This window comes from Marinomonas aquimarina (assembly GCF_900089755.1).
Lineage (GTDB): Bacteria > Pseudomonadota > Gammaproteobacteria > Pseudomonadales > Marinomonadaceae > Marinomonas > Marinomonas aquimarina.
Genome location: NZ_FLOC01000004.1, coordinates 57527 through 115197, shown reverse-complemented (window position 1 = coordinate 115197; position 57671 = coordinate 57527). Strand labels below are relative to the sequence as shown.

The 57671-nt window shown below is 47.1% G+C and carries 47 protein-coding genes (2 of these 47 running past the window's edge); 33 read left to right on the top strand and 14 right to left on the bottom strand.

Features of this window, described 5'->3' with window-relative positions; genetic code table 11:
- The 3 genes in view from MAQ5080_RS05065 to MAQ5080_RS05055 are tightly spaced (at most 2 nt apart) and all read right to left on the bottom strand, a layout consistent with a single transcriptional unit that may run on beyond the window.
- Positions 1-1416, bottom strand: partial view of a transglutaminase family protein gene (locus MAQ5080_RS05065; protein ID WP_067206417.1) — the 5' end (the start) only. Its footprint begins 1956 nt before the window's first position; 1416 of the gene's 3372 nt are visible here — the first part of the coding sequence; it begins with the start codon at positions 1414-1416; its stop codon lies off the left edge, out of view.
- Complete coding sequence (locus MAQ5080_RS05060) at positions 1413-2360, bottom strand: alpha-E domain-containing protein (RefSeq protein WP_067206414.1); 948 nt, start codon at positions 2358-2360, stop codon at positions 1413-1415. Before MAQ5080_RS05060 ends, MAQ5080_RS05065 begins: the two co-directional genes overlap by 4 nt.
- Positions 2361-2362: 2 nt before the next feature.
- Positions 2363-3817 carry a circularly permuted type 2 ATP-grasp protein gene (locus tag MAQ5080_RS05055; protein ID WP_067206412.1) on the bottom strand — a complete coding sequence of 485 codons (1455 nt, stop codon included), beginning with the start codon at positions 3815-3817 and terminating at the stop codon, positions 2363-2365.
- Between the two features lie 272 nt (positions 3818-4089).
- Between MAQ5080_RS05055 and MAQ5080_RS05050 the strand changes: the two genes are divergently transcribed.
- Complete coding sequence (locus tag MAQ5080_RS05050) at positions 4090-5292, top strand: FAD-dependent monooxygenase (protein WP_067206409.1); 1203 nt, start codon at positions 4090-4092, stop codon at positions 5290-5292.
- 23 nt (positions 5293-5315) lie between these two features.
- Positions 5316-6200, top strand: coding sequence for a DMT family transporter (locus MAQ5080_RS05045; RefSeq protein ID WP_067206406.1), 885 nt, complete (start codon positions 5316-5318; stop codon positions 6198-6200).
- On the opposite strand, the gene MAQ5080_RS05040 is transcribed toward MAQ5080_RS05045, so the two are convergent.
- Positions 6192-6776, bottom strand: a complete 585-nt coding sequence (locus MAQ5080_RS05040; protein ID WP_067206402.1) for a TetR/AcrR family transcriptional regulator — start codon at positions 6774-6776, stop codon at positions 6192-6194. The two genes, MAQ5080_RS05045 and MAQ5080_RS05040, sit on opposite strands and share 9 nt — an antisense overlap.
- A gap of 102 nt (positions 6777-6878) precedes the next feature.
- Here MAQ5080_RS05040 and MAQ5080_RS05035 point away from each other — a divergent pair, with 102 nt between their 5' ends.
- A complete protein-coding gene (locus tag MAQ5080_RS05035; RefSeq protein WP_067206399.1) occupies positions 6879-8075 on the top strand; it encodes an efflux RND transporter periplasmic adaptor subunit in 1197 nt (398 codons plus the stop codon).
- Between the two features lie 16 nt (positions 8076-8091).
- Positions 8092-11202, top strand: a complete 3111-nt coding sequence (locus tag MAQ5080_RS05030) for an efflux RND transporter permease subunit (protein WP_067206396.1) — start codon at positions 8092-8094, stop codon at positions 11200-11202.
- An 82-nt stretch (positions 11203-11284) separates the two neighbouring features.
- Here the strand turns inward: MAQ5080_RS05030 and MAQ5080_RS05025 are convergent, their stop codons facing one another.
- Complete coding sequence (locus tag MAQ5080_RS05025; RefSeq protein WP_067206393.1) at positions 11285-13183, bottom strand: DUF7800 domain-containing protein; 1899 nt, start codon at positions 13181-13183, stop codon at positions 11285-11287.
- A gap of 228 nt (positions 13184-13411) precedes the next feature.
- Here MAQ5080_RS05025 and MAQ5080_RS05020 point away from each other — a divergent pair, with 228 nt between their 5' ends.
- Positions 13412-14134: a hypothetical protein gene (locus MAQ5080_RS05020; protein WP_067206390.1), complete on the top strand. Its 723-nt coding sequence runs from the start codon at positions 13412-13414 to the stop codon at positions 14132-14134.
- A 22-nt stretch (positions 14135-14156) separates the two neighbouring features.
- Here the strand turns inward: MAQ5080_RS05020 and MAQ5080_RS05015 are convergent, their stop codons facing one another.
- The 3 genes from MAQ5080_RS05015 to MAQ5080_RS05005 are packed head-to-tail and all read right to left on the bottom strand — an operon-like array spanning position 14157 to position 17153.
- On the bottom strand, positions 14157-15293 hold the full coding sequence (locus MAQ5080_RS05015; protein WP_067206386.1) for an ABC transporter permease: 1137 nt from the start codon (positions 15291-15293) through the stop codon (positions 14157-14159).
- A complete protein-coding gene (locus MAQ5080_RS05010; protein ID WP_067206383.1) occupies positions 15283-16206 on the bottom strand; it encodes an ABC transporter ATP-binding protein in 924 nt (307 codons plus the stop codon). Before MAQ5080_RS05010 ends, MAQ5080_RS05015 begins: the two co-directional genes overlap by 11 nt.
- Positions 16203-17153 (bottom strand): HlyD family secretion protein, encoded by a 951-nt coding sequence (locus MAQ5080_RS05005; protein ID WP_067206380.1) that lies wholly within the window; start codon positions 17151-17153, stop codon positions 16203-16205. The genes MAQ5080_RS05010 and MAQ5080_RS05005 overlap by 4 nt, the downstream gene beginning before the upstream one ends.
- Before the next feature lie 956 nt (positions 17154-18109).
- On the opposite strand from MAQ5080_RS05005, the gene MAQ5080_RS04995 reads away from it, so the two are divergent.
- Positions 18110-18304 (top strand): helix-turn-helix transcriptional regulator, encoded by a 195-nt coding sequence (locus MAQ5080_RS04995; RefSeq protein ID WP_000127614.1) that lies wholly within the window; start codon positions 18110-18112, stop codon positions 18302-18304.
- A gap of 11 nt (positions 18305-18315) precedes the next feature.
- Here the strand turns inward: MAQ5080_RS04995 and MAQ5080_RS04990 are convergent, their stop codons facing one another.
- From MAQ5080_RS04990 to MAQ5080_RS04980, 3 genes are read right to left on the bottom strand one after another with little or no spacing between them, the layout of a single operon-like run.
- Positions 18316-19557, bottom strand: a complete 1242-nt coding sequence (locus tag MAQ5080_RS04990) for a tyrosine-type recombinase/integrase (protein ID WP_008305558.1) — start codon at positions 19555-19557, stop codon at positions 18316-18318.
- Position 19558: 1 nt separating this feature from the next.
- Positions 19559-19828: a hypothetical protein gene (locus MAQ5080_RS04985; protein ID WP_067206377.1), complete on the bottom strand. Its 270-nt coding sequence runs from the start codon at positions 19826-19828 to the stop codon at positions 19559-19561.
- Between the two features lie 2 nt (positions 19829-19830).
- On the bottom strand, positions 19831-20805 hold the full coding sequence (locus MAQ5080_RS04980) for a ParM/StbA family protein (protein ID WP_025586926.1): 975 nt from the start codon (positions 20803-20805) through the stop codon (positions 19831-19833).
- Positions 20806-21287: 482 nt separating this feature from the next.
- Between MAQ5080_RS04980 and mobI the strand changes: the two genes are divergently transcribed.
- Positions 21288-21713, top strand: a complete 426-nt coding sequence (mobI, locus tag MAQ5080_RS04975) for a conjugative transfer protein MobI(A/C) (RefSeq protein ID WP_430270578.1) — start codon at positions 21288-21290, stop codon at positions 21711-21713.
- A gap of 10 nt (positions 21714-21723) precedes the next feature.
- On the opposite strand, the gene umuC is transcribed toward mobI, so the two are convergent.
- Together umuC and umuD are read right to left on the bottom strand one after the other, a co-directional pair.
- Entirely contained in the window at positions 21724-23031 is a 1308-nt protein-coding gene (gene umuC / locus MAQ5080_RS04970; RefSeq protein ID WP_438501668.1) for a translesion error-prone DNA polymerase V subunit UmuC, read from the bottom strand.
- Entirely contained in the window at positions 23000-23449 is a 450-nt protein-coding gene (gene umuD / locus MAQ5080_RS04965; protein ID WP_007105028.1) for a translesion error-prone DNA polymerase V autoproteolytic subunit, read from the bottom strand. Before umuD ends, umuC begins: the two co-directional genes overlap by 32 nt.
- 641 nt (positions 23450-24090) lie before the next feature.
- Here umuD and MAQ5080_RS04960 point away from each other — a divergent pair.
- The 16 genes from MAQ5080_RS04960 (at position 24091) to MAQ5080_RS04885 (ending at position 49617) form a co-directional block, all read left to right on the top strand.
- Positions 24091-24999: a 3'-5' exonuclease gene (locus MAQ5080_RS04960; RefSeq protein WP_067206366.1), complete on the top strand. Its 909-nt coding sequence runs from the start codon at positions 24091-24093 to the stop codon at positions 24997-24999.
- A gap of 73 nt (positions 25000-25072) precedes the next feature.
- Positions 25073-25387, top strand: coding sequence for a hypothetical protein (locus tag MAQ5080_RS04955; RefSeq protein WP_000284113.1), 315 nt, complete (start codon positions 25073-25075; stop codon positions 25385-25387).
- A 107-nt stretch (positions 25388-25494) separates the two neighbouring features.
- On the top strand, positions 25495-26382 hold the full coding sequence (locus MAQ5080_RS04950) for a WYL domain-containing protein (RefSeq protein ID WP_067206362.1): 888 nt from the start codon (positions 25495-25497) through the stop codon (positions 26380-26382).
- A 9-nt stretch (positions 26383-26391) separates the two neighbouring features.
- The gene (locus tag MAQ5080_RS04945; protein WP_001021937.1) at positions 26392-26991 is read left to right on the top strand and encodes a DUF1819 family protein; all 600 of its coding nucleotides are present in this window, start codon (positions 26392-26394) and stop codon (positions 26989-26991) included.
- The gene (locus tag MAQ5080_RS04940; RefSeq protein ID WP_000645939.1) at positions 26988-27572 is read left to right on the top strand and encodes a DUF1788 domain-containing protein; all 585 of its coding nucleotides are present in this window, start codon (positions 26988-26990) and stop codon (positions 27570-27572) included. The genes MAQ5080_RS04945 and MAQ5080_RS04940 overlap by 4 nt, the downstream gene beginning before the upstream one ends.
- 18 nt (positions 27573-27590) lie before the next feature.
- Positions 27591-31268 (top strand): BREX system P-loop protein BrxC, encoded by a 3678-nt coding sequence (brxC, locus tag MAQ5080_RS04935; RefSeq protein ID WP_067206359.1) that lies wholly within the window; start codon positions 27591-27593, stop codon positions 31266-31268.
- A gap of 10 nt (positions 31269-31278) precedes the next feature.
- Complete coding sequence (locus tag MAQ5080_RS04930) at positions 31279-32448, top strand: AAA family ATPase (protein ID WP_067206356.1); 1170 nt, start codon at positions 31279-31281, stop codon at positions 32446-32448.
- Positions 32449-32455: 7 nt separating this feature from the next.
- Positions 32456-33193: a hypothetical protein gene (locus tag MAQ5080_RS17365; protein ID WP_067206353.1), complete on the top strand. Its 738-nt coding sequence runs from the start codon at positions 32456-32458 to the stop codon at positions 33191-33193.
- Positions 33190-36807: a BREX-1 system adenine-specific DNA-methyltransferase PglX gene (gene pglX, locus MAQ5080_RS04920; RefSeq protein WP_067206350.1), complete on the top strand. Its 3618-nt coding sequence runs from the start codon at positions 33190-33192 to the stop codon at positions 36805-36807. Before MAQ5080_RS17365 ends, pglX begins: the two co-directional genes overlap by 4 nt.
- A complete protein-coding gene (pglZ, locus tag MAQ5080_RS04915; protein ID WP_067206347.1) occupies positions 36807-39464 on the top strand; it encodes a BREX-1 system phosphatase PglZ type A in 2658 nt (885 codons plus the stop codon). The genes pglX and pglZ overlap by 1 nt, the downstream gene beginning before the upstream one ends.
- A 16-nt stretch (positions 39465-39480) precedes the next feature.
- Positions 39481-41556 carry a protease Lon-related BREX system protein BrxL gene (gene brxL, locus MAQ5080_RS04910; RefSeq protein WP_067206343.1) on the top strand — a complete coding sequence of 692 codons (2076 nt, stop codon included), beginning with the start codon at positions 39481-39483 and terminating at the stop codon, positions 41554-41556.
- Between the two features lie 43 nt (positions 41557-41599).
- Positions 41600-44251, top strand: a complete 2652-nt coding sequence (locus tag MAQ5080_RS04905) for a TrlF family AAA-like ATPase (protein ID WP_067206340.1) — start codon at positions 41600-41602, stop codon at positions 44249-44251.
- A gap of 154 nt (positions 44252-44405) precedes the next feature.
- Entirely contained in the window at positions 44406-46556 is a 2151-nt protein-coding gene (mobH, locus tag MAQ5080_RS04900; protein WP_067206338.1) for a MobH family relaxase, read from the top strand.
- A gap of 48 nt (positions 46557-46604) precedes the next feature.
- Complete coding sequence (gene traD, locus MAQ5080_RS04895) at positions 46605-48425, top strand: conjugative transfer system coupling protein TraD (protein WP_067206335.1); 1821 nt, start codon at positions 46605-46607, stop codon at positions 48423-48425.
- Between the two features lie 9 nt (positions 48426-48434).
- Positions 48435-48995, top strand: coding sequence for a conjugative transfer protein (locus MAQ5080_RS04890; protein WP_067206332.1), 561 nt, complete (start codon positions 48435-48437; stop codon positions 48993-48995).
- Positions 48982-49617 (top strand): IncC plasmid conjugative DNA transfer DtrJ family protein, encoded by a 636-nt coding sequence (locus MAQ5080_RS04885; RefSeq protein ID WP_067206327.1) that lies wholly within the window; start codon positions 48982-48984, stop codon positions 49615-49617. Before MAQ5080_RS04890 ends, MAQ5080_RS04885 begins: the two co-directional genes overlap by 14 nt.
- Before the next feature lie 26 nt (positions 49618-49643).
- Here MAQ5080_RS04885 and MAQ5080_RS04880 read toward each other — a convergent pair whose 3' ends face one another.
- Positions 49644-50231 carry a plasmid-related protein gene (locus MAQ5080_RS04880; RefSeq protein ID WP_067206324.1) on the bottom strand — a complete coding sequence of 196 codons (588 nt, stop codon included), beginning with the start codon at positions 50229-50231 and terminating at the stop codon, positions 49644-49646.
- 288 nt (positions 50232-50519) lie between these two features.
- On the opposite strand from MAQ5080_RS04880, the gene traL reads away from it, so the two are divergent.
- From traL to traC, 10 genes are all read left to right on the top strand, one after another.
- Complete coding sequence (traL, locus tag MAQ5080_RS04870; protein WP_000433891.1) at positions 50520-50801, top strand: type IV conjugative transfer system protein TraL; 282 nt, start codon at positions 50520-50522, stop codon at positions 50799-50801.
- Positions 50798-51424, top strand: coding sequence for a TraE/TraK family type IV conjugative transfer system protein (locus MAQ5080_RS04865; RefSeq protein WP_028870242.1), 627 nt, complete (start codon positions 50798-50800; stop codon positions 51422-51424). Before traL ends, MAQ5080_RS04865 begins: the two co-directional genes overlap by 4 nt.
- Complete coding sequence (locus tag MAQ5080_RS04860; protein ID WP_368730403.1) at positions 51405-52304, top strand: TraK domain-containing protein; 900 nt, start codon at positions 51405-51407, stop codon at positions 52302-52304. The genes MAQ5080_RS04865 and MAQ5080_RS04860 overlap by 20 nt, the downstream gene beginning before the upstream one ends.
- 2 nt (positions 52305-52306) lie before the next feature.
- Positions 52307-53596, top strand: coding sequence for a TraB/VirB10 family protein (locus MAQ5080_RS04855; RefSeq protein WP_067206318.1), 1290 nt, complete (start codon positions 52307-52309; stop codon positions 53594-53596).
- A gap of 74 nt (positions 53597-53670) precedes the next feature.
- Positions 53671-54243 (top strand): TraV family lipoprotein, encoded by a 573-nt coding sequence (locus tag MAQ5080_RS04850; RefSeq protein WP_156496516.1) that lies wholly within the window; start codon positions 53671-53673, stop codon positions 54241-54243.
- Positions 54240-54626 carry a TraA family conjugative transfer protein gene (gene traA, locus MAQ5080_RS04845; protein ID WP_067206311.1) on the top strand — a complete coding sequence of 129 codons (387 nt, stop codon included), beginning with the start codon at positions 54240-54242 and terminating at the stop codon, positions 54624-54626. Before MAQ5080_RS04850 ends, traA begins: the two co-directional genes overlap by 4 nt.
- 220 nt (positions 54627-54846) lie before the next feature.
- Positions 54847-55638 (top strand): type IV toxin-antitoxin system AbiEi family antitoxin, encoded by a 792-nt coding sequence (locus MAQ5080_RS04840; protein WP_067206308.1) that lies wholly within the window; start codon positions 54847-54849, stop codon positions 55636-55638.
- Complete coding sequence (locus MAQ5080_RS04835) at positions 55631-56569, top strand: nucleotidyl transferase AbiEii/AbiGii toxin family protein (protein WP_067206304.1); 939 nt, start codon at positions 55631-55633, stop codon at positions 56567-56569. The genes MAQ5080_RS04840 and MAQ5080_RS04835 overlap by 8 nt, the downstream gene beginning before the upstream one ends.
- A gap of 131 nt (positions 56570-56700) precedes the next feature.
- Entirely contained in the window at positions 56701-57393 is a 693-nt protein-coding gene (locus MAQ5080_RS04830; RefSeq protein WP_031500474.1) for a DsbC family protein, read from the top strand.
- Positions 57393-57671 carry the 5' end (the start) of a type IV secretion system protein TraC gene (traC, locus tag MAQ5080_RS04825; RefSeq protein WP_024008831.1) on the top strand. The gene runs 2121 nt beyond the window's last position, so the window shows 279 of its 2400 coding nt (coding positions 1-279); its start codon is at positions 57393-57395; its stop codon lies off the right edge, out of view. The genes MAQ5080_RS04830 and traC overlap by 1 nt, the downstream gene beginning before the upstream one ends.

Here is a 57671-nt window from a genome sequence, read left to right as displayed (position 1 = left end):
CAGTGAGGCTTTACGTGGGTTGACTTCTTCTGGCAGTGAGCGTTCTAACCACAAGTAGTAAAGCGTGTCTTCATAAGTCGGTTGCAGATACTGAGCTTCTAAACCTAATAGCTGACACAGTTCCTGACCAAATTTCGCCGCATGGGTCTCATCAAAACCATAGTCTTTATCAACGCGGGCGAGGTATTTCGGATCTTGCCAAAGGGCTTCACCGTCGGTGCGCCAGAAGCAGCCTAATGCCCAACGGGGGACTTCTTCGCCTGGGTACCATTTACCTTGGCCGTAATGCAGCAGGCCGTTGGCGCCGAACTTATTTTTCATGCGCAGCAATAGGTCTTTCGCAAGACGTAGCTTGTCGGCGCCTAAAGCCCCTGTGTTCCATTGCTCAGAGTCCATATCGTCAATGGAGACAAAGGTCGGCTCACCGCCCATGGTGAGGCGTACATCGCCTTGCTCAAGACGTTGATCCACCGCATGACCGAGGGCTTTGATGTTTTCCCACTCGTCATCGCTGTAGGGTTTGGTGACGCGTGGGTCTTCGTGGATACGAGTAACAATGTTGGTGTAGCTAAACTCGCACTCACATTCATCGGTGAAGCCGGAGATCGGTGCCGCGGAAATTGGTTCTGCGGTACAGGCCAAGGGAATATGGCCTTCACCGGCAAATAGACCACTGGTTGGGTCAAGCCCGACCCAACCTGCACCTGGTAGGTACACTTCACACCAAGCGTGTAGGTCAGTGAAATCTTCTTCTGGGCCCGAAGGGCCATCCAGTGCTTTGACATCAGCGGTTAGTTGCACTAGGTAACCTGAGGCAAAGCGTGCGGCCAAACCTAGGTGACGCAGAATTTGCACCAATAACCAAGAGGTATCACGGCAAGAGCCTTTCTTAAGGGTCAGCGTTTCTTCACAGGTCTGAACCCCAGGCTCTAAACGAATGCCGTAATCGATTTCATTGGCTAGACGGCTATTTAATGCCACCAGGAAGTCGACAATCGGCATTGGCTTTCGCTCAACGGTTTTCAGCCACTCTTGCAGCTCGGCACAGTCCTCTGATTTATTCAAATACGGCGACAGCTCTTCAAGCAGCTGCTTGTCGTATTTAAAAGGAAATTTTTCCGCGTATTCTTCGATAAAGAAGTCGAACGGGTTAATCACCGTCATGTCGGCGATCACTTCTACCGCAAATTCCAGCTTCTTGGTTTTCTCAGGGAACACTAAGCGTGCTTGGTAGTTACCATAAGGGTCCTGCTGCCAGTTCACAAAATGATCGTCGGGCAGGACTTTTAGTGAATAGCCATGAATATGGGTACGTGAATGAGGCGCCGGACGCAGACGTAGAATGTGCGGCGAAACATTAATAAAGCGATCAAACTCATAAGTGGTGGTGTGTTGAATCGCTACGCGGATGGTCATGCCGCTTCTCCTTTCTGGAAGTTAAACCAGTTTTCCGTGATCTGGTGGTGCAGAGCGATGATGTCGAGCTGAATGTCGTTCAAGTAATTGCTGAATTCAGTATTCAACTCGCTAGAATGCTCTACTGTGCGAGTATGTTCGAGCAGCTTGTCAGCACATGCGATAACAATGCCGGCACGGGGCAATGAGGCCGCGGCTAATTTAATTTGTTCAGCGCAGTAACGTTGTGAGCGCGGGAAGTAGGGATCGTTAAGTAAGAAGGTCACCGCCTTGGCGCCACGAATCGAACAGCGCATGGTGCGACGGAAGCTCAAATAAGCGCTTTGCGACTTCAGTACCTTAGACCACACTACTTGGCCCAGCTCCATATCTTGCCCTGGCTGTGCTTGCATCATCAACGACGTCGCGGCATCTAGGATGCGGGTGTTCATGTCGACACGTTCAAGATAGCGCCCAAGGATTAAAAATTGCCAACCTGCATCACGGTCCATAGTAGCCGCCAACAAGCCAATGATTTTCTGGCAGCCTTCAATAATGGTGTTCAAGTAAGCATGGCGTGCCGAGCGATTGATGCCTTGCTTGATATTTTGCTTGGCGTACAGGTCCAACTCGTTAACCAACTCCCACATTTCATTGGGCAGGACATCACGTGTCGTCCGAATATTTTCTCGAGCGAGGGTCAGAGAAGACAGTAGTGAGCTTGGGTTATCATCATCCGATAATAGGAACTTCACCACATTGCGCTCATCGCGCACCTTATAGCGGTGGTTGAAGGCTTCCACACCACTGTTAATTTCGATTAGGTTGTACCATGAAATTTCCACTACATTTTGTGGTAAGTCGTACAGCAAATCATCGTAGACACTGACTAGGCGAGCCGTATTTTCCACGCGCTCTAGGTAGCGAGCACTCCAGTATAGGCGTTCTGCAACTCTTGAAAGCATGATTAAGCTCCTTTGGTATCCACAATCCAAGTATCTTTACTACCACCGCCTTGTGACGAATTGACGACCAGCGAACCTTTTCTCATGGCCACACGGGTCAAGCCACCGGTGGTGACATAGGTGTCTTTGCTTTGCAAAATAAACGGGCGTAAATCCAAATGACGCGGTTCCAGTGAGCCTTTACCGATTAGGGTAGGCGCCGTCGAAAGCTTCAAAGTGGGCTGCGCGATGTAATTACGTGGATTGGCCTTGATCAGCTCAGCAAACAACTGCTGCTCTTTTTTAGTGGAATGCGGTCCGACCAACATGCCATAGCCGCCCGATTCATTGGCCGGTTTCACCACCAATTCATCAAGGTGTGCCAGCACGTACTCGCGATCTTCTTCGTTATCACAAAGGAAGGTTTCAACGTTTTTTAGAATCGGTTCTTCGTTAAGGTAGTAACGAATCAGTTCAGGTACGTAAGCGTATACCACCTTGTCATCGGCAACCCCCGCACCCGGCGCGTTGGCTAGGGCCACGTTGCCCGCTTTCCAAGCACGCATCAGGCCTGCTACGCCTAACACTGAGTCTGGGTGGAACGCTTCAGGGTCGAGGAATAAGTCATCGATACGACGATAAATGACGTCAACGCGCTCTGGTCCATAGATGGTTTTCATGTACACGCAGTCGTCTTCGTCGACAAATAGGTCGGAGCCTTCTACTAATTCAACACCCATTTGCTGTGCAAGGAAGGCGTGCTCAAAGTAAGCAGAGTTGTAGATACCAGGTGTTAAAACAACGATTTCTGGACGCTCGATATCACGTGGCGAAAGTGCAGCCAAGGTATCAAATAGGTCAGAGGTATAAGCCCCCACCGGCAGAATCTCGTCGTTCTCAAACAGTTCAGGTAACACTCGCTTGGTGATGGCACGGTTTTCCAGCATGTAGGATACGCCGGATGGCACGCGCAGGTTGTCTTCTAAGACAAAGAATTCGCCGTGTTCATCGCGCACCAAGTCGGTGCCACAGATGTGGGCCCAAACGCCATATTTTGGTGATACGCCAACGCATTCAGGGCGAAAGTTTTTCGAGTCTTTGATGATGTGTTCTGGAATGATGCCGTCTTTGATGCAGCGTTGGTCGTGGTAGAGATCGTCGATGAAGCGGTTAAGAGTGGTGAGTCGTTGTTTTAAGCCTTGCGCGGTGATGGCCCAGTCTTTGGCAGCAATGGTGCGCGGCACAATATCAAATGGCCACGCCCGGTCGATGTTGCCTTCTTCGGTATACACCGTGAAGCTGATGCCCATTTCTTGGACCGTGGCCTCAGCAGTGATGCGCCGTTTCTCGAGCTCTTCTGTGGGAAGGTTGTCTAAATATTCTAGTAATTGCTGCGCCGGTGCTCTGGCCTTCCCTGTGGCGTCGATGAGTTCATCAAAAAATACGCCTGAATTATAATTTTGTGTAAGTTTATCCATTTTTATTTGTTCCCCTGTGACGGCTGAGGGAGTGAGTCAACACTGCTTTTTCCTCTTGCACTGTACTGGTTATAGATGACCCAAAACAGCTCGTAAGGCAAGCAAAACTTCCTACCTTGATCTGTGTTTAGCAAAATCTAAGCCAAACATTGTGCCTATGAAAGATGTCATATTTGCTGCAAACAAGGCTAACAGCCGAATTTATATCAGGTTTCTCATAGGGGATTTTGCTATGATGTTGGCGGATCGATCAACAAGTAAGGAAAGATACTGTGGCGCATTTAAACCCAACGAACCAAGTGATTGTGGTGGGGGCTGGTATTGGTGGTTTGACCGTGGCACTTGGACTGGCTAAAAACGGCTTTCAGGTGCGCATCTTTGAACAGGCCGCGAGCCTGAGCGAAGTCGGTGCCGGATTACAGCTAAGTCCCAATGCGGTGAAAGTGTTACGCCAGTTTGGGGTTGCCGATGCGGTTGGCCAACATGTCTTTTCTCCCCAATACGCCTGCATTCGCGATTATCAAAGTGGCCGCTATTATCTTGAGTCCCCCTTAGGCAAACACATTGAGCAGCGCTATGGGGCACCTTATTGGCATGTGCACCGTGCTGACTTGCACAAAGAGTTGGTGCAAGCCTGTTACGCCGCAGGAGTGGAAATTGAGCTTGGTCATCGTGTGCTGGGCTATCGCAATGAAAAGAAATACGCCACGGTGTTGATGGACAAGAAAACCGAGCATGCCGACATCATCATTGGTGCCGATGGCATTCACTCCAAAGTACGCGAGCTGATGCTGGGGGTTCAGGCGCCGATCTTTACAGGGCAAGTGGCATGGCGTGGTACTGTGCCCGCCGCTGCGATCAAAGGCGCGACCGTGCAGCCCAATGCCACCGTTTGGGCTGGGCCGAATAAACACCTAGTTACCTATTACCTGCGCGGTGGTGACTTGGTCAACTTTATTGCGGTCGAGGAGCGAGCTAAGTGGCAACAGGAATCTTGGCGTCAAGAAGGGGATGTCAATGAACTGCGCCGTAAGTTTATCGGTTGGCATCCGGAAGTCAGTGCCGTACTAGAAGCCTGCGATTCGACCTTCTTATGGGCGTTAAATGGCCGACCAACATTGGAAAAGTGGCACGACAATCGCGTGGTATTGCTTGGCGATGCTTGTCACCCAATGTTGCCATTTATGGCGCAAGGGGCGGCCATGGCCATTGAAGACGCGTTTGTGCTGACGCAGACGTTATTGAAGTACGATTATCATTTTGCCTTCGACAAATACGAAGCATTACGCAAGCCACGTGTGACGGCGATCCAAAAGCAATCTCGTGATAATGCTGCGTTGTACCATATGCATGGTGGCTGGCAAGGACGTATGAAACTACAGGCATTGGGATTGGCCTCCAAATACGCCAGCGGCATTATTCATGCGAAGTTAGACAGCATTTATGGCTTTGATGTGACCAGCTTGTCCATCTAAGCTCCACAGATCAAGGAAACGATGTGAGCGCCTCGCCTTCTCATTTAAAAGCGGAACTGATTTTAGTTCTGGTCACCATTATTGCCGCCTTTGGCTGGATTTTTTCGAAAGAAGCCCTCGCCGGGTTGCCGCCGATTTTCTTTTTAGGGGTGCGTTTTGTCATCGCTGGCATCGTCTTGTTCTTCGTCGGTGCGCGTTACTTTAAAGGCATTCGTTGGCAGGATTTAAAAGGCGCGATCATGGTGGGGGCGGTCATGAGCGTGGCGATGATGTTTTGGATTGTCGGCCTAGATCAAGTCAGCAATATCGGTGTTGGTGCGTTTATTAACAGTCTTGGCGTTATTTTGGTGCCAGTGTTCGCGCGCTTGCTGTTCAAGGAGCACCCCGCCAACAGTATTTGGCTCGCACTGCCCATTGCCGTGGTCGGCTTGGGCTGTTTGGCTTTAGGCGATGGCGTCAGTTTTGAATGGGCACAGCTGTATTTCTTTATTGCCGCGGTGACCTTTGCCTTGCAGTTTAATTTGCTGACACGTATGTCCACCAAGCTGCATGTGTTGGTATTAACGGCGATCCAGTTGTTTACGGCCGGTGCTATTATGTTACTGGTGTCACCCAGTATGGAAGAAATCCCACATACGGTGCCCTTACCGATTGTGGGCTGGTTTTTGGCCAGTACCTTGATCGCTACCAGTCTGCGCTTTTTGCTGCAAACCTATGCCCAAAGCCTGACGCCAGCCAGTCACGCTGCGGTGATTATGAACCTCGAACCCGTGTGGGCGGCTTTTATGGCGGCGCTCTGGTTTGGAGAAACTATGGCGGTCATACAAGTCATCGGTTGTGTGCTGATTTTCTTGGCCATGCTAGTCAGTAAGTGGCAACAAGTACGCGTCTTTTTACGCTTAATCTGAGGCAATTTTGTCGGGAAAGAGTTCATTCAACATGTACTCAAACAAACGATGTGAGGCTCGGCTAAAAGGCGTCTCTGGGTCGGAACTACGATGAAATAAACCATCCGTCAGGGCCACCAAAAACTGCACACGTGCTCGAATGTCGGCTTCATCCTGCAAACCATAGCGTTGGCGTACCAACTGGATGGCATGGTCGGTCAAGCGGCGATCGGCGTCCGCTTGGATCGCTGCCAGCGTCTCAGAGCGGTTCGCCTCGGCTTTGATTTCCATATTCAAGACCCGCTCTATTTGAAATTCTTGGCTGTGTTTTTGCTCAAAAATACGTGCCAGCCAGTCCTTCTTTTCTAAGAAGTCTTCCATGATGCCGAGATATTCTTCTGTTTTTTGCTCCACCACCGCGCGTATGATGTCTTCTTTGTTAGCAAAATAACGGTACACCTGACCGACGCTCAGGCCCGCTGTCTTAGCCATTTCGGCCATGCTGGCCTTGTGGAAGCCTTTTTCAACAACGTGCACGATAAATGCATCGATGATTTGTTGGCGACGTTGTTGCTCTTGGGTAGGTGACCTTTTCATATTTATTTACACGATTTAAAGATGGGAAGTGTAACGTCCCTAGATTATAGTGTGAATGAACGCTCATTCTCAAATGATAATTATTGGAGATTTCACAGTCTTATGTTGTCTCGGAACTTTCTATTAACAGGGGTAGTGCTGGCCTCGGCGATTTTGGCAGGATGTCAAGAAAGTGAAAACAGTACAGCGGAAGGAAGTGCGGCCGCGCAACAAGCGCCAAAGGTCCAAGTCGGTGTCATTCATATTGAGCAACGGGCCGTGGAGTTAACCTCCGAATTGCCGGGCCGAACAAAATCCAGCTTAGAAGCAGAGATTCGCCCTCAGGTGGGTGGCATTGTTGAAAAACGCTTATTTGAAGAAGGCCAAACCGTCGCCTCGGGTGATCTTTTGTATCAACTGGATGACTCGACTTATGAGTCAAATGTTGAGCAAGCGCAAGCGGATCTAGACAGCGCCCGTGCGACCTTAACTTCTACCCGCCAAACTTATGAACGCTATAAGACGTTGAAGGAACGTAACAACGTTTCGCAACAAAACTTGGATGACGCGAATGTGGCTTACCTATCAGCCGTTGCGGCGGAAAAGCGTGCCGTGGCAGCGTTGAATAGTGCCAAGATTGATTTGGCGTACACCAAAATCACCGCCCCCATTGATGGCAAAATCGGCATTTCTGATGTCACGGTAGGGGCTTTGGTAACGGCTAATCAATCGACGCCGATGACCACTATCCGTGCAACCGATCCGATCTTTGTCGATCTTGCGCAAACCAGCGTTGAGCAATTACGCCAGCGTACCTTGTTGAGCCTAGAGCATGTCACCTTGGGGGATCAAACGGTGCAGCTGATTCTCGAAGACGGTAGCGAATACCCGTACAAGGGGCGCCTGACGACACGAGAAGTCAGTGTCGATGAAATGACTGGCAGTGTCACAGTGCGTGCCGAATTTGCTAACCCAGATGGCTTATTGCTGCCGGGGATGTTTGTACGTGGTTATATTAATGACCTGAACGACAGCCAAGCGATTTTAGTGCCACAACAAGGGGTGATGCGTAATGTGCAGGGTAATGCCTATGCTCTTGTGGTGAACGCAGACAATCAAGTAGAGCAGCGCATTCTGAAGACGGAACGTGCGATTGGTAACCAATGGTACATCACCGATGGCATCCAAGACGGTGATAAAGTGATCGTGGAGGGCAGTATGAAAGTGCGTCCAGGAGATGAAGTCACCACCGTTGAGCTGCAACGTGATCCGCAAAGCGGTCGTATGGTCGAAGTGAACGCTGCGACCACTGGCCAGTAGTGAAGGGAGCTTGTAAATGATAGCGCATTTTTTCATTCGGCGACCGGTGTTCGCATGGGTAATCTCGATCGTCATTATGTTGGCGGGATTACTGGCGATCACGCAGTTGCCTGTGTCTCAGTATCCAAACGTGGCACCGCCATCGATTCGAATTTCGACGACCTATAATGGCGCCTCGGCGGAAACGGTTGAAAACAGTGTCACACAGATTATTGAGCAGCAGTTAACCGGTCTCGATGGTCTGCTGTATTTCTCATCCAGCAGTAGCTCGACGGGGCGTGCCAGCATTGATGTGACCTTTGAACAGGGCACAGATGCCGATACCGCTCAGGTTCAGGTGCAGAACAAAGTTCAGCAAATTACCTCAAATCTGCCCAATAGCGTACAGCAACAAGGGGTGACGGTGACTAAGTCTCAGTCAGACTTCTTGCTGATCATGGCGCTGTACGATGAAAACGATCAAGCGGCTCCCAGTGATTTGTCGGATTACCTAGTCTCAAATATGCAGGACCCGATCTCGCGTTTGGAAGGGGTGGGCAGTGTGCAGATCTTCGGTACCGCCTATGCCATGCGTATCTGGTTGGATCCACTGAAGCTGGCGACCTACAACTTGATACCCTCCGATGTGGCCAATGCGATTGAGGCACAGAACGTGCAGGTGGCTGCAGGTAGCTTGGGCAGTTATCCGATTGCCAAAGGCCAAGAACTGAATGCCACGGTCACGGCTCAGTCCAAACTGGAAACCCCAGAGCAGTTTGAAAACATCATTCTGAAATACGATGACAACGGCGCGACGGTGCGTATTAAGAACGTGGCTAAAGTTGAAATCGGCAGTGAGAACTACAATTTCTCCCCTCGTTTAAACGGCCACCCGTCGACCGGTTTGGCGGTGATGTTGGCGCCTAGCGCGAACGCTTTGGAAACCTCTGAACGTGTTAAAGCGGCCATTGAAGAGCTAAAACGCAACTTGCCGGAGGGCTACAAAACCGCCTTGCCGTTGGATTCGACTGAGTTCATCAAAATCTCCATCGAAGAGGTGGTGAAAACCTTAGTAGAAGCCATCGTCCTGGTGGTGATTGTGATGTTCGTGTTCCTGCAAAGCTGGCGTGCCACCCTGATCCCTGCGATTGCGGTGCCGGTGGTCTTGTTGGGTACCTTTGGTGTGTTGCAGGCGTTCGGCTATTCGATTAACACCTTGACCATGTTTGCCTTGGTGCTTTCCATCGGTCTGTTGGTGGACGACGCCATCGTCGTGGTGGAGAACGTTGAGCGGGTGATGGAAGAAGAGAACCTGCCGCCTCGGGAAGCGACCATTAAATCGATGAAGGAAATCACCAGTGCCTTGATTGGTATCACGGTGGTGTTGTCGGCGGTATTCGTACCGATGGCGTTCTTCAGTGGTTCGACTGGGGTGATCTACCGACAGTTTTCGATCACCATCGTATCGTCCATGGTGTTGTCGGTCATCGTCGCTTTGACGTTGTCGCCAGCCTTGTGTGCGACCATTCTTAAGAAACCCAACCACCACGGTGAAAAACGTGGTTTGGCGGGCTGGTTTAACCGCAACTTTGACAATATGACGGCACGTTACAGTAACCGTGTGGTGCGTTTGCTGCGTCAGCCGGTGCGTTGGATGGCGGGTTACTTGGTCATCGTCGCGGGCATGGGCTATTTGATGGTGAATACGCCGACTGGCTTCTTACCCACCGAGGACCAAGGTAACATCATGGTCATGGTGTCTTTGCCGGAAGGGGCGTCCATGGCGCGTACGGAAGAGGTGATGGGGCAAATTCAGCACCACTTCCTTGAGCAGGAAAAAGACTACGTTGACTCCATCTTCACCATTTCTGGCTTTAGCTTTATGGGTACTGGGCAAAACGCTGGTATGGCGTTTGTGCTGCTCAAGCACTGGGATGAGCGAACCGAGCCAGGAAGTTCGGCAGCGGACATTGTTGGCCGCTCTTACCCAGGTTTGGCCGGCATTCGTGATGCGCAGATCTTCTCTCTGTTGCCACCGTCCATTCGTGGTCTAGGGCAGAGTAATGGCTTTACCTTCGAGCTTCAGGCATCTGGTAATACGGATCGTCAGACGTTGCTAGAAATGCGTGACCGTCTCTTGGCTGATGCCCGTGCGAGTCAGATTCTGACTGGGGTACGTATGGGGGGCCAAGCTGAGACACCGCAACTGCACATTGATATTGACCAGGAAAAAGCGTTTGCCTTAGGGCTGTCCATGGCCGACATCAGTAGTACTCTGTCATCGGCTTGGGCGGGCAATTATGTCAACGACTTCGTCGATCGCGGTCGTGTGAAGCGTGTCTACATTCAAGGTGAAGCCGAGTACCGTGGTGCGCCAGAGGATCTACAGCATTGGTATGTGCGCGGTAATGGCGATGAAATGACGCCATTCTCAGCCTTTGCCGACAGTGAATGGACCTTTGGGCCTAAAGCTTTGACCCGCTTTAATGGTTTGCCATCTTACGAGATCCAAGGTTCGGCAGCGCCGGGTCTGAGCTCGGGGGATGCTATGGTGGAAATGGCACGTCTGGCAGACCAACTGCCGCAAGGGACGTCCTACGCTTGGAGTGGTTTGTCCTACCAAGAGCAGCAATCGGGGGGCCAGACTTTCTTCTTGTATGCGGTGTCGATCCTAGTGGTGTTCTTGTGTCTGGCCGCTTTGTATGAAAGCTGGACCGTACCTTTCTCGGTGATCTTGGTGATTCCATTGGGGATCATTGGTGCTGCCGGCGCGATTTATCTGCGTGACTTGCAGAACGATGTCTACTTCCAAGTGGCCTTGCTAACCATCATCGGTCTGTCGTCGAAGAACGCCATCTTGATTGTCGAGTTTGCTGAAGCCGCCTACCGTCGAGGTGAAGACGTATGGCATGCTGCGGCGGAAGGGGCGCGTTTGCGTTTGCGTCCGATCATCATGACATCGTTGGCGTTTATCGTCGGTACCATGCCATTAGCCTTGTCATCGGGGGCGGGGGCGAACAGCCGTATCTCGATTGGTTCAGGGATTGTCGGCGGTACATTTACCGCGACCCTGTTGGCCATCTTCTTCGTACCTTTGTTCTTTGTTTTGGTACGTCGCCTGTTCCCGAAACGTCCGATTGAAGACTGAGTTCAGTTCAGCAATCGTCCCTTAGCAATGTAAAAGGAGCCGACTCTCGGCTCCTTTTTTTATGGGCACAGAACAGCGCAGGTTAGCGTTTCTTGGCAGGTAAAAACCTTATCGACTGTTGGTCGTTGCATAGTTGCGTGATTTCGCTAGGGCGGCCTTGCTCATCGAGGCGTACTAAGCCAATGCCAGAATGATTCACGAGGCGCTCGCCACGGGCAGCATGCTCCGGTTTGCGTGGTGAAATTTTCAGCGAGCGGCGCTTGGTGAATATATTCAAGGGGGACCAAGGGGCATACAACCAGCGGTTGAGACGGTCAAACCATTCCAATAGGTCGTGCGGAAACTCATTGCGTAGGCCACTACTGGTGATTTGCCAGATATTGGGGCTGCTTTTTTGACCGCGTAATTTGATGTCATAGGTAAAGGAGTAATGCACATCCCCCGACAAGATAACAAAGTTAGACGGGGTCTTAGGGTGGGTGAATAAATTCATTAACGCGTAGGCAGAGCCTCGATGTGACATCCAGTTTTCCGCATCAACCATCAAGGGTTTACCGATCCAGGTAAACACTTTTTGAATGGCTTCGATCAGCTTGACCCCGAAAATAGGCGCTGGTGACACCAAAATGACCGCCTCCAAATCTTTAATGTCGTGCTGTAAGTCGGTAATGGCTTCCCAGTCCATCAACCCTGAAGGGTGATTGAAGTTCTGCTCTGAACGCCAGCGTCGCGTGCGTGTATCGAGCACCACCAGCTTAGGTTCTGTGTCCCATTGGTAGTGCCATTGTTCGTAACTCAGCAGAGTCTCGATAAAGTCGTCTTTGGCGCCGCCTTCTGTGCTTTGAATAGCCCGTTGCGCTTGGTTTAGAAAGGCTTGGTCATATTGGCCTGGGTTATTGCCCCAGCCCTGACACAGTAGGTAGCCGGTGAGGGCGTTACCGATAATGCGTTTCGACAGAGCGTGCCCATAGGCGGTGGTTTCCCAGTCCGCCGTCAAATTCCAGTCGTCCGTGACATCGTGATCATCAAACATCATTGCCGTTGGCAAGTGGGCCAAAACGCGCTGAACTTGTGGCAGGGTGCTGACAAAGTCTTCAATGGCTTTACGCTCTTCAAGGAAGCGTGCTTTATGCGCCTCATCGGTTAGACTGTCCGGTAACTCGAGGGAGAGGTACTTCCATAAGGTTGGCGACCACACCAATAAGTACATGCAGATGACCTCTGCAAAACTGATTAAATGGTTGTGTGCCGTATCGGTGGTGAATACCGGTTTCTTTTTGCCTTTGAAAAACTGCTGTTTGACCTCATCACTCAGTTCCGTCAGGGGTAAGAGTGCTTCGCGATTGTAAAAGAACGGCTCGGTTGCCAGGCATTTATCGCTGCAGGGCAGCTGCTCTTCACTGATGCCGAGTAAGGCAATGGACTGACGAATGGCGGACAGCATAGGACCGGCCACATCATCGGCGTACACCTGATCGCCGGATAGCACCAGCATGGATGGCCAGTGCTCCATCGGGGTATGGCTAAGATGATGGTCGGCCTGTGCCAGACCGTCACCAATGGCTGAGCGCGTGTCCATTTGATGATAGCCATAATGGGCTTTACGACAAGAGCCATGCAGCAAGGAGCTGACCTTAGGGTGCCAGATAAAGTCAACTTGTTCAGTGGTCGCCGCGTTCTGATAGCTAGGCACAGAGAGTGTTTGCGCGTGATCGAGGTTAACCTGGTAGGTGAGCGCTTGATCGGCAGGGAGGGCGTCGCTAAGGGTGACGCTGATCAGTTTTAAATAGAGCCGTTGCCCCATTTTTAGTGTGCTGCATTGCGTGTCACTGGCAAGCGTTTTGGATCGATCTGCGAGGCTCACTGAAACTGAGTAGTCTTGGCTAGTCGCAAGCCAAAGGTGGACTGCATTCGCTTCCACTTTGCGTAATATTGGCCCTGCAATCACTGGGTCTAAAGAAGGGCTGGCCTCTGAAGTCATAGAGCTGCTCCATTAAAAATCAAACTTCCCATGCTACCTTAAGAGGCTAAGGGAACACTGTATTGGCTTACTAAACTTTATTCATGTTTTTTGCAAAAAGCATCGCCTAAAAGCCATTGAAACACTTAGGCGTATTCGTTAGCGTTAATATATTCAGTTAGAACGCGTTTCGTGGCTTTTGTCACGGGCCTCTTAATAGACAACCATAATAATTGCTAAGAGATTCCCATGCCTAAAAAGTCGATGTATCGGTCGTTAGCTTGCTTGCTTCCCCTGACAACTGCAACCAGTTTGTATGCTGGAAACCTCTCCGAAGATGGCCACAATGGTGCTGTGACCGAACCACTTTTTCCCTCAAAAACCTACTTTTTGATGGCCGTCGATAATGAGATTATCCGCAATATTGGCGATCAAGACGTGGGACTTTTGTTGGGTGTAAAAGATATCAAAAGCAGCGATGCCGAAGCCATTTATTACGGTATGCGCAAAGCCATGCTGAAGTACGCAGCCCGTGCTTGGGACGCTGGCATTGTTTCTTCCTACGGTAAAGATGTGGGGCAAGTGTTTGGTTGGCACGACCCGGGGGCGCATTCAGATCCAAATGAAATCAGAATTGTGAATAAGTTGCTGTTGTTTCATTATGCCCAGCAATATCAGTCTTCCAACACACTGTTACAGCACTACCACCAACAGCTGACGCAACATACCATGCAGCTGCCAGACAACTCTGTGTCTCAGTGTAAACAGCATGAAAGTTACTCTGATTACATTTTCTACAAGCAGCTGGGGCAGTTGTCAGCGAATCCAAATCAGCTGTTTCCTATCGCCGCAAACTACGAAGCTCTGTTCAGCTGCGATAAGGTGCGTGTGGAGACTATGCTATCGGCCACTTCAGAGTCCATTTCAAAACATGACATTGCCTCTATGATCACTGTGGTTGAGCAGTCTTAAGCTCAGCCCATGGCATGGCCAATTAGAGCTTCTTCTTAAAGCGCAGTGACGCCAGAGCCAAACCGATCAAAGTAAATCCTACTAGCCACAGGGCATCTGGCTCGAGACTGCTCAGTTCTGCTTCACGTAACACTATGGCACGCACCATGCGCATAAAGTGGGTCGCCGGCAGTCCCTCCGCAAGCCACTGGGCCAGCTCTGGCATGGCTTGGTAGGGAAACATAAAGCCCGACAGCAGAATCGATGGCAGCAACACAAACACGGTCAGCTGCATGGCTTGTAATTGGGTTTTAGCGACCGTTGAAATCACTAAACCTAGGGTCAAGCTGGCACAGATAAACAGCAAAGCCGCGCCGAATAATGACAGAAGCCCGCCGCGAATCGGCACTGCAAACAGCATATGCCCGACCAGTAAGATAATGCTCACTTGTATCAAACCGGCGAACACATAGGGCGTGATTTTGCCGAGCATCAACTCAAATGGGCGAATCGGTGTGTTGATTAAAAACTCCATATTGCCCTGTTCACGCTCGCGCACAATCGCCGCGGAGGTAAATAAGATCATGGTCATGGTGAGAATAATCGCCAATAAGCCTGGCACAATATTGACCACCGAGCGCTGTTCAGGGTTAAACCACTGTACTACTTCAAAGGTCACTGGGGGCTTCGGGGCAACAGTGTTACTAATATCTGTGAGTGGCATGTTGCGTAAGCTGCGCACGGTGGCAGCAATCAATGTGTCTGAGCCATCCACTAACCATTGTCCAATGGGCTCGTCTAATGTGTGGGCTGGGTCTTGAGTCAAGGTCTTTGCGTGTAGTGCGATTCGCCGATCTAGGTCGTGGGGTAGCACCAGTACCGCTTTAATGTCGCCGCGGATAATGGCTGCGGTCGCTTCTTGGGGAGAGTAGTAGGACTCAGTGAAGGACACTGTTTGGCTGGCTTGCACGGTTTGTACCAGGGCGCGGCTGGTGTGGCTTTGGGCATAGTCGACGACGCCAGCAGTAATATGACGGGCATCGGTATTGATGGCGAAGCCAAATAAGATCAGTTGCACCAAGGGAATCATTACGATCATGGCAAAGGTGACGCGGTCACGGGACAGCTGCTTGAGCTCTTTGATAGCAACCGCCCAAATGCGCACTAAGCTAGCCCACATGGCGACCTCCAGTATTGGCCACAAACACATCCTCAAGGCTCGGGCGCACTTCATCAAAGCAGTATTCTGCGCCGAGTGTGTGCAGTAGCGTTGCTGGTTGGGCACAGGTTTTGTTAACCAATACCCGCAGACGGGTGCCAACTTGGGCTGCAGAGAGAATCTCGGGATGGGAGACCAGTTGTTGCTTTAACTGGCGCAGTTGTGGTCCTTGCGTCTCAAACACCGTAGCAGGCATATCGTTCATGAGTTGCTGTGGCGTGCCGTCGGCGCGTTTATGACCATTTTCTAAAATGGCTAAGGCGTGGCAGCGTTCCGCTTCGTCCATATAGTGGGTCGAGACCAGAATGGTGGTGCCTTGGTCGCTTAAATCAAATAAATGTTCCCAAAAGTCACGTCGGTTTTCAGGGTCCACCGCAGAGGTCGGTTCGTCCAAAAACAGCAATTCTGGTTGATGTAAGGTGGCGCAGGCCAGGGCTAAGCGCTGTTTTTGCCCGCCACTCATGGCGCCCGCTAATTGCTTTGTTAGGGCACCTAACTCGTACAGTTGAATCAGCTCTTGGATACGAGCTTTGCGCTGTTGGCGACCCAGACCATAAATACTGGCGACGAAGCGCAAGTTTTCTAACACAGTTAAGTTATCGTACAAAGAGAACTTCTGTGTCATATAACCAATACGCTGCTTTAAGCTTTCCTCATGATGTTTTATGGGCTGACCAAACAGCGTTACTGCTCCTGAAGTCGGTTCCAGTAGCCCGGTTAACATGCGAATCGCGGTCGACTTACCGCAGCCATTGGGACCTAGAAAGCCATAAATGGTGCCTTGTGTAATGCTTAGATCTAGCCCATTCACAGCTAGGTTGTCGCCAAATTGCTTGGTGAGTCCATGGCTCTCAATGACGCGCTCTTGGCTCATGGCAGGCGTACCTCAAGGGGCGTGCCAAGCGCTATTGCCTCTGCGTCCTGTACATCTATTTTGGCGAGATACATGAGTCGCGAGCGCTCGTTCTCATTTAACGCAAAGTAGGGGGTAAACGCTGGTTGACTGCGGATGGTGCGTACCACGCCACGAAAAGGCTGGTCGACACCATCGATCAAGATCTGTACCTGGCTACCTGTCTGTAGCTGAGTGCGTAGTGTTTCGGGGAGATAGACGCGGGCGTAAGGTGGCTCATCCGTTAACAGACGAAACACCTGAGTCCCCGCCAAGACTGAGTCTCCTTGGTGCCAAGGGGACAGGTCAATAAGGCCTGATGACGGGGCTGTAATACGATGCTGGTTCAGACTCTCTTTGGCGATCCGCACCTGTGCCTGCGCCGCTTCAACTTGTGCTTGGCGTTGCTGTAGCACTTCTTCTCGAGCGCCATTTCTTAATTCCAACCAACCTTGTTGTAACTGCTCGGCTTGGGCGCGGGTTTGATCTTTAAAGGTGCGCGCATTATCCAGCGCGGCGCGGCCAATGGCGTTGGCTTGATACAGCTCTTGAGTACGTTGTAGTTGTAGTAGCGCTTCTTTGTCGTTGGCTAAGGCGCCTTGCCAAGCGGCATAGGCGGAGTCGATTTGCTCTGGACGCGTGCCGTTTTGAAGTTCCGCCAAGGTGGCTTGTGCTAGCCGTAATTGGGCTTCGGCATAATCAAGCTGCGCCTGTGCACTATCGTCCTTAAAGCGCGCCAGTAGTTGTCCTTGGCTAACTTTTTGCCCTTCTGTAACAGGCAGTTCAACAATCTGCTGACTGACCAAAGCGGACAAGATAAGGCTGTCACGTTCTAGGGTGCCTAGGGCAATGTGATCTGGCTGAGATTGGCAGCCATGTAATAGTAATCCGATACCAATAAGCACAGTTGACAAGGCTGGCAGTCCCATGAAAAGCCTCCATTCAATGGCGTGGGTTAAGACTCTATGCCTGCTACTGACTATAGCGCCTAGTGATCAAGTGGTCATGTCTTGGTGGGTATTCAGGGGTTATACGCTGATGTGAATCCACGTTTAATTCCATGCTAAGTCCATCCCTCGATTGTTTATATCCCTAAGATAAGCGAAAATAGCCGCCAATCCCTATTAGCAAAACGATCTTGTGACCAAAAAGTCCCTGTGTGGGGCTTTTTGTTTGATGCTGAGGTCGTGGACACAACAAAGAGTTTTTAAATGGCTGACCAGCAATTTCTTGATCAAGTAAACAAGCGTAGAACCTTCGCTATCATCTCGCACCCTGATGCCGCCCAGCCTTTCAACGCTTAAAACCACCTTTCATTGCACACCACAATCACATCTCTACGTACTGAATTTAAAGGCTTTTTGTCTTTTTCTCGTTTCTTTGCTTTTCAATGATGTTCAAGCGTAACCTCGGAAAGTGTGTACAAACTTGAGTACAAATTCCGTTTTAGAGGCCTTTGGCGAAAATTCCATGACACAAATCTGGCTGTAGGCCTTGTGGTTACTGGGTTTGATGAAGAAAGTACCTCTTGCTTTTGGTACTTTGGTTTCGATATTACAAAAGCGGAACAAATGCGATCATCTCTAGTTTTTTGTTTATAAGCTTATGAATTTAAAGGGTTCGTCATTGTGGTTTTTGGTGTGTCATCGTTGCGAGTGTACAAACAGTGTGTACAAATTTTTCTCGTTAGGCGTGTTGATTGCTATTCATGACACAAACCGCCTTGTAGCCCTTGTTATTCATAGGTTTGAGCTGAAAAGTACCTAATAGCAACATTTGTGTTTTGATAAGGCTGATCTTCTGAACAAATCATGCATCTTTCTGACCATCAACAAGTGATGAATCAGGCGATGATAGCTTTACATTGATTTTCAGGAGAATGCAGATGACAGCAGTAGCGCACCAGGTAACCCCTTTTCTAACATCTTACGAAGTGATGGCTCGTTACCACATAAGCTATACGACGCTCTGGCGAAGAATAAAAGATGGCAGCTTGCCGCAACCTCGTATCAACCGAAATACACGAAACAAGCTTTGGCACATTGAAGACCTAGAAGAGTATGAGAAGAAAGAGGACTGAGCCTCTTTCTTTTATTGTCCGAAACGCCAGTTGAACGGAAAGCCTGTCGGCTCGATGATGGTCTCTAGCTGTTGATACCAAACGTCGTAAGCATGACGCATTTCATCCAGGTACTGATATTGGTTGTAGATAGCATCCAACCCTTTTTTGCTGTGGCCAATCATCAACTCGGCAACTTCTTGCGTGGTGATGGCTGACATTCGCGTTCGCATCGTTCTGCGAAGATCATGCATAGACCAGTGTTCCATCTCAATACCAAGCGACCTGCGAGCCCAGATTTTCACATTGTTAGGAATAGTGGTATCAAAGCCATTTGTGGCAAGCTCTTCTTGTCCGTTAGCGGGAAACAAGTAAGTTGATTTACTCATCTGCATCGCCAGTTCAATCAGCTCAATAGCAGGCCTAATCAATGGCCGCATGATTGGCGCTCCAATTTTCTCACCTTGTTTGCGGATCTCTATAGGCACTGTCCACATTGCTGATTGCAAATCAAAGTGATGCTTTTCAGCTTGAATGAGTTCGCCCTTGCGCCCTCCCAATAAGAGAAGCAGTTTTATGTAGATGCGATTCTTCTCAGTGATTTTTGACTCATGCAAATAGCGCCAAAGTATCCTGATCTCGTTGTCATTTAGCACCCGAGTTCGTTTGCCTTTCTTACCGCCAACCTTTTTTGCTGTGATCCCAGCGGCAGCGTTAATTTCCAAAATTTGTTCATCAATCAGCCAGTCATAAAACTTGTGCAGCACAGACACCAGACGCTCTGTGTTTGAAGGGGACGACTCCGAAACCTCACGAAGACAGTTTCTTAAGGACAATTCATTGATGTCAGTTAATGGGTACTTGCCAAGTCGGGGCAGCAAATATATTTCACTGCTGCGTTTTTGGTAGTGCCACGTTTTCTCCTTTAGCCCTTGCTTACCGGCAGAGTCTATCCAGTCTCGAAAAATCGATTCGAAGCTTTGATTAGCAGAATACTTAGCCCGTTCCTGCTGTAGGTAGAGCTTGGGGTTTCGACCTTGATCAAGTACTGCCCTTAACCTATCCAGCTCATTCCTGGCTTCAGCAAGCTTCATAAGTGGGTAAGTACCAATGTCTACCCGCTGTTGCTTGCCATCGAAACGATAACGAAACTGAAAAACAATTTTGCCCTTGGGCGATACCCGAGCACTTAGCCCATCTCGGTCGGCTTTTACTACGGTTTCTTTTGCTTCTTTATTTAACCTGGCATCGAGCCAGCTAACTGATAACGCCATGTTATAAGCCCAGCCCTAGTTTTGATTTTAATGATTGTTTACGTGATTCTGCTTTGGGTTCTGGCGCTGTACTCTCAGAAGTAACTTCACCATCTGGTGCAAGACCATCCACCGGTACAGATGTCGTGGATAGATTGGGTTGGCTCATGTGAATTAACCCAAAGGTGGCCAGCATCCGCAGACGCTCAGCGCGTTCCCGTGGCGGCGTCTTTTCTAATTCTTTGAGCAGTTCAGGGTGGCTCCCTGGGGGAATGTTGACGACAACTCTCATAATCAGGCCCCATAAAACCAGAAGCCTCGGACGTTCGCCAAAACAGACTGTTCCGGCACGATGATCTTGCTTCGTGAAAAAATCTCCTTGGCCGCTTCCTTATAAGCCATGGCTCCACCTCCGGCGATCAATACCAAGTCCGCATTGATGCTTTCGTCACGCATGGATTGGCGCATGGCTGTAAGAGCAACAGGCGCTACCTTTTTCATGGCAGCATTCAGATAAGGTGAAATATCGACTTTTTCTCCAAATAGCAGCACCTGCAAGTCGCCGGTTCTCATGGCTTTTTCAAGTCGATCCATTCCGACTTTGGCACCATGATCTTCTGAAATCAGCTTATCAATCGTTTCCAGTAGCACGGACATTGCCTGAAGACTGGTTCCTGATGAGCTGTAGCGAATTTCTCCGGCCTCAAGGGCAACCCAGTCAACAGAGAAGAAGCCCGGATCTATGACGACGACGCGACCTTCTTCAATCAAGCCCAAATCACCACCTGTTTGAACCAGATCCATATAGGCACCGGCAGGCTGCGGCAGCACTTTGACGTCATGAACAGTGATGCTGCGCTTAGGCGTCACTTGATGGACACCTTTTAAACGCTGCACAAGGTCAGACTTACGTTGTGGTTCATGAAACTGGGAAACAGGTAATCCAGTGACAACCAAATCGATGGATTCTGTTTCAGCCATTAACAAGGCGGCATGAAAAAGCGCCTTATAGGTTTTTGTGGTGGGATACTCCGGGTGAAGCTCTCGTTCCCAGCCTTGAAGGCGTCCAGCAGGCACACCAGCGGCCCAACGCTCATTATCGACAGATACATACAAACAAGTGTCATCATCGCCCCCACCGATACGCTCTGGCATACGATCCGCAGGACCGGCACCCGCAGGCAGAATAATGGTTTTCGGTTCACTGCCTGATTGGCCAATTGCCAGCTTCAGGTTCGAGTAACCGATATCTACGCCTAGTACAAACATACTTATCTCCTGTGCACTCAAAGTGCTCTAACGGTTTTCAATCAACCGCACTGGTCACGCTTGGGTATGTCCAAGTGCTCTGGCGGTTCACTCAAATGTCATTATCAGGATTCGGTGCACTGGCGGTGGGCAGAAAGGTGACAAATCCTTTCATCTATCTGCCTATTGCATTTTCGCAAAAGTATGAGAATAGGCTCTGTTTGGCGGCGGATGACCTAGCCAAAAAAATCGAGACGCCAAACGTCGTTTGCATTCTGGCCTGAACTTGCCAAACGGTTTGTATCTTCATGGCGATACGTCTTTTCAGGCATTTTTATGTGAAATCGGGCTGTATCCCTTGTCAGGTATGGGATTAAGCGAGTTGATTTATATCGAGACGCTAAACAGTGATTGTTACCGCAGTTTTACGTTTGGCGTTTCGATCCAAAAGCCAAACGGATAGTGGTTTTGGCTTTTGGGGTTAATTGGATGGGGAAATTGGTTTGGTAGAAATCGTCAATGAACAATGGAAAGCAGAGGTATCAGATTTACTTCAGCAAGAAACAGACAGGCTAAAAGCGCTGGCACGAGCCGAAGTTGATGACTTTTGGGTTACCCATTACAAGGTTCGAGAGAATGAGCCCTTTAAAGACTGGGGTCTGCTTGGTGTCCGTATCAGAGACTTTAAGTATGGCTTTGGCATAGAGTGGTACATCAACAGTTTTCACGGTCAACGAGGTAAACGCGTGGTCTTTAGCAAGGGGCTGCGTATCTCAAAGACGAAGCTGAGATACTCATTTTTGGACTGCCAAGGTTTGGCCAAAGAATGGGAGTTAGCGCTGGCCATAGAGAAAGAAGAATTTTTCAGTGATATTCGACGCCAGGTTGATAAGCTCAACATGCTGCGTCGCAGAGTGAATGCCTATTGAGTTAACTGCGCTACTTCACTCGCGGCAACTGGTCCCAGCGTGTTGTGTAGGCGGGAGACAAATGCTCTCGCTTCATCGACCAATCTTTCTTCGTACCTTGTCCAGCAAAGAAAACCTTTCCGGCACCGCTTTGGTTAATGGTGTCCAATACAGACATTAACTGCTGGCTATTAGACCGGGTCGATACTTCATCGAATAGTCCTGGTTGAAACATGCCAGGATCGTAAAAGTCAGACAGCATGACGCCCGCTTTAGTATAACGAAAACCATCCTTCCAAATTCGCTTGAGTAAATGATTGGCCAGCTCGATAAAATCACGCGTATCGCAACTGGGGATCAGCAACTCACCCGATGCAGAGTTGCTGTACTGCGGCTCGTTGTCCTTAAAGGGGCTGGTACGTATAAACACGGTCAGCACTTTGGCTTGCTGCTGTTCTTTGCGAAGCTTCTCAGTGGCGCGGGTTGCGTATTCGCATACGGCTTCACGCAACAATTCAAAGTGCGTCACTTTTGCGCCAAATGAACGGCTACAGACGATTTGCTTCTTGGTTGGCGGGATCTCTTCAAGTTCAATGCACGACTCACCATTGAGCTCTCTGACGGTTCTCTCTAAAACTACTGAAAACTGGTCTCTGATGGCCCTAGGAGAGGCATTGGCTAGATCTAAGGCTGTGGTGATACCCAACGCATTTAAACGCTTAGAAAGCCGTCTACCAACGCCCCAAACATCATCAACCGGGACTAATGCGAGCAATCGACGTTGCCGATCTGGATTGGTCAGGTCTACAACCCCCTGAGTGGCGAGATACTTTTTGGCGGCATGGTTTGCCAGTTTGGCGAGTGTTTTTGTCGGTGCAATGCCTACACAGACGGTGATCCCAATCCAGTGGCCTATGCGCTCTCGCACTTGTTGTCCGAACTCGACAAGAGATATGGCAGACTCAATACCGGTTAAGTCCAAAAACGCTTCGTCAATGGAGTAAACCTCTACTCGTGGTGCCATCTCTTCCAAAGTGCGCATCACTCGACTGCTTAAATCTGCATACAGTGCATAGTTGGACGAGAATGCCAAAATACCATGACGCTGCATTTCAGCTTTGATTTGAAAGACGGGTACGCCCATTTTAATACCGAGTAACTTAGCTTCACGCGACCGTGCAACCACGCAGCCGTCATTGTTGGACAGCACCACAATCGGCGTATCTTTTAAATCAGGACGAAACAGCTTCTCACAACTGGCGTAAAAGTTGTTGCAGTCCACCAAGGCAAATACTGGCATGGGATAGTCACGACTTACGGCGCATGTTTCGCACCACATTGGTGACCACACCAAATATCTCTAACTCTGTCCCTTCAGGAATATGAATGGGCTCATACACCTGGTTTCTTGGGATCAGCATGACGCACGGCCTTAGTTGAAGCTCCTTTACCGTGAGTTCACCATGGATACCAGCGATGACAATGTCACCGTGTTCTGCTTGGACAGAGCGATCAACCACCAAAATATCATCTGGGTGAATCCCGGCATCAATCATTGAATCACCTTCAACACGCACAAAGAACGTTGCAGCTGGTCGCTTGATGCACAGCTCGTTGAGGTCGAGCGTTTGCTCAACATAATCCTGCGCTGGGGAGGGAAAACCAGCAGAAACACGTTCCATGAACAATGGAATACGAAGGCGCTTGGCTTTGATGAAGGCAAGTGCGCCGCTACGGCCTATCAGCGAGACACTCATGACGAACCTCGAAAAATCATAATTAATACTGTTTGTTTATACAGTATCTAATGCTATGCTGATTTCTACAAGTAAAATTGTAGGTAAAACTGTAGTTGTTCGAGTAAGACGCTGTGTTGTCGGTGATTTCTTTTTTGTGTTGAAAAACTAGATGTGGGGGGATCGCTCGCCCTCGTCAAAGCCTGCAAGGCTTGGACAATACTGCTTCTGCCTACTGCTCTTGTTTCTGTTACTGATCCTGTTACTGCTACTGGTTAATGCATGGGTCAAGTAACCGTCAGACAAGGCTTGTTGAACCCTTTGCAAAGGGTTTAAAAACAGTTAGTAAAATTCTGCTTCGTATTGAATTTACTGGCTTAAAGCGAAGTCAGGAGCATCATTAAAATGCTCAGTCGAACTCAGTTAAAGCCTTTTTCAACCGTTTGAAAAGGGATTGGCTAAGCCATACGTAAAGGGTATCGGTAAGGGTTACCTAAACGGTTTAGCTAAGGCTTTCTGAAAGGCTTAGCCAAAGCCTTCATACATGGGTTCAACCAATAGAAAGATTAAAAAAACGCAGAGGTATTCAAGGTGCATTCTGAAAAACCTGTGGCACAGTGAAATAACCTAAAGCGAACAATAGAATTGAAGAGGAACCATCAATGACAAGAGCCCCTGCGCCATTTCCGCTAGAGCGCCTCGCGGATATCCCAGACAGACCAGAAGATTTTAGATTGCTGGAGCGTATTCCATTAACGCGTGAGCCGCAGTCCTGGCCACTTGAACTATCTCCTGTGGTCGGTGATGAACAGCCAATGGTGCTGCTCGATACAGAGACAACCGGACTGTCTGCCGATGACGAGTCCATTATTGAGCTTGGTATGGTTAAGGTGCTTTACAGTCCCTCGGCTAAGCGGATTGTGTCGATTGTTGATGTGATCAGTTTGTATGAAGATCCCGGCAAGCCAATCCCCGAGCTGATTACAGAGTTAACCGGTATTACCGATGACATGGTGCGAGGCCAGCGCATTGATGATTCACTGGTAGCGAGTTGGTTATCCGATGATCCGCTGGTGGTTGCACACAATGCACAGTTTGATCGTCCTTTCTTTGAAAAGCGGTTTGCTGCATTAGGCCATCTATCTTGGGCCTGTTCAGCCAGTGGCATAGATTGGAAGGCGCTGGGTTTTGAAAGTCGAAAGCTTGAGTACCTGCTGCTTCGCTTAGGTTGGTTTTATGAAGGACACCGAGCCGCAACCGATTGTTTGGCGATGGCCTGGTTGTTCCATTTGTTGCCCGAGTCCGTTGCAAACTTGTTGTCTGAAGCAGACAGGCGAACTGTGTTAGTTCGTGCGTTTGGTGCGCCGTTTGACGTAAAGGACTATTTAAAAGAACGTGGTTACCGTTGGCATGACGGCGTTAAAGGTGCCAACAAGCATTGGTGGCGCGAAATCAGCGAAGACGAGTTGCCGCAGGAACAAACTTACCTGGATGATTTGTATCATCGTGGCTCAGAACATGCCCACTATGACTACAAAGATGCCCGCAATCGATTTAAAGCTTTGTCATAGCCCCTTGCATATTTGAAAACCTCTGGAAAATGGAAAGTGAACTCATGGTTTAACCAACAAGAGGAATCTTTCCATGTACCAAGACACCTACATTGAATACTGGGGCGAAATCTTCGTCTCTGCCCGCATCATTGAATTTGGCATCACGTTCGAGCGCTTTCTTAAAGATCCATGGAAGCATTTGATGTCCTGTGGCCAAGAGTCTGCCCCAGACGCGATTGCTGAAGGGATGCTCCCATTGCTACCAGCCCAGGCAGAAGTTGCTAGGCGTGTTCGAGAGAATGAATTGCGTCAGTTGGCATTCCAGCGTGAGCTTCTATCAAGGCCAGAAAAGAAACATTCGAACAATGTCAAGCCAATTTTTATAGCCAACAAGACGACTTGTTGATACTATGAGACCTAATGAAAAAAGGTAGGTTGCTTGATGGCATTCAATCGATGGCTTCCTAGTTTTAAGTGATTAGGGCTTGTCCCAGATGGATTGAGAGGCTGACAGTGCAAGACAACACTGGACTTGAAGAGCTTAGCCAAGCACAGAGAGAACGACTCGCTCATATTGATTTCACTTTGTTATTTAAGGGTGAAGCTGGGCGTAGTTATTTAACCGAGCGCTTTAGCGTAGCGCCGTCTGTGGCAACACAAGATTTTGCGCGGTACAAAGAGTTGGCTCCTAACAACGTTATGTATGACGAAAAGCGCAGAGTGCACTTGAAGACGAGCGCATTCCAGCCGTTGTTTGATTATGACGTTGTTCGAACTCTTGCGACGATAAGCCAAGGGTTCGGTGATGGCTTTCTTGGCAAGGTCAGGCCACCTATGGCTTGTGAAGCACCATTCCATCTCAATAAGCCGAAATTGGAAGTGGTAGCGGCTATTAGTGAAGCCATACATAAGCGCGCTGTTATTAATATTGAGTACACCTCATTGTCGAGTGGTCATGGGAGCAGGCAAATAGTTCCTCATACCTTGATTGACAATGGCTTGAGATGGCATGTCCGAGCATTCGATAGAAAGCATAGAGAATTTAGGGATTTTGTTTTAACCAGAATAAGTGAAGTTGAGTTGTTAGAGGATGAGGTTAACGACGAAGTTGAGACTCTTCAGTGGGATAAGCAATGGAACCGAATCGTTGAACTAGAGCTGATACCTCATCCAAAACTAGCACATCCAGAAGCTGTATCGATGGACTACGCAATGGAAAACAATAGGTTGCGTGTAGAGATAAGAGCTGCGTTCGCTGGATATTTACTGCGTTTATGGAATATCGATTGTTCAAAGAATATTAAGAGCAATGGGCGAGAGTTCCATTTAGCACTTAAAAATCCAGAAGCACTATACGGCGTTGACAATGCTGCACTCGCTCCTGGATATAGCGAATCGTGAGATGAATTTATGAATATAAAAGAATATTTAGGCGATCTTATCGGAGGCAGTTTATTGATAACTGAATCTAGAATAATCGCAGAATCGCTACTGAAAAAACTTCCAGAAGATGAGTGGAAGTCGTTGATCGTTGAGCAAAATGTTCTTCAGAAAAAATCCGGTCAGACGGCTATTCGTTATGCCAGAACAATCCGTTGGCGTATTGAAGGCCTGGGTGATGAGTTTATGACTGATCTTTTAGCCGCGAGTGAACGTGCCTATGTCCAAATGCTGATGATGTCATTGCTCATTCATTCTCCGGTTGTCGCTGATTTTATGCGACTTACCTTAGCCGAGGCTCGTCGCACCTATAAACCCTCTTTAACCGCTGATGCATGGTCTGAGTTTTATGACACGAGAGTGCGGGCATATGCCGAGCTTGGCGGTTTTTCTGACTCAACTGTCAAAAAAATGGGTAACAACGCAATTAAGGCACTGGTTGATAGTGGCTACCTGAGTGATAGTAGGACAAAGAAAATACAACCTGTTTACCTAATGCCAGAAGTTAAAGACTGGTTAGTTCGTCTGGGCCGGGAAGATTTGATTGATGTAATGGAGTGCACAATATGAAGGCTCTTCAGACCAGGCTTGATCTTATACTGGAACGAATTGAAAGCCCTAAGTTTTTGAAAAACGATGGCTTGGGCAATGAAATTGGATTTTGGGTATTTGACTATCCAGCCAAGTATGAACTGCTTGTACGAGAGCACCTTAAGCACGTTGACGAAAAACTCAACAAGCGTGGTTACCGTTTTGTCCATCTCAATATTTTTGAAGTCTTGATAGATATGCTTGAGGAGCGAGGTCTTTTTGACCGAGCTTGCCAGCGTGAATTGCAAGTCGGTGTTGATGGCCTTCGAAAAACACTAGCCGGGCCTCTGAGCCAAGAGAAAGTGGCAAGGTATATTGCGGACAAATATAAGCCATCAGAACTTGAGTTTGTGTTGCTGTCAGGCTTAGGCAGTGCGTGGCCTCTTGTCCGAGGACATGAGTTACTTAGTGCTCTGCAAGACGTTATGGGTAGCACGCCATTAGTGCTTTTCTATCCGGGTGAATATAGCGGAAGGGATTTGCATCCTTTTGGCATGATCGAATCTAAAAACTACTATCGCGCCTTCAAGCTTGTGCCTGAAGACGGTAAAAAAAATTAAGAGCAGGGAGCCTCCCGAATGAAAATTGAACAGATTTTTTCCAAGAAGTTGACGCGTGACATTAATGGCGTTGTTAAAGCGGAACAAAAAGACAATGACAGTGTGTATGTCGAGCTTGATGAGTATGTTGTAACCCGAGAGCTAGATCGTCACTTTCGAGCATTCTTTGAAGCTTATGTACCATCTGTTGCGAAAAGCCACGGTGATATGTCAGGTAAAATTGGCGTATGGATTTCTGGCTTCTTTGGCTCGGGTAAATCGCACTTCCTGAAAATTTTATCTTATTTGCTTGAGAATAAATCTGTTGAAAAAGATGGCCAAGGCCGACAAGCGTTTGAGTTTTTCAAAGACAAAATCAACGACGCCATGCTGTTGGCGGACATCCAAAACGCTGTTACCAAAGACACTGATGTTATTCTTTTTAACATCGATTCGCGAGCCAATACGGACGACCGAGAAAATGCCATTCTTAAGGTTTTCCTCAAAGTATTTAATGAACGTGTAGGATACTGCGCTGACTTTCCTCACATTGCCCACTTAGAACGCGAACTTGATAAACGTAGTCAATACGCATCTTTCAAGGATAAATTTGCTGAGTTGACCCAATCAACTTGGGAAAAGGAGCGTGACGCCTATGACTTCTATCGAGACGAACTTTCAGAAGCTCTGGCTCATGCCAGTGAGCAATCATTAGAGTCTGCAAAAGCTTGGGTTGAGCAGGTTGAAAACAATTTCCCGCTAGATATCCGAAACTTCTGTAAGTGGGTTAATGAATACTTAGATCGAACTGGGGATCGTAACCTTCTTTTCTTAGTCGATGAAGTCGGTCAGTTTATCGGTAAGAACACACAAATGATGTTGAAGCTTCAGACCATTACTGAAGATCTTGGCACATATTGTGGTGGCAGAGCTTGGGTCGTTGTTACCTCTCAGGCAGACATTGATGCTGCCATTGGTGGTATGGATAAGCGCGATGGCGAGGACTTCTCTAAAATTCAAGGGCGTTTTAGTACCCGCTTACAGCTGTCGAGCTCGAATACCTCGGAAGTTATTCAAAAGCGTTTGTTGTCCAAAACGGAAGAAGCTCGTACACACCTCATCGATGTCTTTGCAGAAAAGGGCGACATTCTTCGTAACCAGCTGACATTTGATAAAACGACAACCGCTTCTCTAAAGGGCTACACCGACGCTCCGTCTTTCGTGGATAACTATCCGTTTGTGCCTTACCACTACACGCTGGTTCAAAAAGTGTTTGAGTCAATTCGAACAAAAGGCGCGACGGGTAAGCACTTAGCCATGGGTGAGCGTTCATTACTTGATGCTTTCCAATCAGCTGCAAAACAGATGAAGGACTCTGGCCTTGATGTGTTAATCCCGTTTTACAGTTTCTACGCACCGATTGAAAGCTTTTTGGAGCCAGCGGTTAAGCGAACGATTGACCAAGCCTGTGAGTTGGATTCCTTAACAGAATTCGATGGCAAGATTCTAAAAACTCTTTTCTTGATCCGTTATGTGGACGTTGTCAAAAGCACACTAGACAACCTTGTGACGCTGTCAATTGATCGAATCGATGCAGATAAAATTGCGCTGCGTAAACAAATTGAAGAGAGCTTGAATCGTCTTGAACGCCAATTACTGATTGCCCGTAATGGTGATGAATTTATCTTCCTGACCAACGAAGAAAAAGAGATCGAAAACGAGATCCGCCACACTGATGTTGAAATGTCAGAGGTCTCTAACAAGCTTTCAGCAATCGTATTTGACGGTATTTTGAAAGGTAATCGTGCCTATCGTTACCCGATTAATAAGCAAGACTTTGCGGTGAGCCGTTTTTGCAATGGTCATCCAAAAGATGGCACCACGCTGGAAGACCTGGTCATTAAAGTCATTTCACCTTTGGATTCGCACTTTGAAAATTACTCCCACGATCAAGCGTGCATCAATCATACGCTTGAGGCTGATGGGTGCGTGCTCGTCAAGCTGGGCGAACATAAGCGTCTTTGGGATGACCTGACAACCTTTATTAAAACTGACCGATTCTTAAAACAAAATTCAGGACAGCGACCAGAGCAAGAACACCTTCTCCGCGAAAAGCAGATGGAAAATATTGAGCGTGAAAAACGCTTAAGAACGGATTTTGAAGCTTTGTTTGCAGAGGCTGACGTTTACGCTATCGGCACAAAACTACCGAAGAAATCAGCAACGCCAAGTGCCATCGTCGAAGAAGCATACAAATACGTTATCGAAAACACCTTCGCTAAATTGAATATGCTCAAGGCAACGCCTGGTGAAGTTTTGCGTGAGCTACAGGCCGTTCTTGTTGCTGATGATATTGCTCAGATTGGACTGGATCTTCAAGCGGATGAATGTAACCCAGAAGCTACGCGTGAGGTTGAGCAGTACGTAACGCTGAAAGTCGAGCGTAATGAGCCTGTTTACTTACGTGACATAGTTGCCCGCTTCGGCAAGCGCCCATATGGCTGGCCAGACAATGAAATCTTATTGCTCACTGCAAGGTTGGGCTTGGCTGGAAAGGTATCTTTTAGTACCCAGGGCACAGATCTGGCGTTGAAAAAAGCTTACGAGCCGTTTACCAGTGTGCGTAAACGCGGCGAGATCCGTGTACATAAGATCAGGCAACATGACGAGCGCCAAATTAAAAAGGCTGCTGGTCTTGTTAAAGAGATTTTTTCTAAAACCTTTACCGGCTCCGGTGAGAAGGAGCTCTACGAATTAGTGCGCGATGAATTACTGGCTTGGAATGAAGAGCTTAAATCATTCAGAACCAAGTCACAGACAGGCCATTTCCCAGGTAAATCTCAAATTGACGATGGTCTTGCATTGGTCGCGGGTATTCTTGAGCAAACTTCAAGCTTCGCCCTTATCGCCCGATTCTTAGAAGACGCTGATGCCCTTGAAGAGTTTGCTGAGGACTTTGAGGATCTTGATGACTTCTACAATAGCCAATTTCAAACTTGGCAAGCCCTTGCTGGCGCATTGAACGAGAAGTTTAAGGCCAATAGACCTGCGTTAGAAAAAGACAGTGAAGCATTAAAAGCACTCACTGAATTAGAACGCATTTTCAATATGTCCTCACCGTATGAGCAGCTGCGCCACATTAATCCGCTTATCGAGCAGGTGGCAAAAGTTAACTCAACATTGGTTGAAGAAAAACGCACTCATGCCTTAGAGCGTGTTGATCTGCGCATAGGACGTGTAAAAGAAGCGTTAGCTGAAGCTCATGCAACGTCTGAACTACAGAACCAAGCACTGCGCCCGCTACAAATGTGCAGACAGCGCATTGAAGCAACCTCTTCAATACCACAAATTATCAGTGAGCAAACTGAAGCGGAAGGTTACGAGGACGAAGCCTATGAGTTGCTGAATGGCTTTATCGAAGATCAACGCAAAAAAGCTGAAGCTGAGCAAAGACGTCGTGAACTCGAACAGAAGAAACGCGAAGAGGAAGCAGCGAAAGCCGGTAAAGCAGCTCCAGCACCTGAGCCAGCCCCTGAACCAGTGCAGCCACAGCCGGTTGCAAAACGTACCGTAACGATTAACCCAACCGATGCCATGGCTAAGTCAGTAACAACCGGATTCATTGAAAGTGAAGCCGAAGTTGATGCCTATCTTGCCGCTTTAAGAGAACAGCTGATTGCTGCTGTCAAAGCTGGCGACCGAGTAAGAATCAAGTAAGGGGCTTATTATGATAAAAAAAATAAGCGTTAGCGCATTCAAATCGTTAGTTGATTTTGAGTTAAACCTTGACTCGAAGTTTAATTGCATCATTGGTTTAAACGGCGCAGGGAAAAGTTCGGTTTTACAACTGTTTAGTTATGTATCTGCTCTTATTGAAGGAAAAATTGACCGTTGGTTAAGTGAAAGAGGTTGGGAAGAAAAAGATGTTGCTTCTCATTTTTTCCCTACACGAGAAACGTTTGATCTTGTACTCGATATTGAGCTTTCAGATAAGCAATTGCGTTGGGAAGCCACTTACAACTGGAAAAGAGGCCTGTGTACAAGTGAGACACTAACGGATTTAGCCAATGGTCATCAGCTTCTACGTCTATATCAGGGAAGACTTAAAACTAAGCGTGACACTATTCCGGATCTTATTTTCAAATATTCAGGTTCAATATTGTCTGCTTTGGATGATTCAGCTTTACCGCAAGAAGCCGTCATTTTCCGAAATTTTATGACTAATATCGATAGCCATGACCTTTTATCGCCTAAAGTTATGCGTTCAGGTCGTTTTGCATCTGAAGGAAAAATAGGTAGTGCTGGTGAGTACTTGATTAGTTATATACACAAGCTTGATAAGAATTCACAAGACATACTATTAAAGAATCTATATGGCTATTTCCCTCAAGTTGTGAAAATAGAAACTAAAACTGAGTTAAATGGCACATTAAGCTTGTTGCTAACAGAGCGGTTTTATAATGATGACGGTTCTCACACCGATGTTGTAACTAATGCCAAGCATATCAACGATGGCATGTTGCGTATTTTAATCATACTGGCGAGTCAAAGAACTAGTTCGAAATTCCAGCAATTTGATGAAGTTGAGAATGGTGTTAACTCTGAAATAACGGAAAAACTGGTCGAGGCATTCATAAACTCACCTCAACAGGTGTTAATTACAACACATAGCCCAATGGTATTGAATTATATAGAAGATGAATTAGCGAAGAGTTCTATAACTCTTGTTTATAAAAATAAACAAGGACATACCAAAGCAACAAAATTGTTTGCCTTACCATCTCTGACTAAGAAACTTAATTCGCTGGCTCCTGGCGATGCCATGCTTGACGTTTACCTAAAAGATGCTGCCGATGAAGCCGAGCTTCTGGCAAATTCTTCAGAGTTGAGTCGGTAGGTTCATTATGATTACAAGCATCTTGGTAACAGGTGAAGGTAGCTCAGATATGGGGGGATCAAATAATGGTCATTCAATATCTAGTGGGGCATCTTACAATCTTGGTCCAATGGCATTGCTGGCTGTTCGTTTATTACGAAATATTTTACCTACTTGGAACGAAGACTACTTAGATTTTCGATCACCAACTGATTGGATTACCTGTATTTCTGGTAATGAGTTGGCACGCCAGGCAAAGAATGTTCGCAAACATCGACCAAGTAAAAAGTTAAAAAAAGGCTTCGTCGAGCATGCAAATAGAGCCACAACAATGGCTGGCTATGCAAAAGACAATGGACACCAGTTGGCTTTCTATTTTCATGATACCGATAAGTGTGATTTTGATGATTTACATCAATCTATCATGCTTGGCTTTAATGGAGCTGAAGGCGTGCATGGGATACCGATGATACCCAAACCAACCTCCGAAGCTTGGTTGATATGTGGTCAAAAGCAGGATCCCTATGCTCATTGCACAGCTTTAGAAACCGAACTGTCAGGGAATGATGCTGCATCAGATGAAAATGCCCCTAAGAAAGTTTTAGCTCGATTGTTAGGGCAAGAAGCGACAACAGAACAGCAATATGAAATGGTAACGGGGATAGATATCACACGCATAGACATGCCTAGTTACAACCAGTTTAAAACAGATTTGACCACAGCCATCGAAGGTGTTTGTGGTCACGGAACAGCGAGAACATTATGAATACTGCGAAACTAAAAAAGTATGCCCCTCAAGCAAGACGTGAATTTATCACCGCAGTTTCAAAACAACTAAACCAGCTAGGTATATACAGCGACAAACAGATATCAGAGGTAAAACAAGAAGGCTCAGTATTACTAATTGAAGGCAAAACCTTTGAGCCTTGCGTAAAAACTGCAAGAGAGCGATTGGTCAAAAAGGTGCAGGCAATGGGCTATAACCAGCTCGTGGAACAAGTAGCCTATACCTGGTTCAACCGTCTGTGTGCTGTTCGCTATATGGAAATCCATGACTATCTAGGCCACGGTTTCCGTGTTTTGTCGCACCCAGACAACCCTAAAGGCTTTGAAATTATCGACCATGCGCAAGATGCTACGGATGAACTCGGGTTAGATAGAGCTCGCATTATTGAACTCAAGCTTGCGGGCAACAAAGACGAAGAGCTTTATCGTGAACTGCTGTTGGGCCAGTGCCACAAGCTACATGAAGCGATGCCATTCTTATTTGACGCATTGGACGATGAAACTGAGCTTCTGCTACCAGATAACCTAACACGTACCGACTCAATTCTACGTGGATTGGTAGATGGCATCCCTGAAGAGGACTGGCAACAAGTCGAAGTGATTGGCTGGCTTTACCAGTTCTACATTTCTGAAAAGAAAGATCAGGTAATGGGTAAGGTAGTCAAAAGTGAAGATATTCCTGCTGCTACCCAGCTATTTACACCTAACTGGATTGTAAAGTACCTGGTACAAAACTCAGTCGGTCGTCAATGGCTGCAAACCTACCCAGATTCTGCCATTAAAACGCAGATGGAATACTACATTGAGCCTGCTGAACAATCTGACGAAGTTAACCAACAGCTAAAGGCTATTACGCCAGAATCTATTGAACCTGAAACCATCAAAGTACTCGATCCCGCTTGTGGTTCGGGCCACATATTGATTGAAGCCTATAACGTGCTAAAAGCCATCTACGAAGAACGTGGTTTCCGCTCTCGTGACATTCCAAAGATGATTCTGGAGAACAACCTCTACGGCCTAGACATAGATGATCGTGCAGCACAGTTATCTGGTTTTGCGCTGATGATGATGGCCAGAGATGACGACAAGCGTATTTTTACCCGTAATGTGCGACTCAATGTACTTGCCTTGCAGGAAAGTAACCATATTGACCTGCCGACCTTATGGAAAGCACTCAACCTGTCGGGAAGCTGGCAAAGCGGCACATCGCAAGGCTTGTTCTCAGATGATGAGCAAGATTTAAGCTCGTTCAATGCAGACAACCGCTACCAACTGCTGAAGCGAACATTGGCAAGATTTACTCAAGCCAAGACCTTTGGTTCTTTGATTGATGTCCCAAGCGATGAGTATAAACAGCTAAAAGAGCTACTGAGCACACTTGTCGAGCTGCAAGAGTCAGGCGACTCAATGCAAAAGCCAGCAGCGAAGCAATTGATTGAATTTGTGCATCAGGCATTGGTTCTATCGACTCGTTACGATGCTGTGATTGCGAATCCTCCCTATATGGGCGGCAAAGGCATGAATGCCGCGCTGAAAGATTTTGCTAAGAAGCATTACCCACATAGCAAGTCCGATTTATTTGCTATTTTTATGGAGCGCACTTTCTGTTTTTTAAAAGAAACGGGGCTTAATGCACAAATAAATATGCAGTCATGGATGTTCCTTGGTTCTTTTGAGAAATTAAGAAGAGATTTATTAAGTAGACACTCGATTCACTCCCTTTTACATATCGGCTACAACAGTTTTCCTACTTTAAACTCTAAAATTGCGCAAGCATGTGCTTTTGTTTTTGATATGGGGTTTTTTAATGAATATAGATCTACTTTTATTGATTTGAATTCTGTAGACCCATCTGAAGATAAAGATAGAGTATTTCGAGAAAGAAATGTTGATATTGAATATTACGTAGAACAGATGAAGTTGTCTTTTATTCCTGGGGCACCTATAGCGTTCTGGATTTCTGAGTGCGAAATGCGTGCTTTTACAACGAATAACCTCAATGGTGAACTATGCACGACTTCAAATGGTGTTCAGACAGGTGATAATGATCGATTTGTAAGAGAGTGGTTCGAAGTTGATAGTAGAAAAATAGAACAGAAATGGTTTCCCTATAATAAGGGTGGTCCATATCAAAAATGGTTTGGAAATGGTGAGTCATTAATTGACTGGGAGGATAACGGAAAACGTGTTAAGTCCATGAGTAATTCGTGCTACCGAGGTGAGGAATTTTATTTCGAACCCTGTATTACATGGACTGATGTAACATGGAGAGTTTCAGCAAGATACTTACCTAAAGGGTATATCTCTGACGCGGCAGGTCCTTGTGCATATTTCAAAGATGACCGCTATTCAAAAAGTGCAATGGGGCTATTCAACACTCCATTGATTGAGCAATGGTCAAACATATTAAATCCAACATTACATTTCCAAGCAGGTGACTTTAAGAAATTGCCCTTCCCTGATAGATATGTGACGCAGGATACTCTCAACATTATTGATGAGTTAATTTCAATAACCTCTGAAGATCTTGCAGAGCAAGAGTGGCATAAGAACTTCAAAGTAAACCCTTTAGTTGAAAGACGAACCTTTAATATCAATAACGACTATTCAAAATATTTAAAACACTGTCAGAGAAGAGTTGAAAGAGTTAAGGAATTAGAAGTTGAGAATCTGAAAAATGCTTTCTTGGCGTACAATATTCAGGATAAAGATTTACCGAAAATAAAAGAATCGCTAATAACACTGCAAGCTAATCCATTGCATAGGTTTAGTGTGGATGTGCTATCGGAATCTGTGTCAGATAAATTTCGTTCAACTATATGTTCCGAACTATTGAGCTTTTCAGTGGGTTGTATGCTAGGGCGGTTTTCGCTATCTAAAAGCGGTATAGTATACTCTTACTCATCGAATGAAGGTTTTACTGAGTTAGTGGAAAATGGTTCATTTAGTCAGTTTACTGCTGATGAAGATGGAATTATCCCTTTAACCGACCAAGAGTGGTTCAAAGATGATGCCACCAACCGACTTCGTGAATTTGTTCAGGTTGTATGGGGTGAAGAACACTTACAAGAAAATCTCGATTTTGTTGCCGAGTCACTGTGCTTAAATGCCATAAAGCCCAAGAAATCTGAATCAGCACTGGAGACGATCCGCCGCTATTTATCGACTCAGTTCTATAAAGATCACCTGAAGACTTACAAAAAACGCCCTATTTATTGGCTGTTTAGCTCAGGTAAACAAAAGGCCTTTGAGTGCTTGGTTTACCTGCATCGTTACAACGAGGGCACGCTTTCTCGTATGCGTACCGAGTATGTCACCCCGTTACTAGGCAAATACGATGCTTATGCTGAGCAGCTTGAGAAGCAGATTGAAACGGCCGACTCAACCAGTGAAGCGAACCGCTTTAAGAAAGAGTTGGACGCCTTAATTAAGAAGCAGGTCGAACTACGAGAGTTTGATGACAAGCTAAAACACTACGCCGATATGTGTATTTCACTGGATCTTGATGATGGTGTGAAAGTGAATTACGGCAAGTTTGGTGATCTGTTGGCTGATGTTAAGGCCATTACCGGTTCGGCCCCGGAGGTTAACTAATGCAGATTAGTGAACTGGCACAAGGTGTCGCTGCCAAACTCGAACAAAGCCGCATTGTGTTTTGGTACGACCCAGAGCAAAGCTTTACTGAAGAGCTTGAGCATTTAGCTAATTCTTTATCGCTTGCAAAAGAATCAGGTGATAAAGCGGCAGATATAACTGCTAGGGTACTGCCAAATGATTTGACCATCCTCAATATGGTCAATGAGTCTGTATTGGCAGTGAAAAAACGCATTGAAGTAGATGAGCGTGAAGCTAAATTCCTTATCTATTTTCCAAGCGCTGAGCCAGAGCCTGACCGCGATTGGTTGCTGGATGTGCGTTTGTATAGCGAGCAGTTTTTTGCTGATCACAGCTCAATGCTGCTTAATGAGCTGGGTATCCCTAAAATGGCGCTACGCACGCACATTCGTAAGCGTCAGAGCTTTTTTGCCAATAAACAGCGCATAGCCGGTTTAAAAAAGTGGGTGACTGAGAACGAAGACGAACTGTCGTTAGACAGGAAGATGATGGCAGTGGTTGTAAAAGCTGATTCTGCGTCTTTGTCGGACATTTTGCTTGGGTTACTACGCGAATATGCGGCTTATATCGAAGATGAAAGCCTTGGTCAACCTTTATGGAGCCAGCTAGGAAAGTTTGATCTTGAGACCTCTCTCTGGGCATATCTGAGTGAGGGTTTTGGCTATACAGTCGAAGAGTCAACCTTCTCAGACTTCGTGTTGAAATTGTTCTGTACTGAATTCTGGAGCCAAATTGAAGGTGTTGAACGCGATTGGTTGCTTAACAATGTTCTAAAAAGCGCATCAGGCCGGGCGACAGCCTTGGCGTTTATGGTGAGCTGGCGCGACAGCCGCTCTTTCGCCGCTTACTACGAAAGCATCTCTAAGGTGCTTAGCCAACAGTTGGAAATTTCGACTCGTGCAGGCCAGTACCATCCGGTTGAGCTTATCGAATGCGAAACGTTCGAAGCTGTGGAACAGGCCATAATCCGTGGTTTAGTTCGTGATTTGCTCGATAGCAGTAAAGCGCTAGACCGGGTTCAGTTTGATACGGTCTTATCAAGACGTCTTGCTAGCCACTGGACATTGTCACGCAAAGAATACTTCGCAATTTATGAAGCTATCCGCAACGCTGAAGAGTTAATGCACTTGCGAAATCGCTATGTGGACGGGTTCCACTTTGATAACGCGAAAGCAATGTACGACGCCTATACCACAGACATTTATCGCTTTGACCAGGCTTACCGTTTGTTCAATGAACATGTGCACTCTGTATTGAGTAAAGGTGCAGACATACTGCGTCAGCTCGACGACGAAGTCGAAAGCATTTATACCAACTGGTACTTATATGAGCTTGGCCTTGCCTGGGATCGTCACTTGGCTAATGAGAAATTACTTGAAAAGTGGCAGATTTCTGGCGTACCGCACCAGTATGACTTCTATGAAAAAGAAGTTCGTACACGACTGAGTCTGAAACAGACAAAACGAGTGTTTGTGATCATCTCTGATGCCCTGCGTTTTGAAATTGCGAATGAGCTTGGCGCTATCATTAACAACGAGAAGCGATTTAAAGCTGAGGTGTCTACGCAGTTGGGTGTTTTGCCGAGTTATACCCAACTTGGGATGGCGGCATTATTGCCTCATAAGGCGCTCAGTTATCAGCCAGAGCAAGGCACGGCTGTTTATGTGGATGGTATTTCTTCACAGGGTTTAGACAACCGCAACGCCATCCTACAAAAAGTAGGTGGTATGGCGGTGAGCTCTAAGGAGCTGATGAGCTGGAGTAACCAGGAGGGGCGTGACAAGGTTCGAGACGTAGAAGTAGTTTATATCTATCACGATACCATTGATGCGATTGGTGATAAGGCTGCAACTGAAGAGAAAACGTTTGAAGCCTGTCGTAGTGCCATTGAAGAGCTAAAAGACCTCGTTGGGCGGGTCATCAACCGTCTAAACGGCAGCCGAGTTGTGATCACTGCTGACCATGGCTTCCTCTTCCAACAAAAAGCACTTGTAGCGGCTGACAAAACCTCGTTGAAAACCAAACCTGCTGGCGCGATAGAAGCCAAGAAACGTTATATCGTTGGTAATAAATTGCCTTCTGATGAAGCCTGTTGGAAAGGCTCAATTAACGATACGGCTCATGGCTCTAGTGATACCGAGTTCCTGCTTCCAAAAGCGGCTCAACGCTTCCACTTCGTTGGTGGTGCTAAGTTTGTGCATGGCGGAGCGATGCTACAGGAAGTCTGCGTACCGGTACTACATGTGCGAGAGCTACAAAAAGAACAAGCAGCAAAACATGAGAAACAACCGGTAGGTGTTGTAGCAGCCACTCAGCCCATCAAATTAGTAAACAATATCGACAAGGTCAGATTTATTCAGACAGACCCTGTAGGCGAGCGTTTCGTCGCACGGTTGTTGGATGTCTATATCGTCGATGCACAAGGTAATGAAGTCTCCAGTCGTGAAACGATTAACTTTGATAGCGTGAGTAAAGTGATGGATGAACGTACTCGCGAAGCTAGGTTAAAGCTTATTGGCTCCCAGTTCGACAGAAACGCTCAATACACATTAGTTCTTGAGAATGCGGAAATGAGAACCCGTTATAGCCAATACGCGGTAACCATTGATTTGGCATTCCAAGATGATTTTTTCTAAGGCGCTGAGGTGAAACATGACAACTGATTTTTCACAAGATCATAAAGACGAAAAAAATCAGATGCAAAGCGCCGATTTAGACGCATTGCTCAACCAATATTTTAAAGGCCGTGTCGTTCGAAAAGATCTGACAAAGCAATTGAAAGAAGGCGCTAACGTCCCTGTCTATGTGCTTGAGTATTTACTAGGCATGTATTGTGCGTCCGATGACGACGAAGTTGTAATGCAAGGCCTTGATAATGTGAAAAAAATCTTGGCTGAGAACTATGTCCGACCAGATGAAGCGGAGAAAGTGAAGTCACTGATCCGTGAACGCGGCACGTTTAAAATCATCGACAAAGTAAGCGTTAAGCTCAATCAGAAAAAAGACGTCTATGAAGCTGCGTTGTCGAATCTGGGTATCAAGGATGCCCTTGTACCGACCAAAATAGTACAAGACAACGAAAAATTATTAACTGGCGGCATCTGGTGCATTATTACCGTCCAGTATTTCTTTGAGGAAGGTCAGAAGACATCACCTTTCTCCATTATGAGTTTAAAACCGATACAAATGCCGTCCATGAACATGGATGAGGTGTTTTCAACCAGAAGGCATTTTAGTACCGATCAGTGGATGGATGTGTTGCTTCGTTCCGTGGGTATGGAGCCAACCAACTTAGAGCATCGGGTGAAATGGCATCTTATCACTCGCATGCTCCCATTCGTTGAAAACAACTACAACGTTTGTGAGCTCGGACCAAGAGGGACAGGTAAAAGCCATGTCTACAAAGAGTGCTCACCAAACTCATTGCTTGTCTCGGGCGGACAAACAACTGTGGCTAACTTGTTCTATAACATGAGCTCGCGCCAAGTTGGGTTGGTTGGTATGTGGGATGTTGTCGCTTTTGATGAAGTGGCCGGTATTAACTTTAAAGACAAAGACGGCGTCCAAATAATGAAAGATTATATGGCGTCAGGGTCTTTTGCCCGTGGTCGTGATTCAATCGAAGCGAAGGCTTCCATGGTATTCGTCGGTAACATCAATCAAAGCGTTGAGACACTGGTGAAGACCAGTCATCTGTTGGCACCTTTTCCTGATGCCATGATTGACACTGCTTTTTTTGACCGTTTCCATTCCTATATTCCTGGATGGGAAATACCGAAGATGCGTCCTGAGTTTTTCACCAATAGCTACGGATTAATCACGGACTATCTTGCGGAATACATGCGTGAAATGCGCAAACGTAGTTTTGCAGATGCTGTTGATAAGTTCTTCAAACTCGGTAATAACCTTAATCAGCGTGATGTAATTGCTGTGCGAAGAACTGTTTCGGGCTTGTTAAAGCTATTACACCCCGACGCACAGTACACAAAAGATGATGTAAGAGCCTGCCTGACGTATGCGCTGGAAACTAGACGTAGAGTCAAAGAGCAATTGAAAAAGCTTGGCGGAATGGAATTTTTTGATGTGCACTTTAGCTACATCGATAACGATTCATTAGAAGAGTTCTTCGTTAATGTACCGGAACAAGGTGGCAGCAAGCTAATTCCTGAGGGCTTACCTCGCGCTGGTGTTGTGCACTTGGTTACTCAGGGAAGCACTGGACAGCTTGGGTTATATCGCTATGAAACCCAGATGATGGCTGGTTCTGGTAAGCACTCGGTGTCGGGTCTTGGTTCGAATACCGCAGCAAAAGAAGCTGTGCGTGTTGGCTTTGATTATTTCAAAGGCAACCTGAATCGAATCTGCGCGTCGGCGAAGTTTTCTGATCATGAGTATCACCTGCATGTTGTTGAGCTGCACAATACAGGGCCAAGCACAAAGTCATCGCTCGCTGCATTGATTGCGTTCTGTTCAATTCTGATGAACCGACCGATTCAAGAACAGATGGTTGTTCTGGGTGAGATGACTTTAGGTGGTGTCGTCAATCCTGTTCAAGATCTTGCAGGCAGTCTTCAGTTAGCTATGGATAGTGGTGCAAAGCGTATTTTGCTGCCTATGGCCTCAGCCTCAGATATTCCTACGGTTCCGGCTGAGCTGTTTTCAAAATTCCAGATCAGCTTTTATGCAGACCCCGTCGATGCTGTGTTTAAGGCGCTTGGGGTTAATTGATTAGGTGTCGTTTGACGCGCCATTTTATGGAGTAATTACAGGTATGTTTACCAAAGCTCGTTTCTTTAAATGTGCATTGCAGGTGAATCCGGCAGGATACATAAAATATCGTGGGCAACAGCAGACCATCACGGAAGATGAATATAACCAAAATCTGCTTGCGGCATCACTGGAAGCGGGCATAGAGGTCATTGGATTAGCTGATCATGGTTCAGTAGATAGTGTTGATAAAATCCGCAATCTTTTTGTTGAGAATGGGATTGTTGTTTTCCCCGGCTTTGAGATTGCGTCAAGCGAGAAAATTCACTTTGTTTGTCTGTTTGATGAAAACAAAACTTCGCAAGAACTTGAACGGATTTTGGGGCGTCTAGATTTACTTGATCCAGAGGATGGTATATTGCCGACCAACCTCACAGCAATTCAGCTGATTGATAAAGTGAATGATATAGGTGGATTTATCTTTGCAGCACACTGCATAAATGATGATGGTGTGCTCAGTCGAAAGATGAACCATGTATGGAAACATGAAGGGTTGATGGCAGCTCAGATACCAGGCGACAAGTCGATTGAAGATCTTAAAGGAATAGAAAATGATTTCTACCGTAAGGTCTTCCTCAACAAAGATCCTAACTATAAGCGCGAGCGCGAAATGGCTGCTATTAACTCCTCAGACGTTGCAAAACCAGAGGATATCAAAGCATCGGGTGCTTCTTGTTTGATTAAAATGACCAACCCTTGCTTTGCTTCCTTTAAGCAAGCCTTTTTAGATGCAGGTTCGAGGGTTCGTTTGAACTCAGATAAGCCAGAAAGCTATGCTTCGGCAATTGAGCGTATTCGATTTGTTGGTGGCTATCTGGATAGCGTCGATATTGAACTATCGGACCATCTCAATGCTGTGATTGGTGGTCGTGGAACTGGTAAGTCAACCTTGTTGGAATGTATTCGCTATGCTTTCGGATTAGAACCTAAAACACCTAACGCAATCAAACAGCACAAAAGTGTCATTGATACTAACCTTGGGAAAGAACGAGGTTTAGTTGAAATTACGTTGCGTTCATCAGTTATGCACGGTCGCAGATTCAAAGTAAGCCGAAAACACGGTAGTGATCCGGTAGTGGTTGACTCCCAAGGAAATATATCCCCCTATCTTCCAACGGATCTTTTGCCTGGTATAGAGCTTTACGGGCAAAACGAAATCTATGAAATGACTCGAGATGAACAAAGTCGTAATCAGCTCATCGAACGTTTTCTTGAGGGCGAACATGAAAAGTTTGATGCAGATATCGCTGACGTTTTAGCAAAGTTAAAAGATAATCGAGAATCCATCAAGCGAGTCCTAGGTCAGAAAGATGACATTGAAGCAGAGGTCGAGCGCTTACCTAAGTTATTGGATCAGGCAAAACAGTATCAAGCATTAGGTATAGATGAAAAGCTGGAGCTTATTCCTAAACTTGAAAAAGAAAAACAATTGAATGATCAGATTGGTGAGGATGTTGCAAGCGTCCAACTGGCTATCGATGCGCTCAAAGACAGTTTGCCAGATACCTTGTATTTAAGTGATACCAATTTGGATGGCTTACCTCATGCTGAGCTCTTGAAGCAGCAGCGTGAAGTTTTGAATGCCCTGAAAACGGGCGTTCAACAGACATTAGAACAGTTAGAACAGCTAACTTTAAATGCAAATCAACAGTTGTTACCGGTCAAGCAATCTTTATCAGAAAAGCAGCAACTTGAAGAGCAAAAACTTGAGTTGGCTTTTAAGGATATACCTGCAAGCCAGGGTAAAACTGGCCGACAAATTGGTGCTGAATATCAGACTCTGTTAAAACAAATTGAGCAGATACGCCCTAAACAAACCACCTTGCAAGATCGCCAGACACAAATTGACGAATTGTACAACGCGCGAAAGAAGCTGCTTCTGGAGTTAGAACAACATACAAGTGCGCGTGCGAGTAGTATTACTAAATCTGTTAAAAGGTTAACAAGAAAACTGGAGCAGAAGGTACGGCTTACCCTACAGCCAGAAGGTGGCCGCCAAGAACTTGTGAATTTTCTGACTGGGTGCAATTTAGAGGGGGTTGGGCCTAAACGTCTCGCCTGGGTATTAGAAGGTAACTTCTCTCCAAGCAGTTTAGCCTCGACTATCCGTCAAGGAGAGTCGGAGCTAGGACGAAAGTTTGGCATATCAGGCACTGTTGTTTCAGCTTTAATTCGTCTTTCAGAAGTAAAACTAATGGAACTGGAAGAATTGCAGTTACCGGATACCATGGCGATTGAGTTAAATGTGACTCATGGAGAACGAGAAGCTGTATTTAGGTCAATTGATGAATTATCGACGGGACAGCAGTGCACTGCTGTTTTGCACTTATTGCTGTTGGATAATCAAGACCCATTAATCCTTGATCAACCTGAAGATAATTTGGATAACGCATTTATAGCTGAGAGGATAGTCGCAGAACTACGTAGGGCTAAACTGAGTCGTCAGTTTCTATTTGCAACACATAATGCCAATATTCCGGTTTTCGGTGATGCTGAATGGATTGGCGTTTTGAGCGTAGAAGATAATAAAGGGCTAATTCTTCCAGAACAACAAGGTGCGATCGATGTTCCCAATGTTCAGGCTTTAGCCGCAGATATATTAGAGGGCGGGAAAAGTGCATTCAATCAGCGTCGTGAGAAATATGGATTCGTGTAAAGCACTATTTTGGTATTAATCACTAAGAATCAGGTTCCGCACCTTTTTGAAACCGTGAAATTAGCTCGTATGTTATTCTTCTACATGAATTATCAATCTATCTAGCCATCAAGCTCAGAGTTGAACCTTCACACTATCGTGTCGGAGGTTCACTATGTTCAAAAACCTATTTTTTCAAACCAAAGCACTACCAGAGCTTTCATCGCAACTGGATGCGGAAATTCCACGCTACCCGCCATTCCTGAAGGGGTTGCCAGCTGCGTCACCCGAGGATTTGCAGTCCACACAAGACGAGCTAATTGCCAAACTGCGCCAGGTACTTGGCTTTAACCTGCGTGACTTTCAAAGGCTGATTCAACCCTCCATTGATCATCTGGCGTCCTATGTTCACTTGTTGCCAGCTTCTGAGCATCACCACCACAGTGGTGCGGGTGGTTTATTACGTCATTCGTTGGAAGTTGCATTCTGGGCGGCACAAGCAGCTGAAGGGATCATCTTTGTTGCCAGTGGCACACCGGTTGAGAAAAAAGAGCTAGAGCCAAGGTGGCGTGTGGCGGCGGCTCTTGGCGGTTTGTTCCATGATATTGGTAAGCCAGTTTCAGACTTGTCCATCACAGACGAAGATGGACGCTATCAGTGGAACCCTTTTTTAGAAACATTATCCCAGTGGACCACAAATAACAGCATTGAACGCTATTTCATTCGCTGGCGCGACGGACGGTGCAAGCGGCACGAGCAATTTTCAATTCTGGTGTTAAACCGGGTGATGACACCTGAGTTGCTCGCCTGGTTAACCCAGCCGGGCCCTGAGATTTTGCAAGCCATGCTGGAGGCAATTGGCAATACCGATCCCGATCATGTCCTGTCTAAACTGGTCATTGAAGCTGACCAAACCAGTGTACAGCGAGATCTGAAAGCGCAACGAATTTCCGTTGACGACAATGCCCTTGGTGTCCCAGTCGAGCGCTATCTACTTGATGCCATGAGGCGATTAGTTGCCAGTTCGCAATGGCTGGTCAATCAGCGAGACGCCAGAGTTTGGATACGAAAATCGAATCAATCAACCAATCTTTACCTGGTTTGGAAAAGCGCGGCTAAGGAAATCATTGAGCTGTTGGCCAAAGACAAGATACCTGGCATTCCAAGAGATCCCGATACCCTTGCGGACATCCTCATTGAGCGAGGATTGGCCATTAAATCCGCCTCAAATGAGCGATATGAAAGCCTTGCTCCTGAAGTGCTGATCAAAGACGACAAGCCAATCTGGTTACCCATGCTGTATATATCTGAGGCCGATTTATTGTTCAGCTCGAATGTACCAAGTGGTGTGACACTGTTTAACAAATCTCAGTGGGAAGCAACACAGCAAACACAAGCAGAGCCACAGAGTCGCTCCAGTGAGCAGCCAGGCTTGCCTGACGCGTCATCATCAATTGAACACAGCAATTCGTCTGAGTCGCCATCGACAAAATCGTCCGAACAAGATGATGAACTCAGTCGTGCAAGCGACGTTAATAGCCCCCAGGCAACTGAAAATGATCCGGGTGATGGATGTGAAAAGCCTAACGATTCAAACAACGCCGCTATCTCAAATAACGTAAACCAGCACGATGCAGACGCATTTAATCTCCCTGGACCTTTGGCGTGGCTCCCAGAGGCCAGCAGTGCGTTGGTTATGGTTGGTGAACAGATACTGATCCGCTATCCCGATGGAGTAAGACCCTGGTGTGCCCCCCGAAAACTGCTTGCTGAACTCAGTCGATTAGATTGGCTTGAACTAGATCCGGCAAACCCGACGCGTAAAGCCAGAACTGTGACTACAAATGATGGAGTTCAGGAGCAAGGGTTACTGCTGAAAGTATCGATTTCTAAAGGGCTTACTGCACTGATAGACCTCTTCAATCAAGACGCAGAATCAGTGACAGCAATTCAGAACAAAGAGGCTTCACAGCGTCCGAGTCGAACTAAGACAACCAATGCCCAAGCAAAAGAGCCCGCCACAAGAGCGGAGCGTAAGCAAAAGCCGATTGCGTCCAATGCGAACTCAAGTACAGACCCCAAACACGCGCAGCGCCAACAGATGGTTAATTTTGTGAAAGATTTGCCCATCTTACTGACCGATGGCGATTACCCAGACGTGGATCATAGTGCCGATGGTATTCGCGTCACGATTCAAACCTTACGCCAAGTCGCCAATGAGCATGGCATTCCAGCCGGACAGCTGCTTCGGGGGATCTCGGCCAGTGACCAATGCCAGTTTGATGAGGGGGAAACGGTTCTGTTTACCGCTCACGCTAAACGTTAATCCATTTGAAGTTAAGCGGATTGTAAACGGTTATTTTGCGGAGCATGAATGAAAGAAAACGCATACGAAATGCCCTGGCGCACGAACTATGAGGCCATGGCAGCAGCAGGTTGGCTGGTTGGGGCCACTGGGGCGATTGCCGCAGAAATGCTGACAGAGTTACCGCCCGAACCATTTTGGTGGATGACAGGGATTTCCTCGGGCATGGCGTTGTATCGCCTGCCTGAGGCTTACCGTCTTTATAAGTTGCAGAAGGGGCTAAAAGGCAAACCATTGGCATTTATGGCGCTGTCGCATTTGCAAAAGGTAATGGCAAAACATCCTGATGAATTGTGGTTAGGTTATGGCTTTGAGTGGGACCAACGCCATGCCCAACGCGCTTATGAAATCCTAAAGCGGGATAAGCAAACCTTGCTTAACCAAGGTCACGGCAAACAAATGGGTTCGACCTGGATTCATGGTGTCGAGCCCAAAGAAGAAGATGTGTACCAGCCAGTTGGTCACACCGAGGGGCATACCTTAATTGTCGGTACGACCGGTGCCGGAAAAACCCGATGCTTTGATGCGATGATCACTCAGGCCATTTTGCGTAATGAAGCCGTGATTATTATTGACCCTAAGGGAGACAAGGAACTTAAGGATAATGCGCAGCGAGCCTGTATTGCCGCCGGTAGTCCTGAGCGCTTTGTGTATTTTCATCCGGGTTTTCCTGAGCATTCGGTACGGCTTAATCCCCTTAGAAACTTTAACCGGGGCACTGAAATTGCCAGCCGAATTGCGGCACTAATCCCATCTGAAACCGGTGCTGATCCATTTAAAGCCTTTGGCCAAATGGCATTGAACAACATAGTGCAAGGTCTGTTGCTTACGTCACAACGTCCTGATCTGAAAACACTGAGGCGATTCTTGGAAGGTGGCCCAGAAGGCTTGGTAGTAAAAGCCGTCACAGCCTGGGGTGAGCAGGTTTATCCGAACTTTAGTGTGGAGAACAAGCGCTTTACCGAAAAGGCCAATACCTTGGCTAAACAAGCCATGGCGATGCTGCTTTTCTACTACGAACGCATTCAGCCCGTTGCCGCCAATACCGATTTGGAAGGACTTTTGAGTATGTTTGAGCATGACAGAACCCACTATTCCAAGATGGTGGCCTCACTGATGCCGGTGCTCAATATGCTCACATCAAGTGAATTAGGGCCACTGTTATCACCGATTGCAAACGATGTGGATGACAGCCGGTTAATTACGGATTCTGGCCGTATTATCAACAATGCCCAAGTGGCGTATATCGGCTTGGATTCATTAACTGACGCCATGGTTGGCAGCGCCATTGGTTCGTTGCTTTTGTCCGATCTCACTGCTGTGGCCGGTGATCGCTATAACTATGGTGTTGAAAATCGTCCCGTAAATATCTTCATCGATGAGGCGGCTGAAGTCGTCAACGATCCCTTCATTCAACTGCTCAACAAAGGCCGTGGCGCAAAAATGCGTTGTGTGATTGCTACTCAGACATTTGCTGACTTTGCAGCTCGTACAGGCAGTGAAGCTAAGGCTCGCCAGGTGTTAGGTAACATCAACAACTTGATAGCTCTTCGGGTGATGGATGCCGAAACGCAGCAGTACATTACTGACAATCTGCCAAAGACTCGGTTGCAGTACATCATGCAAACTCAAGGTATGTCGTCCAACTCGGACAGCCCCGCGTTGTTTACCGGCAATCATGGCGAGCGCTTGATGGAAGAAGAAGGTGATATGTTTCCACCGCAGTTATTAGGCCAGCTTCCCAATCTGGAGTACATCGCCAAGCTTTCAGGTGGCCGTGTGATCAAAGGCCGTATTCCTATTTTAACCAGCTCTACACAGGCAGCATAAGGAGTCTGTATGCATCATTCTGTCTGTCTGAAAATGACAACACTTACCAGTAAAGAAATGCTCGCTCAGTGGCAGCAACATAACCCCCAGTTCAAGGAAACCTTAAGACTGCTTGAAACTGACTGGCCTCATGCTTTGGCTTCAGTGCACTGTTTGGCGGACTATTTAACAGATGCGCTCACGTTAGATGGCCATTCCATCTTTGATTTGTGTCTGTGTAATGGCTTGGGCAGTTATGACGAAGTCAGTTGTGATGATGATAGTGTACGCCTTTGGCATTTCATTGAGGCACTGACCTGGACTGCCGCCAGTGCTTTAACGGGGATTCGCCTGCGTGATCCTGACCATTTCGAGTGGGCTGCCGTAGATGGTGTGTATTTCCACACCTGGATGCGTAATCGTCCAAATCGGATGGCGTATTTGGCTGAAGGACGTATCGACGTGCGTTATGTTAGTGGCCATACGACGACAAAGCGGCTTCAACAAGTGATTAAAGCCCGGATTATGACGCCAACCGTTGCAGCCATGCTGGCCCGAGTAGAAGAGGATGTTTGGCATGAGCAAGCATAAGTCGGTTTGGCTACTTTGTCTGGCGCTGATGCTGGAGATTATTGCTATTGGCGTGTTAGTGCCCGGTGATTGGACTGGCCGGGTCATTAGTAAAGAAAAGCAGATGATCCAAAATCAATTGGGCGCTCAAACAAGCTATTGGATTGGTCAAACTAGCCATGGCTGGTATCAATCATGGGTTGTGGATACGCAGATGGAGCAATCGGTGCGTGATTTTCTAATCCCCACTGAAGAGCAGCGACTGCGCTCTAAAGGGATGGAGAACATGGGAGGCTTTTGGTTTGTCTGGGTGGAAGACCGTATTCAGGCATTTTTTGATGTGTTGTACCAGGTGTTCACTCGATTTGCTTTGCTGATGGTCTGGTTGCCCTTTGCGTTTATTCTCATGTTACCGGCTTTGTGGGATGGCTTGATGACCTGGAAGATTAAGAAAACAACCTTTGATTTTTCGAGCCCAATCATTCACCGCTACAGCATGATCATCTTGGGCTCAGGCGTCATCTTGCTGTTTATGGGATTGTTCGCCCCACTGGCTATTCCACCGGTGGTGTTACCGTCGCTGATCATCGGTTTAGCATTGATGGCGGGGTTGGCGTTAAGCCACTTGCAGAAGAAGATATGAGGCCTGTCAGGCCTCATCTTGTAGAGCTAAAACCTCACGCCTACGGTATTGCCGTTCTCGTCTTCAGCAGGCAAATGGTAAGTATCAATAAGGTGGCCTTGAAGCCAAATATATTGCGGCATCCAAAAAGAGTACTGTCGTATAAGAGCCAATACTTCTTTTAACGGTTTGTTTGCATGAGGCTCGGCAAGACGGAAGTACATGAATGAGCAATAATCTCGAAAATACTCATGAAGCTCTGAATCCGATAGCGTTTCTTTTAGCGGCCTGTTTTGTTCGTCTTCCTCATCAGGGGAATTGGCATAAATTTCGAATAGCTGCTTTTCAGTGAGCATCTCCAAGAAGTGGTCTTCAATTAAAATTCCATCACTGGTATCGACATCCATACCATCTTTGACATCAAAAGCCATGACACATCCTGAAGATAACGCCACTTCTGATGGCTTCAGTAAGTCATTAGCTTGTACAACTTGATGCCAATGATTAAAACCAACAGAGATTGCAATTTCATCGAGTGCTTGAGTGTGTGGAATAGATTTTTCACGTTTAAGCTTTCGTGCTTTTTGCTTTAAACGTTCAACCGTGGCAGAGGAAATGATTTTAGTAATTTGCATTGAGTTTCTCCTATTAGCGAATACAGTGCCCACTGCCGAGGTCGCAGAAAAAACCTAAGCAAAAAATATATTTGATATGCATGTCGTCCCGTCCGGGTTTGCTAAAGTGGGCAGCTGGTCTCGACACGACCAATATCCTCATCATATCAACCGCATCAAAAAGATCAATTGTTAGTATTGTCTGAGTAGAACCCTCAAAACCTTCAAGAATTCGGCATCTAGCTGACCACTGAAGCTGCCAATCCCGAGGCATTCTTCACTTCTCAATTCAAACAACGAGGAGTGACTATGGAACCTGTGAGTATTCCGTCCTATATCGATGACCCGCCGCACTTCCTGCTTTGGAGTGCCGATGAGATGGCTCCCATTCTGTTGGGGCTAGTGATCGGCATTTTTACCGGTAATGCCTTGGTTTTATGCCTGTTGGGGTTGGTGACAACCAAGCTCTATCGGCGTTTTCGTGATGGTCGCCCAGATGGTTTTATTCTTCACGCCATCTACTGGGCCGGACTGTTGCCAACCAAAGCCAAGACGATCCCTAACCCATTTATCAGGAGCTATCTGCCGTGAAGTTCGACGTGTTTTTAAAATCATGGCAAGGCACGCAATTAGAGAACCGATGGCAACGGTTTCTGATTGCGGTGCTGGTGCTATCTAATTTGCTGCTTGCGGTAGCGGCATTTTCTCGCAATACCGTGGTGGCCATTCAACCGCCAACCTTGTCTGAAACGGCTGAAGTGTCACGAAACCAGGCTACTCAGCCTTACTTGGAATCCTGGGGGCTCTACCTGGCTGAGCTTATGGGCAACGTGACGCCGGGTAATGTGTCTTTTATCCGGGTTGCTATTGAGCCGCTACTTTCTCCAGCGGTGTACCAGCAAGTGGTCGATGCACTGGAGATTCAGGCAAGACAGATCCGTGAAGACCGAGTCACGCTCAAATTCCAACCCAGACAAGTGGAGTATGAGTATGAAACCGGCCATGTCTTTGTGACCGGTTATTCCTTGGTCTCTGGACCATCTGGAGATGAACAGCGCCAAACTCGCACCTATGAGTTTGACATCGATATTGAGCAATACCGTCCAAAACTCAATTGGATGGATACGTATGAGGGGCAAGCTAGAACGAAGCGAGTTCGTGAAAAGTTGACCCAAGAGCAAAACCGGAGGGTGAATGATGCGAACCAAAATTAGTCGATGGATGACACCAAGCTTAATCGCAATGAGCTTGAGTGGCGTTCTGTTATCACAAGCGTCGTATGCAGACGTGGAATTGCCGATTGTGCCAGCCAGTGTGATGAAGCAGTCTGCTACTGCAAATCCACCGGTTCAAAGCAATTCGGTTGCAGCGGATACGCCAACAACGCTACTGATGACACCGGGGGTTAATGAACTGATCCCTGTAGCACTTGGTCATCTGAATCGAATTGTGACGCCGTTTGAATCGCCTCAGGTGAGAACAACCAGTGATGCTCAGACGCAAATCAAGGGGAATGTTGTATATGTAGCCACGGACAAAGAATCACCGGTTTCACTTTACATCACACCGCCTGGTCAGGAAGCGCCCGCATTATCAGTCACCTTAGTACCTCGTCGTATTCCACCGCGTGAAATCACCTTAGCTATTGATGGTCAGCAGTGGCCTATTAAGGGCGTCGTGAACCGAAAAGCCGCCACTTGGGAAACGGCTCAACCATACGTCGATAGCTTACGTGACTTACTCAGAAGCCTTGCATTAAATGAGTTACCACAAGGCTATGACATCCGTTTAGCTGGCCAAACTGACACAAGCCCGAAATGTTTTCAGCCGGGCTTAAAGTTTGGTTTTAAGCAGGGGCAAATTGTGACGGGACATTACTTCACCGTCTATGTAGGACTGGTTGAAAGCTTTGCCGATGAGCCGATAGAAGCCAGTGAAATAGCCTGTCATGCACCAGATATAGTGGCAAGCGCCTACTGGCCTCGCAATATCTTGTTGCTGGGTGAAAAGACTGAGTTGTATGTGGTTGTTCGCAATCATCGTGAAGAAGCGGTGGAAAGTCAGCGACCTTCGCTTCTTGTGGGAGGTGAATAACGATGAAAGCACAATGGGAACAAATGAGCCCGAACATGAAGCGGGGCCTATCGGTTGCCGGTATTGCTGGTGGTCTCATCTTTATGGTGATGGTGTTTTCACCTACTCCTGACGATGGCTCAAGCAGTCGGAACCGACAGGAAACGATCCGGCACATTCTTACGGATACCAATACTCGTGATGTTGGGGTCGATAGTTTGGCTGCGAACGTAAAACTACTCAGTGAGCGCAATGAACAGTTACGTCGTGAAGTTGAGCGCTTGCGTCGTGACGTCGATTCAGGACGGCTAAGCCCAGGTTCGCCTTCTATACCAAGTGAGGTCAATGCGGAGTTGGCTCGCCTTCGAGCTGAACTTGATGATGTTCGCGCTGGGGGAGATTCAGTAGTTGAAGGCACAAATAGCCGTTTTGAAGTGCCTTTATCTGCCATGGAATTACCCAAAGACGAAAAGCCACTGCCGTCTAACCCAGACGACTATTTTGCCAATGCGCCGCTGCCTGATCCGCTCTATCAGCAGCCAGCCAATGGCCAAGGTACACGAGCACGAGATGTTCCATTGCCGCCAATCACGATTCGTATGATTGAGCCTGAAGTGGTTGCTGAACCAGAGGTTGTTGTGCAAGAAGCGCCGCCTTTGTATCTACCGGCGGGCAGCATCATCTCAGGTACTTTAATCACCGGTTTGGATGCACCTACTCACGAGTCCGCAAGACGCGAGCCTTTTCCTGCATTGCTGAGGATTCAAAAGGAAGCCATTTTACCCAACCGATTTAGAGCGGATATCAAAGAGTGTTTCTTGATCGCCGCAGGTTACGGTGATTTGAGCTCTGAGCGTGCTTATTTGCGAGGCGAGACCATTTCATGTGTGAGAGAAGATGGTGGCGTCATTGAAACACGACTGGATTCTTATGCCGTAGGTGAAGACGGCAAAGCTGGTATTCGTGGCCGATTAGTGTCGAAACAAGGCCAGCTGGTGGCCAAATCGATGATGGCCGGATTCCTTCAGGGCTTGGCAGGCGCATTTGATGTGAATCCTGTTCCGACGATTCAGACGGGTAATGCCGGTGATACTCAGTTGTACCAGCAAGTCATGAGCCAAGAAGCATTACAAGGTGCTGCGATTAAAGGCACCGGTAAAGCATTGGATCGAGTGGCCAAGTTCTATTTGGACATGGCTGAAAATATGTTCCCAGTCATAGAGGTAGACGCTGCAAGGAAAATTGAAGTCATAGTCACTCGTGGTGCCTCGTTGTCGTTGGCCACTTCGCAAGGGGGAGGTGCAAGAAGATGAAAAAATCCTGCATGTTGCTAACCGATCGAAGTCCGTTTCAGACAATAAGATGTGTATCCAGAGGAGAGTTAACCATGACGACATCAATGCAGAACAACTCAAAGCACCAGCTAAAACAGTGGTCTAAAGCTGGATTACTTTTATTGGCAGTCGGCTCAACCTTATTGTCTGGCTGTAGTTCATTGGGTCTTGGGAGTAGTGAATATGGATGCCCAGGTATGCCTGACGGTGTGCGCTGTTTATCCGCTCGTGAAGTCTATGAGCTTACCAGTAATGGCGCTGCACCCAAGACGATTGATGCTGTGGCGACTCGAATTGGTTCTCCCTCTGGGTATTCACAATCTGATTTAGAGACAGGACTGCTGAGCCATCCGGCATTACCCGAGATGCAGCAATCTGCACCTATTCGCATTCCTTCAAGGGTAATGCGGATTTGGATTGCGCCTTGGGAGGATGACCGTGGGGATCTGAATTTATCCAGCTACGTGTTTACCGAAATTGAACCGCGCCGGTGGGATATTGGGGTGTCAGCACCTCGAACGGTTTCGCCAGTGCTACGTCCACTTCAGACTCAAAGCGATTCTGCCTCAGCGGGAGCTGATGGTAAGCGCGATAACTTGAGTATCTACGGAGAAACTAACGAATGACAAATGTAGTTCGCACCATTCAAACTCAGCGCCTAATGACCATTGGTGCGCTTGGTTTAATGGCGTTAATGATTTCGGAGCCCTCATTTGCGGGCACCGGTGGTGATGCTTTCACCGATGTTTGGGATACCCTAAAAGATTGGACCCAAGGTACTTTGGGACGGATCGTAGCGGGAGCCATGGTTCTGGTGGGTATTGTGGGCGGTATCGCTCGCCAAAGCTTGATGGCTTTTGCCTTGGGCATTGGTGGCGGTATGGGTCTCTACAACACACCAACAGTCGTTGAAAGTGTTATGTCTGCAACCTTACCTGTTGTTGCCAGCACTCAAGAAGTTATTGGCACATCTGTTCCAGCAATCAGCGCCGTTTTACTGGGCACCTGAATGTGAACCACAGTAGGCAGTTCACTTAAGGCAATCAAACTTAGGTCTACACAACATCGGGTTATTGGTGATGTTGTGTAGACTTTTTCATTTCAGCGACGCCACATTTGCGAACTTGGTTTATAGTATTTGGTATGTTAATACCTAAAGTGTTAAAATCCCTATCGTAATAAACTAAATGGTTTATACTGTTCGTGATATTCACACTTGGGGTGTTAAAATGTCATCTAAGATAAACTGGCTTGTTGCTCATACTTCTCCTGGTGCGCTAGTACTTCAGCAATGGCTGACTGAAAACGGTGTGAGCTACTCCCTGGCTCAAAAGTACGCGCAGAACGGTTGGCTGAAGAAGCTTAGTTCTGGCGTGTACTATCGTCCAGATGCGCAGGGCGATATAAAGCCAACTTGGGTTGATGCCATTCAAGCATTGGATGTGCAATTGGGCGTTTCAGTTCATTTGGCTGGATTGAGCAGCTTAACTCACCAAGGACTGAGTCACTATTTACAGCTGAACAAAGAGCAAGTTTGGATTTGCGTTAAAAATAAGTCGTCCTTACCAAAATGGTTTCGTGAATTCCCTTATCAGAATTGGTTTTACTGTGGAAATCATAAGCTTGAAGTGAATCCCGAGAAAGATTTGAAAAGGATCACGGTTAAAGAGAAAGAACTCACTGTCAGCTGTGCAGAACTTGCTGCCTATGAAGTGGTAGACGGGATTGGGAAGCTGATTTCATTTGAGCATGTCGCAGAATTATTTCAGGGTTTAGTCAATCTTAGCCCTAGAAAAGTACAAGATATTCTTGAGCGAAGCAGCTCTGTTCAGGCAAACCGAATATTTCTATTTCTGGGTCGATACTACGATCACCAGTGGGTCAATCGCATAGATGAAACAAGAATTAAATTGGGTGCAGGAAAGCGGCAGGTTGTCGAAAAAGGACGTTTTGATGAGCGATATCAAATCACAGTGCCAGAGATATTAAGCGTCAAAAAAGGTGAACAACATAATGGATAAAGATAGCCCATATTACAAACAGGTTTCCTTGCTCATAAGACTGCTTCCTGTGGTAGCAACAGAGACGGTTTTTGCACTTAAAGGTGGCACCGCCATTAATTTATTTGTGAGAGATTTTCCTCGGTTATCTGTAGATATTGATCTTGCTTATCTTCCACTTGAACCAAGAGATGAGGCTTTGATTAATGTCAGGGCTGCATTGCAGCGCATTACAGACAGAATCAATACTCAACCAGATATCCGAGCGGCATTTCAGGATAATAAAGCTGATGAACTGAGAATCGTTGTATCAAGTCCGGTTGCGACGATCAAAATTGAAGTGTCGCCCGTCGCCAGAGGTACATTGCATAGTGCAGAAATAATGCCAGTTCAAGAGTCTGTTGAAGACGAGTTTGGTTATGCTGAGATTCAGGTAGTCAGTCTTCCCGATCTGTATGGTGGGAAATTGTGTGCTGCAATGGATCGCCAACATCCTCGCGACTTATTTGATGTGCGTATGTTACTTGGCAGTGAAGGGATTTCGAGAGAGATTTTGGTGGGTTTTTTAACCTATACATTAAGTCACCCTCGGCCTATTAATGAAGTCATGTCGCCAAACTGGCAGCCTCTGAATGAGAAATTTCAGGCAGAATTTGACGGAATGACTTTTGAAAAAGTTGAATGCGAAGACTTAGCCTCTGTTAGGCCCATGATGTTAATTGAACTGCAAAAACATTTCACAGAAAGGGATCATGCTTTCCTTATGTCATTCAAAAGAGGGCAACCTGACTGGGCATTGTTTGACTATCCTAATGCAGCAGACTTGCCAGCGATTCGTTGGAAGTTGCAGAACATTAACAAATTGGCAAAGAATCAAGCAAAACATCAAGAGCAATTAGATAAATTGAAGCAAGTGCTTGATGATTGGCTTGTTAACGCAAACGCCGAGTAATTCGTTTATAACAAACCTCAACGAGCTATAAGCCCCCTAGTTAGATTGCGATTTCTTCAATCTATCTAACCGAGTCCACATAGGACAACTGCATAGACTGGAGCCTCGATTTACATTAACGAGGACTCCTCATGCGAAAACTATCTCCAATTATTCTGGCGCTTGCGCTGTCTCCTTTGGTTCAAGCTGAACCAGTGTCTGAAGTGTCGCCCGTTGGCAAAATTGACGGCATGGTTTCTTTGCCGGTCACGGGTATGAAAGCGGTTGAAAGCAATGGCCGTATTGTTTTCATGTCAGACAGTGGCCGGTTCGTCATTGATGGCACGCTCTATGATGCCTGGTCGAAAAAGCCGCTTACTAGCCTTGAAGAAATTCGTGAAGCGGGGAACACGCTGGACTTAAGTCGTCTTGGCTTAAAAATGGATGATTTGAATCCACTGACGCTGGGTGAAGGCAAAAAGAAAGTGGTGGTCTTTGTTGATCCACGATGCCCGCATTGCCATGAGCTTTTGAAACAAGCCTTACCGTTAACCAAAGAATACACCTTCCAAATTCTCCCTGTGCCAGTGCTTGGTCCTGATTCAGAGCGTCAGGTTCGCCAGCTTGGCTGTGCGCGTGACAAAAAAGCGGCCACCGATGCATTGCTGAATGGTCGAATTAGTAACTTAGAGCAGGATGATGCCTGCAACTTAGAGCCAATGCAGCGTACCTTGGTGACGGCTCAAATCCTGGGCATTCAAGGCGTGCCTTTCATTGTCGCCAATGATGGTCGCATCAGCCGAGGCCGTCCTTATGACCTTTCCGCTTGGTTGGAGGGGCGTTAATGAAAGCCTCTCTGTATTCAGGGCAACGCGCTTCTGAGCTCTTGCCAGTATTGGCCTATTCAGACGATGAGCAACTGTTTTTCATGGAAGACCAAAGTGTTGGCTTTGGTTTTCTATGTGACCCATTGCCGGGTGGTGATGAGTCTGTTGCAGACAGGGTTAATGTTCTACTTAACAACGACTGGCCAAAAGACACTTTACTGCAATTTGGCCTGTACGCCTCGCCTGATATTCAAACCGACCTTCAACGCATGATGGGCTTACGGCATCGTCAATCC

What these genes read in the sequence shown, in the direction of transcription:
- MAQ5080_RS05060 (WP_067206414.1), bottom strand. Translation starts at nt 2,360, where the DNA reads ATGCTTTCAAGAGTTGCAGAACGCCTATACTGGAGTGCTCGCTACCTA.
- MAQ5080_RS05055 (WP_067206412.1), bottom strand. Translation starts at nt 3,817, where the DNA reads ATGGATAAACTTACACAAAATTATAATTCAGGCGTATTTTTTGATGAA.
- MAQ5080_RS05040 (WP_067206402.1), bottom strand. Translation starts at nt 6,776, where the DNA reads ATGAAAAGGTCACCTACCCAAGAGCAACAACGTCGCCAACAAATCATC.
- MAQ5080_RS05035 (WP_067206399.1), top strand. Translation starts at nt 6,879, where the DNA reads ATGTTGTCTCGGAACTTTCTATTAACAGGGGTAGTGCTGGCCTCGGCG.
- MAQ5080_RS05030 (WP_067206396.1), top strand. Translation starts at nt 8,092, where the DNA reads ATGATAGCGCATTTTTTCATTCGGCGACCGGTGTTCGCATGGGTAATC.
- MAQ5080_RS05025 (WP_067206393.1), bottom strand. Translation starts at nt 13,183, where the DNA reads ATGACTTCAGAGGCCAGCCCTTCTTTAGACCCAGTGATTGCAGGGCCA.
- MAQ5080_RS05020 (WP_067206390.1), top strand. Translation starts at nt 13,412, where the DNA reads ATGCCTAAAAAGTCGATGTATCGGTCGTTAGCTTGCTTGCTTCCCCTG.
- MAQ5080_RS05015 (WP_067206386.1), bottom strand. Translation starts at nt 15,293, where the DNA reads ATGTGGGCTAGCTTAGTGCGCATTTGGGCGGTTGCTATCAAAGAGCTC.
- MAQ5080_RS05010 (WP_067206383.1), bottom strand. Translation starts at nt 16,206, where the DNA reads ATGAGCCAAGAGCGCGTCATTGAGAGCCATGGACTCACCAAGCAATTT.
- MAQ5080_RS05005 (WP_067206380.1), bottom strand. Translation starts at nt 17,153, where the DNA reads ATGGGACTGCCAGCCTTGTCAACTGTGCTTATTGGTATCGGATTACTA.
- MAQ5080_RS04995 (WP_000127614.1), top strand. Translation starts at nt 18,110, where the DNA reads ATGACAGCAGTAGCGCACCAGGTAACCCCTTTTCTAACATCTTACGAA.
- MAQ5080_RS04990 (WP_008305558.1), bottom strand. Translation starts at nt 19,557, where the DNA reads ATGGCGTTATCAGTTAGCTGGCTCGATGCCAGGTTAAATAAAGAAGCA.
- MAQ5080_RS04985 (WP_067206377.1), bottom strand. Translation starts at nt 19,828, where the DNA reads ATGAGAGTTGTCGTCAACATTCCCCCAGGGAGCCACCCTGAACTGCTC.
- MAQ5080_RS04980 (WP_025586926.1), bottom strand. Translation starts at nt 20,805, where the DNA reads ATGTTTGTACTAGGCGTAGATATCGGTTACTCGAACCTGAAGCTGGCA.
- umuC (WP_438501668.1), bottom strand. Translation starts at nt 23,031, where the DNA reads ATGTGGTGCGAAACATGCGCCGTAAGTCGTGACTATCCCATGCCAGTA.
- umuD (WP_007105028.1), bottom strand. Translation starts at nt 23,449, where the DNA reads ATGAGTGTCTCGCTGATAGGCCGTAGCGGCGCACTTGCCTTCATCAAA.
- MAQ5080_RS04960 (WP_067206366.1), top strand. Translation starts at nt 24,091, where the DNA reads ATGACAAGAGCCCCTGCGCCATTTCCGCTAGAGCGCCTCGCGGATATC.
- MAQ5080_RS04955 (WP_000284113.1), top strand. Translation starts at nt 25,073, where the DNA reads ATGTACCAAGACACCTACATTGAATACTGGGGCGAAATCTTCGTCTCT.
- MAQ5080_RS04945 (WP_001021937.1), top strand. Translation starts at nt 26,392, where the DNA reads ATGAATATAAAAGAATATTTAGGCGATCTTATCGGAGGCAGTTTATTG.
- MAQ5080_RS04940 (WP_000645939.1), top strand. Translation starts at nt 26,988, where the DNA reads ATGAAGGCTCTTCAGACCAGGCTTGATCTTATACTGGAACGAATTGAA.
- brxC (WP_067206359.1), top strand. Translation starts at nt 27,591, where the DNA reads ATGAAAATTGAACAGATTTTTTCCAAGAAGTTGACGCGTGACATTAAT.
- MAQ5080_RS04930 (WP_067206356.1), top strand. Translation starts at nt 31,279, where the DNA reads ATGATAAAAAAAATAAGCGTTAGCGCATTCAAATCGTTAGTTGATTTT.
- MAQ5080_RS17365 (WP_067206353.1), top strand. Translation starts at nt 32,456, where the DNA reads ATGATTACAAGCATCTTGGTAACAGGTGAAGGTAGCTCAGATATGGGG.
- pglX (WP_067206350.1), top strand. Translation starts at nt 33,190, where the DNA reads ATGAATACTGCGAAACTAAAAAAGTATGCCCCTCAAGCAAGACGTGAA.
- pglZ (WP_067206347.1), top strand. Translation starts at nt 36,807, where the DNA reads ATGCAGATTAGTGAACTGGCACAAGGTGTCGCTGCCAAACTCGAACAA.
- brxL (WP_067206343.1), top strand. Translation starts at nt 39,481, where the DNA reads ATGACAACTGATTTTTCACAAGATCATAAAGACGAAAAAAATCAGATG.
- MAQ5080_RS04905 (WP_067206340.1), top strand. Translation starts at nt 41,600, where the DNA reads ATGTTTACCAAAGCTCGTTTCTTTAAATGTGCATTGCAGGTGAATCCG.
- mobH (WP_067206338.1), top strand. Translation starts at nt 44,406, where the DNA reads ATGTTCAAAAACCTATTTTTTCAAACCAAAGCACTACCAGAGCTTTCA.
- traD (WP_067206335.1), top strand. Translation starts at nt 46,605, where the DNA reads ATGAAAGAAAACGCATACGAAATGCCCTGGCGCACGAACTATGAGGCC.
- MAQ5080_RS04890 (WP_067206332.1), top strand. Translation starts at nt 48,435, where the DNA reads ATGCATCATTCTGTCTGTCTGAAAATGACAACACTTACCAGTAAAGAA.
- MAQ5080_RS04885 (WP_067206327.1), top strand. Translation starts at nt 48,982, where the DNA reads ATGAGCAAGCATAAGTCGGTTTGGCTACTTTGTCTGGCGCTGATGCTG.
- MAQ5080_RS04880 (WP_067206324.1), bottom strand. Translation starts at nt 50,231, where the DNA reads ATGCAAATTACTAAAATCATTTCCTCTGCCACGGTTGAACGTTTAAAG.
- traL (WP_000433891.1), top strand. Translation starts at nt 50,520, where the DNA reads ATGGAACCTGTGAGTATTCCGTCCTATATCGATGACCCGCCGCACTTC.
- MAQ5080_RS04860 (WP_368730403.1), top strand. Translation starts at nt 51,405, where the DNA reads ATGATGCGAACCAAAATTAGTCGATGGATGACACCAAGCTTAATCGCA.
- MAQ5080_RS04855 (WP_067206318.1), top strand. Translation starts at nt 52,307, where the DNA reads ATGAAAGCACAATGGGAACAAATGAGCCCGAACATGAAGCGGGGCCTA.
- MAQ5080_RS04850 (WP_156496516.1), top strand. Translation starts at nt 53,671, where the DNA reads ATGACGACATCAATGCAGAACAACTCAAAGCACCAGCTAAAACAGTGG.
- traA (WP_067206311.1), top strand. Translation starts at nt 54,240, where the DNA reads ATGACAAATGTAGTTCGCACCATTCAAACTCAGCGCCTAATGACCATT.
- MAQ5080_RS04840 (WP_067206308.1), top strand. Translation starts at nt 54,847, where the DNA reads ATGTCATCTAAGATAAACTGGCTTGTTGCTCATACTTCTCCTGGTGCG.
- MAQ5080_RS04835 (WP_067206304.1), top strand. Translation starts at nt 55,631, where the DNA reads ATGGATAAAGATAGCCCATATTACAAACAGGTTTCCTTGCTCATAAGA.
- MAQ5080_RS04830 (WP_031500474.1), top strand. Translation starts at nt 56,701, where the DNA reads ATGCGAAAACTATCTCCAATTATTCTGGCGCTTGCGCTGTCTCCTTTG.